The organism is Micromonospora sp. HNM0581, assembly GCF_012726175.1.
In the GTDB taxonomy this organism is placed as follows: domain Bacteria; phylum Actinomycetota; class Actinomycetes; order Mycobacteriales; family Micromonosporaceae; genus Micromonospora.
Genome location: NZ_JAASAD010000015.1, coordinates 57,168 through 114,838, shown reverse-complemented (window position 1 = coordinate 114,838; position 57,671 = coordinate 57,168). Strand labels below are relative to the sequence as shown.

The following is a 57,671-nucleotide window of genomic DNA, read 5'->3' as shown; positions in this document are numbered from 1 at the left end:
GGGCCGGTAGGACTTTTCCTCGGTGAGGTCGACGTCACCAGCCAGGTGGTCTCCTACCAGCGGCGACGGATCGCCACCGGTGAGGTGATCGACACCCGTCCGTTGGACCTGCCGGCCCGTGAGCTGCGTACCGTCGCGGTCTGGTTCACGCTTTCTCCCGAGTCGCTCGTCGGTGCGGGGGTGGAGCCGGCCGACGTGCCGGGGGCGCTGCACGCGGCCGAACATGCCGCGATCGGGCTTCTGCCGCTGGTTGCCACCTGCGACCGGTGGGACATCGGCGGGCTCTCCACAGCGGTGCACCCGGACACCGAGGCTCCGACGGTTTTCGTCTACGACGGCCACCCGGGGGGTGCCGGCTTTGCGGAGCGGGCGTACGGCATGGCCGCGTCCTGGCTGCGGGCCACCCGCGACGCGATCGCCGAGTGCGGTTGCGAGGCCGGCTGCCCGTCCTGCGTCCAGTCACCCAAATGCGGCAACGGCAACAGTCCGCTGTCCAAGCCGGACGCGATCCGGGTGCTCGACGCGGTGCTCACCAACCTGCCGAAGTGACCCGCCCGGGTATGAAAACCCGGGCGGGCGGGCAACTCGGTGGTCGACGGCGTGCGCTGACCGCTCGAACCTGCGCACCTGTCGTTCGGCTGTGCGACACTCCGGCGCACCACAGTTGAGGAGTTCTCATGCGGCTTGACGGCTTGCAGGCACAGCAGCAGTTCCACATCCGTCAGCGGTTGCGGTTCATGGTCAACCAGTACGAGGTGCACGGTGTCGCGCCGAACGGCTCCGAGGGCGGGTTGTTGGCGTTCGCCCAGCAGAAGCGGCTCGCTTTCAAAGAACAGGTGACGATCTACACGGATGATTCCAAGCAGCAGCCACTGCTCGGTTTCAAGGCACGCCAGCGCCTCGACCTCGGTGCAACGTACGACGTCACCGATCATGCCGGCAACCCGATCGGACTGTTCCGGAAGGACTTCGCGCAGTCCCTGCTCCGCTCGACCTGGCACGTCGAACAGGCCGGTCTGCCTCCTGTCACCGGCCAGGAACGCAGCATGCCGGTGGCGCTGATACGCCGTTTCGTCGACTCGCTGTCCTGGGTGCCGTACCACTTCGATTTCGTCGCGGACGGCACACCCGTCTTCTCCGTGGTCAAGAAGTGGGGTCTGCGCGACCGGTACGTCGTGGAGATCCGGAACCCGCAGGTCGACCGACGTCTGGTGATCGCGGTGGCTGTCGCTCTCGACGCTCTCCAGGGCCGCTGAACGCCGCGACCGTCTCTCTGCCGCCTGGCCCCGGGTCGGCCCGCTCGACGACCACGCTGAGCGGGCCGACTTTCGGGGCTGCGACGGTCAGCCGCGCAGCGGCCCTGCTCGGCTGGTGGCGTAGGCGGTACGGGTCATTCCTGGCAACGGGCTCACCGTGACCTCCGTGGTGACCAGCACATCCAACCCTTCGAGGCGGCACCGCGTCAGCCGGGCGGCGTTCGCGGTGACCAGCTCCGCTGCTCTGGCGCATGCCACGCGTTCGTCCTGAAGTGCTCGAGCCGCGCCCGCGAGAGCCCCGAAGTCGGCTGCGACCAGGGCCTGCTGTCGCGCCACCCGGGCCGCTCCCACGCCTGCGCCGATCAAACCGGCGACGACGAACACCAACCCCACCCCGAGCAGGCAGATCGTGGCCCCACCCCGCTCACCGCCACCGGTCGTATGCCGACTCACCCGCGAACGCGACGGCTGGTGAGGCGGCGGGGCAGCCGCTCGTCGGCGAGCGGGTCGCGGTGGAGGCGCCGGTGATGCGCTGACCGCCCACGCCGAACGCCGCCGCCTCGATCCGCGAGATCCGCACGCCCCGGCGACGATCATGTTTGCGGCTCCGGTGCACCGGGTTCGACCGCCGCGACGGCTGTCGCCGCTACGTCGATCGCGGGCAGTTCGGTACCGAGGGCACGGACGGAGGCCCGGACCGTGGCCCGAACATGCTCACCGTCGGAGATGACGACCACCTGCGCACCGGCCGGGGCATGCCGGCTACCGGCGGCGGTGCCCGGCGCGCCCCGCGAGGCGGCGAGCGCCGCCTCGCGGGCCGCGTCCAGGCACGCCGCCTTGGTGCTCACCGCGTTGATCGTGGTCAGCCCGGTGAGCAGAAGCAGCACCAGCGCCGGCAGGCCGGCCGCCATCTCGGCCGTGAACGATCCCCGGTCGCGGCCGGCCGGCCGGCGCCCGATCACTTCAGTGCCCGGTCGATGACGGCCGTCAACGCGGACTGCACACCATCGGAGGTCAGCACCTTGAGCAGGACACCACCGAAGGCCACCGCGGCGAGCGTTCCGACCGCGTACTCCGCCGTGTTCATTCCGGCGTCCCCGCGAAGGCGGGCGAGGATTCTGTGCACGTGTTCGTCCTTTCTCGTTGATTTCACAACACGTCGCCGAGGACAGCGACGATCACCGGCACCAGACCGGCGAGAATGAAGGCAGGCAGGAAACACAGACCAAGCGGCAGCACGATCAGCACACCGCTGCGGCGAGCAGCCGCCTCAAGCACGACGGCGCGGTCTGCTCTCAGGTCGTCGGCGAGCCGGATGAGCGCTCCGGCCAGGGCGGCGCCGCTGCTCGCCGAGCGGATCGCGACGGTGGCCACACGATCCGCTCCCGGTACCGCCGCGAGATGTACCCACGCCTCCTGAGGCCCGCCACCGAGTTGCAGCGTTCGACCGACCCGGGCAAGGTGACGCCCCAGCGGCCCGCCGAGCGCGTCGGCCACTGCGAGCACCGAACGTTCCACCGGTGCCCCTGCCCGCAGCGCCGCCGCCAACAGATCGGCGGCGAGTGGCAGATCGGCGGTTGCGCGCAGCCGATCACGACGGGTGGCCGGCGGCTCGATCCGCCGCAGCAACCGGTCCAGCAGCACCGCAGTGGGCAACGCCGCCGCCGGGCCGGCCCAGCCTTCCAGGAGCACCGCCACCGCCGCACCGCACAGCCCGGCGGTCACGCGGACCAGGTCGATCCCCCATCGGCGCGGAACCTGCGTCGGGCCCCCTCCAGGCACGCCGGCCAGTGTCACTTCACGTGGTCGCGCCCCTCGGGGCATCGAACGCCAGCGCCACCGAGCGGCCCGACTGGCACCGACATGTCCGACAAGACGGCGCAACCGGCGTCGGGGCTGGTACCAGCCGACCGCGAGCACAGCGACCAGGGCGACGCCGACCAGACCCAGAACTACGGAGGACGTCCCGGACATCAGCTGTCCCCGACCGGGGTGACCGAAAGACGCTCCGCCCAGAGCAGGCCGATCACCTGAAGACCCACTGCCGCGATCGCGCAGGCCCCGCCGACCGTGGTATGCAACAACACCTGGAGGGGGTCCACCCCGATCCCGTAACCGAGGCCGATCCCGCCCAGCGGCAAGGCGGCCAGCAGCCACGCGGTGGCCCGCGCACCGGACGCCTGGGCTGAAGCCGTCGCCAATGCCCGATCCGTCGACCGGGCGTCGGCCTCGATCCGCTCCACCAGGTCAGCCAGCGGCGCCCCCGTATGCTCGGCCATCCGCACCGCGGCTCCGGCCAGCCGCCCGAGTCGGTCCGCCACGGCACTGGACGACGCCCCGCCCGGCAGAGACTGCTCGGACCCGACGGACCGGCCGGCGTCGGTGACGGTCTCGTCCGGCCGCCGCCGCGTGGCCGCAGCCGACGTGCCGCCGGGCGACGCGTTCGTCAGCACCTGCGCAGCAACCGGCACCGGCAGACCGACCCGCAAGTCCCCGGCCAGGGCGCAAAGCTGATCCAACCGCTCCCGACGGTCCCGCCCGGCCCGGGCCACGGTCACCCGACGGCGCATCGCCCGCACGCCCAGTGCGCCGTAACCGGTCAGGGCCACTGCCGCGACCGGACCAGCGAGCAACCCGCCGACCCCAGCGCCGACCAGGCAGGTCAGCGCAAGGAGCAGTCGGGGCGCCACCGTCCGTGCTGCCGGTCGACCCGCCTTCGGAACACCGCAACCGAACTGCTCGCGATCGTCGACCGGCAACCGAAGTTCGAGCTGCACCGCGCGGTCGCCCGGCACTCGTTGGCCGGTTGGCTCGCGACGGTCGGTCCCGTCTACGGCGACCTGATCCCCGTCCGAAACCGGCATGTCATCCACCTGCGACGTCAACTGGACGACGGCGGATGCGGTGCCCTGTCGAACCGGACCTGGCACGCCACCGGGCCGTTCCGGCCGTCGGCTTCCACGCGGCCCCGGTGGGCGTGACACGGTCGGCGCGGGCGGTGGCCCGGAGACTGTCCGCGTGATCGGGGAAGTCACTGGCTTGAAAGCGTGCACCGTCACCGGGCACGACCCCGCCGTCTCCGGCCACCCGACACCCGTCGGTGCCGGACAGTTCGGACGCTGGCGCTGCGGTCCCGCTCCGTACCACGGACCGCCCACCTGCCGGAGAGCCACAACCCACGCGACGAGCGGATCGTCGGTTGTCTCCCTGCCGTCCCCCGGACACCTCGAAACACCTCGCCGACGTAGCCGGTGGGCCAGTACGGCCAGGACCGGTAGCACCGACGCCACCCACCACCATGCGACGCTCACGACGACACCGCCGACGCGGGCCAAGGCTCACAAAGGATCGGCGGCACCGACACGTCACGGTTACGGAGCAGTGTGCCGAGTGCCCGGGCCGCAACCCCGAGCCCTCGGCCACGAATCCACGCGGGAACAGCGGTGACCAGCCGGTCGGGCCCCTCCGGCAGCAGCAGGCAGATGGACTCCAGCAGGCGACCGTGCGGGGTACGGCGGATCTGGAACACCACCTGCAGCGCCGCCGCCACCTGAGCGTGCAGCGCTGGGCGCGGCAGGCCCCCGAGCAAACCGAGCGCCTCCAGTCGGGCCGGCACATCCGAGGGCGTGTTGGCGTGTAGCGTCCCCGCCCCGCCCTCGTGCCCGGTGTTGAGGGCGGCCAACAGGTCAACTACCTCCGCACCCCGACATTCGCCGACCACAAGTCGGTCCGGTCGCATCCGCAGCGCCTGCCGGACCAGCTCGCTGAGGCCGACGGCTCCTAATCCCTCCACGTTGGCCGTACGCGTCTGCAGACCCACCACGTGCGGATGTACCGGCCGCAACTCCGCAGCGTCCTCGACCAGCACGATCCGCTCGGTGCTCGGCACCAGACCGAGCAACGTATTCAACACGGTTGTCTTGCCCGAACCGGTGCCACCGATCACCAGATAGGCGAGCCGGGCCGCCACCACGGCGGCGAGCACCGGCGCAACCGGGCGGGCCACGGCACCCTGAGTCACCAGTTCGTCAAGGGTGAACGGCCGCTGCCGGAAGGTGCGCAGCGACAGGTAGGGCCCGTCGGTCGCCACTGGTGGTAGCACCGCGTGTAGACGCGTCCCGTCGGCCAGCCGGGCGTCGGCGCACGGCGACCCGTCGTCCAATCGGCGACCGGCACCGGCAGCCAGCCGCTGCGCCAGTCGGCGTACGTCGTCGGGCGTACCGACCGGCACCGGCACCTGGTGCAGCCCCTGCCCCCGGTCGACCCACACCCGTGCCCCGTTGACCAGTACGTCCGTCACTTCGGGATCGGCCAACAGCACGGCGAGTGGGCCCGCACCCACCAGGTCGTCGCGTACCCGGTCGGCGATCCGCAGCAGAGCGTTGTCGCCAAGTACGGCGGCGTCGGGTTCGGCGCGTACCGCGGAGACGATCGCGGCCGGGGTGACCGGCGTGGTGGTCGCAGCGATCCGCTGCCGTACCCGGGCCGCGAGATTCTCCCCGCTCACGCCGCACCCGCCGCTGGCTGGCCGGTGAGTTCGGTGACGATCCGCTGGCAGAGTTCGGCCAGCGGGCCTCGCCCACCGGCCGCCGGGGCCTCACCCCGCTCCAACCCTCGGCACAACCCCGGTTCGGGCCGCAGCGAACCGGCCAACGGCAGACCGAGTGCCTTGGCGACCTCGGTGGCACGCAGTCGACCGGGGGCGGGGCCACGGACGATGACGGACAGATCAGAACAGTGGGGGGCGACGGCCGCGACCACCCGGGCCGCTGCGGCGGTCGCCCTCAACTCGGCTGGCACCACCACGAATGTGCGGTCAGCGGCCTGTACAGCGGTCACCGCAGCGTCGTCGAGTTGACGGGGCAGGTCGACCACCACGAAGTCCCGGCTCCGCCGGGCGGCGTCCAGGGTGGCGGCGACAGCTTCGGCCGGCACGGCGATCAGGTCGCCACGGTCCCAGGAAAGCACCACGAGATCGCCCCGGCTGGGTAATGCGCGTACCAGGGCCGGTGCGTCTACCCGACCGTCGGCTGCGGTGAGCGCCGGCCAGCGCAGACCCTCCAGTTGCTCCCAGCCGAGCACCAGGTCCAGGCCGCCGCCGAGCGGATCGGCGTCGAGCAGGAGAGTACGCAGTCGGGCTCGGGCGGCAGTGACGGCGAGGCCTCCGGCGAGAACACTGGCGCCGGCTCCACCCCTGCCGCCCACAAGCGCGACCATCCGGGCCGGCGCACCACCCTCGATGCCGCAGTCGGCGAACCGGTCCACAAGCCACGGCTCGGCCGCCGGCAACACGGCGACGTGTTCGGCGCCGAGTAGCTCCGCCACCTGCCAACCGGACTCGACGTCACCGAATCGTCCCACCAGAACCAGTCGGCTTCGACGGGGTAGCCGCGCCCGAAGGCAGGGCTGAGCCTGGTCGCTTCCGACAAGGACCAGCGGTGACGGTCGCCAGCGGGTGCGGGCGGCTGCCGGATCGGCTGCCACCTCCACCTCGATCCCGCCAGCGGCCGCGAGCCGGAGCAGGTCCTCGAGCAGCTCACCGTCCGACGTGACGACCAGCGGCAGCCGCCGGTCCGGCGGAGCGGAGGTACGGGATGGCATCGCGGCCTCCAAGCGATCGGTGCGGGTTCACTTGCCTGCTCGAACCCTGCCGCCGCTGCCGGCCCATACGCTGCCCCGACCGGCTGCCCTGTGGACAACGGACCGCTGTGTGGAAAACGCCCACCACGGTCATCGATCTGCTATGGAAGGGCGGCCCATCTCATTCGCATGAGTCCTCCCCAACCATGGCGGACCGTGACGCGCAACACGCATAATCGACGTTCCGTGCCGTCGGCAGAACGGCATTCCTCGCCGGATCGAGGTCATGAAGCAGTCGCCAGATCACGAACACATCCGTATCGAGACGCGGCTACGTGTCGGACCCTGGTTGTTCGACCCACGTTCCCGTGCCCGGCAACTAGCCTCGCGACCGGTTCCGCGGGCCCTCCCGCCAGCGCCGGCGCCCCTCGGCGAGCCGGTCGTGGCTCCCCTGGCTCTACGCGAGGCCGCCGTCCCGGTCGTACACACCCGTCGCGCCGCCGGCCGGACATCGCACCGGCTGGTGCTCGCCGGCCTCGCCGTCGCGGCCCTTGGACTCATGCTCACCGTGCTGTGGCCGACAACCGAGCCACCCACTGACGCGGCCGCCATTGTGCCGTCGGACTGGACACCTCCGGCACCAGAGGATCCCGCGTCCGGTCTCGACGGCATCACTTCCACCACGACGTCCACACCGTCAGCGGTATCGTCCGTCGGCGGGATCTCGTCCTCCCGACCGCAACTCAGTCGCAGAGCGACGCCGACACCCTCACCCACCCGCACCGCCGCGTCTACCGTTCCCGCCACGCCGAGTGCCCGCCCGAGCACCTCGCCTAGCCGATCGACGCGACCGCCAGCGACCACCCCTCCACCCCAGCCAGCGAGCCTGACCCCTCAGCCTGGGTGGCGGGAACACGATATGCGCTCGGTCAGCGGTGGCAGGGAAACCAGCATCGAGTTCGTAAACCTTCGGTCGCGGTCGGTGATCGTGTACTGGTTGGACCATCGCGGGTACCGGCGGCAGTACGCCGTGCTGAACCCGAACGAGTCACACCGGCAGCACACGTACGTTGGGCATCCCTGGGTGGTGACCAACAGCCGGGGCCGTGCCCTGGCCTGCTTCGAACCAGAGCCCACACCCGCGCGCGCCGTAATCGACTGACGAAGGGTTCTCCGGCCGGACTCGATGCCACGCGCCGCGCCGTCACCGAGGCCGGGCGAGCTGTCAGGCCGCGGACCCTACCGATCGGCGAACGGTCGTGGGCGGCGACCGAGAATCCCGCCGGCGTCAACCGTCGGTAGCAGCCACATGGCGTTGAGGGGTCGCTTGGAAGCTGACCCCGCCGAGCGGACACCCGAGCCGCACTGACAATGCGACACCACCTGTGGTGGCAGCGCTCCCACAATGGGGACGACCCCCGTCGGGGGGAGACGGGGGTCGTCTAAGGTTCGGCTCCGGGGGGGTCGAGCCGAACCCGCTCAGCGGTCACGGGGGGTGCAACCGCCGAGAGTCTGCCGGTTGGACGGGATATAAATGCCTGTGCTGCAACCAAGTCTGCCTGAGCGGACCTGTGTACGTCGAGTGGTGTAGCCTCCACTCCCTGCGAAATCCTTTCCACAGGGTGTGACCGCGGTCACTGTCCGCAGGCGAGCGCGAGCCAGCTCGCAGCTCCGACCGCTTCCCAGCCCCCCGGGCATCCGCCGACGATAAACCATCGGGCTAGACTTTCGCGCCGTGGGCCGAAGTGCCGCTTTCTTCGATCTGGACAAGACCGTGATCGCCAAGTCGAGCGCCTTGGCGTTCGGCAGGCCGTTCTACCGCGATGGTCTGATAACCCGGCGTGACGTGGTCAAGTCGGCGTACGCACAGCTGATGTTCCGGCTGGGCGGCACCGACGAGCAGACCATGGCGCGCACCCGTGACTATCTCGCCACACTCTGCAAGGGGTGGCCGGTGGAACAGGTCCGCCAGATCGTGGCGGAGACACTGCACGAGCTGATCAACCCTTACGTGTACGCGGAGGCCGCCGCGCTCATCGAGGAGCATCAGGCTGCGGGGCGGGACGTGGTGCTGGTGTCCGCCTCGGGTGAGGAGATGGTGCGTCCGATCGGCGTGTTGCTCGGGGTGAGCGATGTGATCGCGACGCGGATGGGTGTGGTCGACGGTCGGTACAGCGGCGAGGTCGAGTTCTACGCCGCTGGTCCGAGCAAGGTCGAGGCGGTGAGCGAGCTCGCTACCGCCCGCGGCTACGATCTGGCGGACTCGTACGCCTACTCCGACTCGTACAGCGATCGGCCGTTGCTGGAGTGCGTGGGACATCCCTCGGTGGTCAACCCGGACCGGCAGCTACGCCGGCTGGCGGTCGAGAACGCCTGGCCGGTCCTTGAGTTCCGGCACCCGGTGCCGCTGGGCCGGCGACTACGTGAACGGCCCGCGGTTCCGGTCGCCGCGGCGGCGCTCGGAGTCGGAGTCGGCGTGGCGATCGGAATCGCCTGGTACGGCCGGCACCGCCGCACCCGCGCCAGTACCTCGCCGGCCTGACCTCGCCAGGGTCACCGTTACGAAAGTCGCCGCAACAGCCGGAGCCGAACCTGCCCCCGCGGTCAGGGCCGCTCCGGACGAACAGACCGGCGCCCGCTCAGGCGGCGAGGATCTCGTCCCCGATCGCGGTGAGCTGGGCGGCGCCCACCTCGACAGCGGACATGTAGTGGCGGAGCCAGGATCGCAGCCCGTCGGGGGTGCCGGTGGCGAAGGCACCGGCACCCCCGACGTACTCCGGCTCACGTTCCCGGTGCCCGACGTCGACGGCGAGCAGGCCACGTGGGTCGAATCCGGTGGAGAGCAGCACGAGACGGGCAGCGGCCCGGGCCACCACCCCGGACGGGCCGGCGAACGGCCGCAGGTTGAGCAGTTCGCCGTGTACGACAGCGGCGAGCACCAGCGGGGTGACCCGGGTACCGCCGGCCACAAGTGTGGCCAGCGCGTCGAGTCGGGCAGCGACCACCGGGTCGTCGATCGGGCGGCCCAGCTCGGTCTCGGTGACCACCTCGCGAGCGGCGAGCACATGCAGTTTCGCCAGTGCCTGCCGGGGGGCTTTCGGCCAGAGTTCGCTGAGCCCGGGTAGGGCTCCGGCCACCCGTAACGCGCCCTGGAGCACCGGTTCGGTGACGGTGCCGGCGCGTACGGTCTCCCGCTCGTGGTGGTGGCCCTCCAGCCCGGCGCTGGCCACCGCGGAGCGCAGGCTCACTTCGGCCGCAACCTGACCGCCGTGGCGTCGCAGCGCCCGGTGGGTCAACGCCCGGTCGAACCTGTCGCGGGCCCGCTCCACGGCGGGGGTGATGTCGGCGAGGTCGAGCAGCGGCGCGAGCGGATCGGCGGTCACACCGACACGTTAGCGACGGTGCCGGTAAGTCTGGACGTTGGTCACCGGTAACGCGATCCGTGCCACCCGCACGGCCCGCCGGTCGGGAGACGCGGACAGGGCTGCGATCACGGTCTACGACGAAGATCTGCTTCACGCCGCGCAAGGTTCCGACATGCTGCGACTCGTCACGAAGCCGGTCGCCGATCGGGCAATCGCACCGGGCCGGCGGGAGAACGGACCGGACCTGCACCTCGGCGCGTGCGAGGGGCCGTTGAGCGACGGGCGCGTCGCGGATCGGTCGCCTCGTTCGGCCGCCGCGACTAACCTGCCCGGAAGAGACCCAGGTCACCCGAGCGACGAGGAGTCAACGCATGAGTGAGCGGCAGCGAGCGAATCATCGATGCAGCGCGTTGGTGCCTCATGCCGACACGAGGCGAAGCGGAGTGCCGGCATGAGCGAGGCATTGGCCAATCTGCTGAACGAGAAACGCCAGTTCCTGCCGCCGGCCGAACTCGCCGCCGACGCCAACGTCACTTCGTCCGCGTACGCGGAGGCTGCGGACGACCGGCTCGCCTTCTGGGCACGTCAGGCAGCCCAGCTGACCTGGAGCAAGCCGTGGGACCAGGTGCTGGACTGGTCTCGGCCACCGTTCGCGAAGTGGTTTGTCGGCGGGCAGCTGAACGTGGCCTACAACTGTCTCGACCGGCACGTTGCGGCCGGCCGGGGTGACAAGGTGGCAATTCACTGGGAGGGCGAGCCCGGCGACAGCCGCACCATCACCTACGCCGAACTGCACCAAATGACCTGCCGGGCGGCGAACGCCCTCACCGGCCTCGGGGTGACCGCCGGTGACCGGGTGGCGGTCTACCTGCCGATGATCCCGGAGGCAGCGGTCGCCATGCTGGCCTGTGCCCGGATCGGCGCCACGCACAGTGTGGTCTTCGGCGGCTTTTCCGCTGACGCGCTCACCAACCGGATTCAGGACGCTTCGGCGAAGGTCGTCATCACGGCGGACGGCGGATACCGGCGCGGCAAGCCCTCCGCGCTGAAGCCGACCGTCGACGAGGCGGTAGCGAACTGCCCGTCCGTCGAGCATGTTCTTGTGGTCCGGCGTACCGGCGAGGACGTCAGCTGGTCGGATCGGGACCACTGGTGGCACGAGGCGGTGGAGCAGGCGTCGGCCGAGCACACTGCGCAGCCGTTCGACGCCGAACACCCGCTGTTCATCCTCTACACGAGCGGCACCACCGCCCGACCGAAGGGCATCCTGCACACCTCCGGCGGGTACCTGACCCAGGTGGCGTACACCTCCCACGCGGTCTTCGACCTGAAACCGGAGTCTGACGTCTACTGGTGCACGGCGGACATCGGCTGGGTGACCGGTCACTCCTACATCGTCTACGGCCCGCTTGCCAACGGTGTGACCCAGGTGATGTACGAGGGGACCCCCGACACCCCGCACAAGGGTCGCTTCTGGGAGATCGTCGACCGGTACCGGGTGACCATTCTCTACACCGCGCCGACACTGATCCGCACCATGATGAAGTGGGGTGAGGAGATTCCGGCCGGCCACGACCTCTCCTCACTGCGGCTGCTCGGTAGTGTCGGCGAGCCGATCAACCCCGAGGCCTGGATGTGGTACAGGCAGCATGTCGGCCGGGGTGAACTGCCCATCGTGGACACCTGGTGGCAGACCGAGACCGGCAGCATGATGATTTCGCCGCTACCGGGGGTGACCGCCGCGAAGCCGGGTTCGGCGATGACCGCCCTACCGGGCGTCGTCGCGGACGTCGTGGACGACCAGGGCCGGTCGGTGCCCGACGGAGGTGGCGGTTATCTCGTGCTGCGCGAACCGTGGCCGTCGATGCTGCGCACCATCTGGGGTGACGACAACCGGTTCATCGAGACGTACTGGTCGCGGTTCGGCGCGGGTGCCGGTGGCGACGCCGAAGCCCCGTGGATCTACTTCGCCGGTGACGGGGCGAAGAAGGACGACGACGGGCACATCTGGCTACTCGGCCGGGTCGACGACGTGATGCTGGTGTCGGGGCACAACATCTCCACCACGGAGGTGGAGTCGGCGCTGGTGTCGCACCCGTCGGTGGCGGAGGCGGCGGTGGTCGGAGCCACCGACCCGACCACCGGGCAGGCGATCGTCGCGTTCGCTATCCCCCGGGGCAGCACCGACACCTCCGGCGAGGCCGGCGAGCAGCTCATCGCCGAGTTGCGCAGCCACGTGGCGAAGACGCTCGGCCCGATCGCCAAGCCCCGGCAGATCATGCTGGTGCCGGAGTTGCCCAAGACCCGCTCCGGAAAGATCATGCGACGGTTGCTGCGGGATGTGGCGGAGAACCGTTCTCTCGGCGACGTGACCACGTTGCAGGACTCCTCGGTGATGGAGCTGATCGCCTCCGGCATCAGCGGAAGCAAGTCCGACGAGGACTGACACCTTCGATCAGAAGGGTGGCGGCCCGGCAGCAGCCGCCGCCCTTCGCCACGTCCCGTGACACCACCAAGGTCCGAAACAACTTTCCTTGACCGGTACAACAAATCGGCTGCCGACCAACGACGCCGACCGGGCGACCGGCATCGGGGCCCTAGGCTGTGGGGCATGACCGAGCAGCGTGACGATGCCGTCGACGAGTCCTGCGTACTCACCGAAGGGCCGTGGACGCACCGGTTCGTGGGTGCCAACGGCAGCCGCTTCCACGTCGTGGAGGCGGGAACCGGGCCGATGATGCTCTTCCTGCACGGTTTCCCAGAGCACTGGTGGGCCTGGCACCGGATGCTGCCGGCGGTCGCCGACGCCGGTTTCCGGGCGGTGGCGATGGACCTGCGAGGCTACGGCGCCAGCGACAAACCGCCCCGGGGATACGACGGCTACACCCTCGCAGCCGACGTCGCCGGGCTGATCCGGGCGTTGGGCGAGCGTTCAGCCACCCTGGTCGGCACCGGCGCCGGCGGCATGATCGCCTGGACCACCGCGTCGTTCCATCCGAACCTGGTGCGTCGTCTGGTGGTGCTCGGCGCTCCGCATCCGCTGCGGCTGCGGGCCTCGATCTTCGCCGACCCACGTGGTCAGTTCACCGCGTCGACCCCCGCGCTGCGGTTCCAGCTGCCCCGGTACGAACACCTCCTGACCCGCGACAACGGTCGGGCGGTGGAGGAGATCCTGCGCCGCTGGGGCGGCGACCGCTGGGTCACCGGCCCCGAGTTCGCCGATTACGCGCGGCATTGCCGGGAGGCCATCCGGATCCCGCAGGCCGCCTTCTGCGCACTTGAGGGTTACCGCTGGGCGTTCCGGTCTGTGCTGCGACTGCACGGCTACCGGTTCGTGAAGCTGATGCAACGACCTCTCTGCACACCCACCCTGCAGCTGCACGGGGCGCGGGATGTGGCGACGTTGCCGCGCACCGCCCAGGGGTCCGGGCGTTACGTCAGCGCACCGTACGAGTGGCGGCTACTCGACGAGGTCGGACACTTCCCTCACCTGGAGACACCGGAACTGGTGCTCGGCGAGATCCTCCGGTGGGCGAAGTCCTGATCTGGCCGGGGCGTCTCAGACCCGCTGCTCGCGCACATCGGTGACCTCGTTGACGGGCGCCCACCCCTGGTAGACACCGAAGTCGAACGCCTCCAGCCGCATGGCCTGCGCGACCGGCCAGCGTCCGCCGGTGTACTCCACCCGCAGCCATCCGTCGTGCTCGGCAAGCACGATGAACGGCTGCCCCTTCCAGGTGCAGGTCGTTCGGACGTACGTCAGCTCCTCGATCTCGTTGGCCGGGACGACCCGGACGTGCCGGCCGGGGCGTACCTCGGTGAAACCCTCGGTCGCCTCCTGCTGGTACAGCCGGACCTCGTTGCCGTCCGGGCTGGCCGGGAACTCCTGCCCCCGCCAGCGCGCCACGTAGCCGTCGCGCATCACCGATCACCGACCTCCTGCCAGGAGAGCGTGTCGGCGTCGAGTACGGCGATCAGCCGCTCGTTGCCGGATGATTCGATGCACACCAGCCGGGCGCCGTGCGGCAGTCGGATGCTGTCCACCTTGAACTCGGCCAGTACGTCGTTGCCCTCGCCGGGGGCGAACCCGTTGCCCCGGAACGGGGGTCGTTCGATGACCCATCCCTCCATCGCCCGCATGGCCGCCTCGGTCTGCCCGCCGTACGGGATGCGATAGAGGCTCGGCCGGTACGCCGGCCACCGGAGCACGTAGATCTGTTCGGCGTCCGGGGCGAAGGGTGACTCGGGATGGTTGAGGCCGAGTGCCTGGTAGAGGGCGGCTGGGGTGGTGAGATGCGCCAGCTCGCTGGCCCGGTGGACGAATCCGGACACCCGGTCGTAGCCCCGTTCCAGGTAGTAGCCGAGTTGGCTCGACGCGATCGCCTTCTGCATCACGATGGGCCGGTTCAGGTCACCTGCCGGCGCCACCTGCCGGGGACTGCTCGCCGGCACGGTGGTCTCGACGGGCGGCTCGGGCTCGCCCGCGGCGTCGTCGCCGAGGCCGAGTTCGGCCGCCCAGTTGGCGAGCCCGACAATCTGCTCACCTGGCAGTTTCGCGCCTACCGGGGTGCCGGGATTGATGGCGAACGACCAGGAAAGGTCTGGCCATCTGCGGATGAGCTGAACGAAACGAACCTCGATCGTCTCGGTCACCGCATCGGTGTGGTCGGCGAGGCGCTGCGGTGAGGTGTAGGCCACCACGAAGGTCTGTCCGTCCAGCTGCACGGACGGCCAGACGAATCCCGGGTCTCCGGGGCGGCTGCCGGTGGCGGATTCAGCCGCGATCGGCAGGAGGACCCGGGCCAACAACAGTGTGGACAGGAACGTGTCGGTACTGCCGGCCTCGGCGGCACCGTGCAGGTCGTTCTCCACCTCGTTGGCGGGTTCGAAGGGTGGACCGGCGGGTGCGGTGGTCGTACCGGGCAGCGGACCGTGGACCGGTGCCCCGGACGCCACGGGCGCCTCAGCAGCCGGCGCGGAGGGCGACGACCTGGCAGACGACGGCGTGAACAGCGACAGTGTCTCCGGGGCCGCAACTGCCGCTGGGCGTGCGCCGGCCGGCGACGCAACTGCCGCGGCGGACTCTTCCCGGTCCGGGCCGGAGGGCGCCGGGGCAGCTGTCGTAGCAGCGGTCATCGTCTCGGACGTCACCGTCCGCACCGGAACGGTCGACTCGGGGGTCGCTGTCGGCACCGCCACGGTCGGCTCGGTTCCTGAGTCCGTCGGCTCTGGCCGGGAAGTCGGGAAGCTTGCCGTTGGCTCGGAATCGAGGGCCGGCTCCGGCTCTGGATCGGCAGCCGCCGGTGCATCCTCCGGCCCGGCCGGGGCGGTCTTGTCGTCTTGCGTTGCCGGGCCGGTCGACGCCGCAACCCCCTCGGTCACGGGTCGGCTGATGTCGTCCGACGCCTCGCCGGGCTGACCCGGGCAGGTGACGTCCCGGGCCTCGATGATGGTGCCCTCTATGACGATCGGGGTGAAGCCGCGGCGTGGTGCCGGCGGACCGGAGATCGGCTCCGCCGACGAAGCTGGTTGTTCTTCCGCCGGCTCACGACGGGGCAGCGCCTGTGTCGTTTCACCACCACCGGCGGTCGGATCGCCGCCCCCCGGCGCCGACCAGCCGGCGGGGGTGCTCACCCGCAGCGGCCGGACCGGCCCGTCGCCGGACGGCAGCGGCTGGGTCCCCTCCTCACCTGGGGCGGGGATCGTCCGGTTGCCGGCCTGGTCGTTCTCGTCGAAGACGAAGGCGCGGGTCGGACCGTCCGACGGCGGTTCATTGGCCGGCCCTCGGCGGGGGAACGGCTGCCCGCCCCGGAACCGGGACGGTGGTGCGGCCCGATCGACGAGTCGTTCGCCGCGATGCGTCGCACGACCGTTCGCAGGTTCGAAGAAGGATCGCTGAGCTGCCGGTTCGGTGCCGGGGGGACGTCCGTTGGTGGCGGCTCCCGGCCGTTTTGGTGCTGTGGGCCATCCCGACCCGGCGGACGTCGGCTCCTCCGGCCGGCCAGGTGACAACGGTTGCGATGCGTCGCCGGATGCCATCCCGCCGGCACCAGGCTGTGCCGGATGAGGAGCGCCACCGGGTGGCCGGTCGGCGGGCTCCGTCCGGCGCGGAGCGTTGCCGGTGCTCGACGTCGGCACCTCGGGTAGGCGGAAGCCCTCCGGCACCACCGGTTGTGCCGGGAAGGACCGTGCCGGCCGATGGGGTGATCTCGGTGGCGACGGCGGGCTCGACATGGCTGGGGCTGATGACGCCGAGGCCGCGTCGCGGGCCCGGTTCAGCGCCTCCACTCGTTCGAGCCGGGCGCGGGCACCCACTGTCCGGCCGGGCAACCGAACATCACCTCGGGACAGCTGGGAGACGTACCAGGCCGGAAGGTAACCCTCGATGGGTAGGCCCGGATTCACCGCCAGCCACCACTCGTGGTTCGGCCAACTGGCCGCGAGTTCCGCGTAGCCGGTACGACGGCTGGGGCCAGCGTGCTCGCCGAGGCAGGCCCGCATCGCCTCGGCTGAGGTGAAGGCCAGTACGTGCGTCCGGCCGCCGGTTGTCCACGTGCCCCAGCCCACCGGTGTCCGCCCTACGGCTGCCTGCGCGGAGACCGGCAGCAACAGCTCGACACCGGACAGTATCCGGAAGTAAAGCTGCTGGTCGTTGCCGTGCAACGCGTCGCGCAACGCTGCCTCGGCACCGGTGGCCGGCTCCCATTCGGTCACGGCCACCCCTCCTCCCGGGCACAGGCCATAGGTATCGGATACAACCTACAAGGTGATCACAAGATCACAATCTCAGGCCGTCGACGGTCCACCCGTTTCACCAGGAACCGTTAGCATTCCGTCTCGGCGCCGACACGATACGGAGGCGATCGATGTACCGGGAACCCGGTGGGCGGCGACAACGGCGAGGGGGTCGGCGCCGTCCGGGCGCCCTCCGGGCAGGTCTGTGCGTAGTCTTGCTGGCTTGTTCGGTGCCGGCGGTCGCGGTGCCCGCCCACGCCGCACCGAGGTGCGCCGCACTGCCGGCTCCGGCCGAGCCGACCGCACCGTCCCCCTGGGCACAGCAGCGGTACGCGACAGAGCGCCTTGCTCGGCTGGCCACGGGGGCCGGCGTGACAGTGGCGGTTGTCGACTCGGGCGTCGATCGACGGCATCCCCAACTGGCCGGGCGGGTGCTGACCGGCACCGACCTGTTGGATGCCGGCGGTGACGGCGGCCTCGACTGTGTCGGTCACGGAACGGGCGTGGCGAGCATCATCGCCGCCGCGCCGGGCGACGGGACGGCTCTGCAGGGGCTGGCACCGCAGGCGCGCGTCCTGCCGGTCCGGGTCAGCGAGCAGCAGGTCGTCGACGGGCACGGGCAGGGACGCACGGCTACGCCCGACGAGCTGGGCCGGGCGGTCCGCTGGGCCGTCGACGAGGGGGCCACCGTGCTGAACCTCTCCGTGGTGCTCTACACCGACCATCATGCGGTCCGCGCGGCGATCGCGTACGCGCTGCGCCGGGACGTGGTCGTGGTGGCCGCCGCCGGCAACATGTCCGGTAACGAGGAGCGCCGCCCGTATCCGGCCGCGTACGACGGGGTACTCGGGGTCGGTGCGGTGGGCCCGGACGGGGTACGGGCCGACTTCTCGCGGATCGGCGCCCACGTGGATCTCGTCGCTCCCGGTGTCGACGTGTTGATCGCTGCCCCCGGGCACGGTCACCGCGGCGCCGACGGCACCAGCTACGCGGCGCCCTTCGTCGCCGCCACTGCGGCCCTGATACGGCAGTACCGTCCCGACCTCGACGCGGTCGAGGTGGCTCGGCGCATAGTGACCACTGCCGATCCGGCAACCGGCGTCGGGTACGGCGCGGGGGTGCTCAATCCGTACCGGGCGGTGACCGAGAGCGTAGCGCTGTCGGAGCGCCCCCGGCCGACGACCGGGCTGGCTGACGACCGGCCAGATCCGGCGCTGCTGGCACAGCAGGACCGTCGCGCCGACGCGCGGGCCCGTGCCCTGCTGGTCACCGGCGTTGGTGTGCCGATGGTGGCCGCCGTCGTGCTGGCCGCGGTGATGGTGCCCCGAGGGGTACGCCGACGCTGGCATCCGGCCGACCACGACGCGGGGTGACGCCGATCAGCGTCACCCCGTCGTCGGTACGAGGCGGCTCACTGGAAGAGGCCGGTGTTCCGCTTCTCGGTGTCGAGATAGTCGGCAGCGGACTCGTCCACCGCGAGCTTGATGTCCCGCAGCATCGCCTGGAGGTCCTGCGAGGCGTTACGCCACCGTGCCTGCCGCTGCTCGTAGGCCTGCTGGGCCGTGCCGGACCAGCTGGCCACCAGTGGCGCGGCGTCGCGCTCCAGCTGGCCGAGTTGCGCGTCGAGCGTGTTGAGTGCTCGTTGGATGTCCGCGCTGGCCTGTTGCAGCGCGGCGAAGTTGACGACCAGCACACCATGCTCCATTGGGTTCTTCTTCCTGAGTCTGGGGCTACAACGGCAGTTGGATGCCACCACGGCTGGTGGCCGTCACCCGGGCGGCTGCCTCGGCGTCCGACGCGTCGTAGCGCGAACCGGCGGTGCGGATCGCGCCTGCGGTCTCCCGCAGCGCCCGCTGCAGCCCGGCCTGATCCTCTGCCCACTTTCGTTTGACCTGCTCGAACGAGCGGCCTCCAGCACCGCGCCAGGCCTGCTGGAGGACCTCCAGCTGGACCAGCAGCCCGCTGAGCATCGACTGCAACGACTGGTCGGTCTGCTCGAACTTCGCCGCGGTCTGCTGCATCACCGCGGCCTCTGCCTGGGTTTGGGACATCTTGGACGCCACCTCGTCTCCTCGATCGTGGCTGGCCCTGCGGCGGAACGCACCACCCACGACGCCGGAGGGCGAGCACGACGCGGGATGGGCCAACGAGAACTCGTCGCTGAGAGTAGCGACACGGTCGCGGTTCTGCTACCCCGCCTCGTTCCCCTGTGGACAATGCACCCGATCGCCGGCAACTACGATGAGCCGCGTCGATGTCGATGGCGGTACGGGAGGGTGCGGTGGCGGCGACCTTAACCACGGTCCGCCCGGCAGCGGCCGAACACTCATGCTCCGGGGATCCGCCGCCCAACTCGGGACGCCTGATCCGCCGCAGCGAGACAGGGGGACGCACCGACCGTCGGTGGCGCTCGATCCACCTCCGGCCCGGACAGATCGTCACGACCCAGCTGGTGACGGCGGCGCTCCTCGCGGTTGCGGGCCGCAGTCCCCTGGAGACGGTCACCGTCGTGCTGGCGACAGTCGTGCTGCTCACCGCGACCTGGGCTCGGGTCCGTGGACGGTGGTTGCACGAGTGGTTGGTGATCGGCGTCGGCTATCTGGCCCGACGACGGGCGACCCGGCCCCACGACGCTCCGACCGGGCTGCTCGGCCAGGTGAACCCGCACGCCGTGATCCGTTGCGTCGAGCTGGGCGATGGTCCGGTTCCGGTGCTGGACGACCCGGGCGGACTTGTGGCCCTGCTGGAGATCGGCGACCCGACCGACCTGCTCGGTGACGGCGGGCGGTCCGTTCCGGCACCGGCGTCGCTGTTGCCGGTCGAGACCGGCCAGTCGCCACCCGTACACGTACAGCTTCTCCTGACCGGCACGCCGGCACCGGCGCTGGCTGCCGGCGAGGGAGCGGCGGCAACCTCCTACCGTCAGCTCACCGGCGGACAGCCGGCCGGGCGGGACCGAGCCGTGCTGGCGGTACGCGTGGCCCGGGCGCGAGGCTGGCCGGAGGAGTCGTTACGGCACGCCCTGGCGGGCACGGTACGACGGATCGTCCGGCGACTGCGACCGCTGACCGTGCGGCCGGTGGGCGCGCAGCCGATGCGGCGGGTGCTCGCCGAGTTCGCCCACTACGACGGGCAGCCGGTACGCGAGTCGTGGCAGGCGGTCCGCTGCGGCCGTCTGCTCCAGACCACCTTCCGGTTGAGCCGGTGGCCCGGCGGGGATGTCACCTGGCTGGCGCACCGCCTCTGGCGACTTCCAGCGACGGCGATCACCGTGGCGCTGCACGCCGGGACGGAGCAGCCGAGGGCCCCCTGGCTGCTCGTACGGCTGGCCGCGCCGACGGCGGCCGAGCTGTCGTACGCGGCCCGGCAGTTGCGGCAGGCGGCGGTCGCCAACGGCTCAACGGTGCAGCGGCTCGACGGACGGCAGTTGGACGGGCTCGCCGCCACGCTGCCGGTGGCCCTGCCCGGCGCACCGTCGTTGACCGCGGCCCGGCAGCCGGGGTGGAAGGTGCGGTTCGGTGCCGGGGAGCCGGAGCGGGAGGTGCCGTTGGGTGCCGCCGGGCTGGTGCTCGGCGTCAACCGGCACGGCGACGCCGTCACCGTCCGGCTGTTCCGCCCGGAGACCACCCGGCTGATGCTCGTCGGTGGGGTGTCCGCCGCCCAGCTGGTCGCCGTACGCGCGATGGCACTCGGAGCCCGGGTGATCGTCCAGACCGCCCGGCCACACGCCTGGGTACGGTTCGTCCGGGGGGTCGGCGGTCCCATTGTGCTGGCATCACCGGACCGCCCGGTGGCGGGGGAACCCGGCACACCGTTGGTCCCGGTGCTCGTCGTGCTGGACGCACCGGCGCCGGCCGGCCCACGGCCGGGCACCGCCTGGCACACCACGCTGCTGGTCCACGACGTGCTGACCCCGGCCGACGCGGGCACGTTGGGTCGGGTCGACCTGGCGGTGTTCCGGCCGCTGAGCCCGGCGGAAGCTATGGTCGCGGGCCACGCGTTGGGGCTCGGCGATGCGGCGGAGTCGCTTACCCGGATCCGGCAGGACATGGTCGCCGTGGTCAACCGGCGGGCCCTGCGTTGGGCGTTGCTCGCCTGCACCCCCGTCGAGGCGGGGCTGATCGGCTCCCCAGCTCTGGTCGGGGCGGAATGATCTCACGGGTACCGTCCACGCGCCAGCCGTGACACCATGCCCGCCATGGGTTTTCTGAAAGGTCTACTGATCCGGGTCGGCGCCACGGCGGTGGCCTTCTGGCTGGCCACACTGCTCATTCCCGGAATCTCGCTCGACACTGACTCCGTCTCCGAGACGATCCTGACCCTGATCCTCGTCGCGGTCATCTTCGGGGTCGTCAACGGGGTACTCCAGCCGATCATCAAGACCGTCGGCTGTGGCTTCTACCTGCTCACTCTCGGCCTGATCGCACTTGTGGTCAACGGCCTGCTGTTCCTGCTCACCGGCTGGATCGCGGATCAGGCAGGCCTCCCCTTCGACGTCGACGGCTTCTGGCCGGCCGCGGTGCTGGGGGCGCTCTTCGTCGGCATCGTCACCTGGATCCTCGGAGCCATCCTCGACCGCGACTGACCGGCCTTCGGCACGCTGCTGCCCGGCCGGCGACCACCACCGACGGTGATCGCCGGCCGGGGGCCAGGGCCCGCATGATCGGGTGACCTGGCCGCCCCCGTACGGACCGGCTGGTGGCTGGGTGACACGTCCGTGAAACCGCTCACCAGAAAGGATCGACAGCCGCACTCGCCCCTTACGGTGGTGCTGTGACGTCGCTCCGCTTCGGCTACCTCCACGGCCTTGGTGCCTATCTGCTGTGGGGGTTCTTTCCGCTTTACTTCAAGCTGCTGCGTCCGGTCGGCCCGCTGGAGATCCTCGCCCACCGGGTGGTGTGGTCCGCCGCCTTCGTCGCGCTACTGCTCGTCGCGCTGCGCAACGTCGGCTTCCTACGGTCCCTGTCACGCCGACCACGGACCCTCGCGGGAATCGGTGCCGCCGCCACACTGATCGCCGTCAACTGGTTCACCTACATCTACGGCGTCAACTCCGACCGGGTGGTGGAGACCGCCCTCGGCTACTTCATCAACCCGCTGGTGGTGGTCCTGCTGGGGGTGCTAGTGCTTCGTGAACGGCTGCGCCCCGCGCAGTGGCTGGCGCTCGGGGTCGGCGCCCTGGCGGTGGCCGTACTCACCGTCGACTACGGCCGCCTGCCGTACCTCGCGCTCATCCTGGCGTTCACGTTCGGTTCGTACAGCCTGGTGAAGAAGCGCCTCGCCCTGCCCGCAGCCGAGGGACTGTTCGTCGAGTCGGCGGTGCTGTCGCTTCCCGCACTCGGCTACCTCGGCTGGCTCGCCGCCACCGGTGACGCCGCGTTCGGCCGCGTGTCCACCGGACACACAGCCCTGCTGGTACTGGCCGGGGCGTTGACCGCCATCCCGCTGCTGCTCTTCGCCGGTGCCGCCAACCGGCTGCCGCTCACCGCCCTCGGCATTCTCCAGTACGTCGCGCCGATCCTCCAGCTCTGCTGCGGCGTACTGGTCTTCCACGAGCCGATGCCACCGGCCCGGCTGACCGGCTTCGCCCTGGTCTGGCTCGCCCTGATCATCTTCACCGCCGACGCCGTACGGCAGGCCAGGCGCACCCGACGGCTGCGCCTGGCCGCCGCGGTGCCGCCCTCGGCGGCCGTCGCCACCAGCTGAGGGAACGGCTCAGCGGACCTCGTAGGCGAGCACCGCAGTGCCGTCGGCACGAATCAGTTCCAGCCGGACCAGTTCGGCGTTGGTGAACCGGGTCGCCCCCGTGATACGCAGGTCGTCGCCGGGGGCGGCCAACCAGGACCCGATCTGCTCCTGCGAACCGTCACCGGCGTGCGCCACCAGCCGGAAGGTGTTCGCCTTGCCGTACCCTGCCCGTTCGTCGTAGCCGCAGTGCATCGTCACCTCGGTGCCCCAGTCGGTGCCGGTCAGACCGATCTCGGCGTGCACCGGCACCGTTCCGGCGACCGGCTGCATCTGCACCATCCGCACCGGGCCCCCCGGCCCACTCGGCACCTGCCCGGGCAGGATCGTGGCCACCCCGAGGCCGACCACCAGGGCAAGTGCGGCGGCGGCCAGTCCGATGACCGCGTACCGCAGCCGGCCAGCCTGCCGCTCGCGGCGTCGGCGTTCCCGCGCCGCGTCGAGCAGCTCGGGCACCCGGGGGTTCTCCGGTGGTGGCAGGAACTGCTCCAGGCTCGCCGGGTCCAGCCGGCCGAGCAGTCCGGGCAGCACGGCGATCTCGGAAACCGACTGCTGGCACGCCGGGCAGTCGACGAGGTGCCGCTCGTAGGTCGCCCGGTCCGCCGGGGAAAGCGCACCAAGTACGTAGGCCCCGTCGTCGTACGCGTAGTCGCACCGGTTCATCCGGTCACCCCCATCTCGGCCAGGACCAGCCGCAGGGAACGCAGCGCGTAGTGGGTGCGGGACTTCACGGTGCCCGGCGGCACCCCGAGCCGGGACGCCGCCTCGGAGACCGATCGCCCCTGGTAGAAACACTCCACCAGGACATCGCGGTGCGAGGGACTGAGCCGGTTGAGCGCCTCCGCGACCGTCCACGCCTCGACGGCTCGCTCGGTTTCGTCGACGACTTCCGGCGGCTCGGGAAGTTCGTCGGTGTAGACCTCGCCCACCCGGGCGGACCGCCGCCGCCAGGCGTCGATCGCGAGGTTGCGCGCGGTGGTGAAGAGCCAGGCGCGTACCGAACCGCGCCGCGGGTCGAGCGACTCCGGATGCCGCCAGGCCCGCAGCAGCGTCTCCTGCACCAGGTCCTCCGCGCGCTGCCGGTCCCCGTTGACCAGCCGCAGCGCGTGCGCGTAGAGCGCCTCGGCATGCTCGTCGTGCAGGGCGCGCAGTAGGTCGGCGTCGTGGTCGCTGATGGTCTTCTCCTCGCTCTCGGCGCGAGCGGGCGCGGTGTTACGACCGGAGATACGTGCTGTCATGCCGATCGGTTCATTGCCAGCTCAACCTGGTGTAACCGGGGTGGAGTTCATCGCTGGTTCACATCGACGCTGGCCGGTGCTCACCACACCGCCCTAGCGTCCGGCGGGTACGTCGGTGACCTGCACCGACGCGCACCGACTCTCAGGAGGATCCTCCACATGAGCGACCGACCCCGGCTGCTCCCGCTGCTGGGCACCCCCCGCCACGGCAGCCGCGACGCCATGACCTGCCTCTACCGCTGCGGCAACGCCTGTGACCACCCGGTACCCAACACCTCCGACAACGCGTACTTCGGTGAGGTGGTGGACGCCGAGGTCAGCCGCCGCGGCGTGGTCCGCGCCGGGGCGGTCGGCGCCCTGGTGCTGGGCTTCAGCGGCGCTGCGGCCGGCGCCCTCGCCGGCACCGCTTCCGCCGCCGCTGCCCCAGCTGTCCCGGCGCCCCCGGCAGGTCAGTCGTCGGTGGCTGGCCGCCGACCGGGCAACGGTGCACTGACCTTCAAGCCGATTCCGCCGAACACTCTCGACACGTTCGTCGTTCCGAACGGCTACGACCACGCAGTGATCATCCGCTGGGGCGACCCGGTGGTGCCCGGTGCGCCGGAGTTCAACCTGCGCCGGCAGACCGCCGCCGCGCAGGCCAAGCAGTTCGGCTACAACAACGACTTCGTCGGTGTGCTCCCGCTCGACAAGCGGGGTAAGCGGGCACTGCTCGTGGTCAACCACGAGTACACGAACGAGGATCTGATGTTCCCCGGCTTCACCAGCCAGGACGCGCTCAGTGTCGAGCAGGTGAAGGTGGCGATGGCCGCGCACGGCATGTCCGTGGTGGAGATCGAGCGGGTCGACGGTACCGGCCAGTGGCAGGTCGTCGACTCCGGCCGGCGGCCGTACAACCGCCGGGTGGACGCGCTGAGCAGCAAGTTCGAGCTGACCGGTCCGGTCGCCGGCTCGTCGTTCGTGCGGACGGCCGCCGACCCGAAGGGCCGTACGGTCATCGGCACGCTGAACAACTGTGCCGGCGGCGTCACCCCGTGGGGCACGGTGCTCTCCGGCGAGGAGAACTTCAACCAGTACTTCGTCGGCGGTGACGCGGCACCGGAGTCGGAGAAGGCCCGGCTGGCGCGCTACGGGATCAGCACCACCGCCCGTTACCCCAGCGGCAGCCGCAAGTGGGACCGGGCCGCCGAGCGGTTCGACCTCGCCAAGCACCCCAACGAGGCCAACCGGCACGGCTGGATCGTGGAGATCGACCCCTTTGACCCGGACAGCCGCCCGCGTAAGCACACGGCGATGGGTCGGTTCAAGCACGAGGGCGCGAACGTCATCGTCGCCCGCAGCGGGCACGTGGTCGCGTACATGGGCGACGACGAGCGCTTCGACTACCTGTACAAGTTCGTCTCGGACAAAAAGTTCATGAAGGGTGACTCCTGGGTCGCCCGGAAGCACAACCTGACGCTGCTGGAGTCGGGCACCCTCTACGTCGCCAAGCTCGACCAGAGCAGCGCCGATGAGATCGACGGCTCCGGCAAACTGCCGAGTGACGGTGCCTTCAACGGCAAGGGACGCTGGATCAAGCTGGTCAGTGGGAACCGTTCCTACGTGGACGGTATGACTGCCGCCGAGGTGCTGACCTTCACCCGGCTCGCCGGGGACAAGGCCGGTGCGACCAAGATGGACCGGCCAGAGGACGTCGAACCGAGCCTGCTCACCGGCAAGGTGTACGTCGCTCTCACCAACAACTCGAACCGTGGGGTGGGCAGCAACCCGGCGCCGGACGAGGCCAACCCGCGTACCGCCAACCGGCACGGGCAGATCCTGGAACTGGTCGAGGACCGGGGGGACAACACCTCCGACACGTTCACGTGGTCGCTGCCGATCGTCTGCGGTGACCCGGCTGATCCGTCGACCTACTTCGCCGGGTACGACAAGACCAAGGTCTCGCCGATCTCCTGCCCGGACAATGTGGCGTTCGATGCCACCGGCAACCTCTGGATCTCCACCGACGGCAACGCACTTGGCAGCAACGACGGCCTCTTCGCCACCGCGACCGAAGGTCCCGAGCGCGGCCACCTGAAGCAGTTCCTCACCGTACCGATCGGTGCGGAAACCTGCGGTCCGTTCATGACCGAGGACAACCGTTCCATCTTCGTGGCCGTACAGCACCCGGGTGAAATCTCCGGTGCCACGATCGACAACCCGGCCTCCACCTGGCCGGACGGCGACTACGCCAAGCCGGGCGTGGTCGTGACCTGGCGGCTGGACGGCGGGCCGGTCGGTAGCTGACCCCGCCCCGGCCTCGCGCCGGCCGCCACCCGACGGCCCTCTCCCCACCAGGGAGAGGGCCGTCTCGGCAGGCGCCGAAGGTCAGTTGTCGGCGGCCAGGGCGTCGGCGATGGCACGTGCGGCGGTGAGCAGCTTCGTCCGCACCACCCGGGCGGTGGTCATCATCTCGCTGGCCGGTAGCGCGCAGGCCAGCACCGTGCGCCGTTCCATGTCCTTGTCCGGGCTCACGAGCACGGCTGCGCACGCGACGCCCTGTCTGAACTGGCCCAACTCCAGCTGCATCCCGCGGCGGTCCCCGGCCGTCAGGTCGGCCTCGAACGTCTCAGGGGTGGTGAGGGTGGCGTTGGTGAACGGACGCATGCCGTACTCGCGCAGGTAACGGTGGCGCTGCTCGGCGGTCAGCGTGGCGAGGAGCGCCTTTCCGAGTGCGGTCGCGTGGGCGCCCTCGTCGAACCCGGGGACGAGATCCTCCAGGTACGGCGAACGGTTCCCCTCCGCCACAGCGGTGATCGCCACCTGACCATTGACGAAGCGGCCGAGGAAGTGACTCCAGCCGGTCTCCAGCGCCGCCCGGCGCAGGCTCTCCCCGACGGCTGGCGAGCCGCGGAACGCGGAGACCAGTTCGCGGTAGCGGTCGGCCACCTCCAGACCCACGATGTACGTGCCGTCCTCCCGACGGATCACGTAACCCTCGTAGGCGAGGGTGCGTACCAGGTGGTAGGTGGTGGCAACGGTCAGCTCGCAGCGGCGGGCGATCTGTTTGACTGTCAGGCCCCGCGGGGCACGACCGACCGACTCGAGAACTCGAAGCGCGCGGGAGACACTTCGGATCAGGTCCGAAGGTTCCGCTAGGGGGTCACGCACAACCACCTCCGCCACCGGGGACTTACACCATATGAAATGGCGGGCCGCCGCGAAACGCCTGATCGGGTGGATGATCCAAGGCAATCGAATACCTGATGTGAGGTTCACCTCACTTTCTGTCGTCGAGATGTGGCTGACGTAAGTTGACCGCACCATGAGCAACATCGCCCGTCCCCGCACCCCCACCAACGTCGCACGTCCCGTCCGGACCAGTGCGGTCGCGGTCGTCGTCACGATCGTCTGCGTCCTGCCGGTCTTCCTGGTCGGCGGCCTGGCCGTGCAGATGCGGGAGGAGTTGGGATTCTCCCCCGCCGGACTGGGGCTCGTCGTGGCGGTCTACTTCGGTGTGGGTGCCCTCGCCTCGGTGCCTTCCGGTGCGCTCGTCGAGCGGTGGGGTGCCACCGTGGTCGCCCGGGCCGGCATCGCGGTTTCCGCCGTCGCCCTGCTGGCCGTGGCGGTGGCGGCCCGATCGTATCCGACCCTGGTCGGTCTGCTCGCCGTCGCGGGCATCGCCAACGCGCTCGGGCAACTGTCCAGCAACACCCTGCTCGCCCGGCACGTCCCGCCTCGTCGGCAGGGCCTGTCGTTCGGCGTCAAACAGGCAGCCATCCCCGTGTCCACCCTGCTCGCCGGTGTGGCGGTGCCCACCCTCGCGCTGACCGTCGGTTGGCGGTGGGCCTTCGTGGCCGCAGCCGTTGCCGCCGTTGCCGCGCTACCTGCCGTACCGGCCCAGGGTGCCGGGCCCCCGCACCGCCGCACCGCACGCACCGGCGGCGCGACCCCGGGACTGGTCCTGGTCGGGGTGGCAGCGACGCTGGCCGCCGGGGCGGCGAACGCACTGGGCACCTTCGTAGTCGACGCCTCCGTCGACCGGGGTCTCGATCCGGGTAACGCCGGGCTCACCTTGACTCTCGGCAGCGCGGTCTGTGTCGCAGCCCGGATCGGGATCGGCTGGCTGGCCGACCGCCGCACCGGCGGACACGTAACGGTGATCGCCGGTCTGCTGGTGACCGGCGCGGTGGGGCTGAGCCTGCTCGCAGCGGCCGGACCCGGCCCGCTGATCATCGGCGTGGTGCTCGGCTTCGGTCTCGGCTGGTCGTGGCCCGGGCTGATGAACTTCGCGGTGGTCCAACTGCATCCGCAGGCACCGGCCGCAGCCACCTCGATCACCCAGACCGGGGTGTACGCCGGCGGCTGCGTCGGACCGCTCGCCCTGGGCCCCCTGGCCGCTGCGGCCGGCTATCCCGCGATGTGGCTCGCCGCCAGCGCCGCCATGCTCGTCGCCGCCGCGCTGATGCTCACCGCCACCCGCCTACTCCCCACCGTCCGCTGACCCGCCCACCTGGATGCCGACCGACAGTTGAGCGCTGTCTCCTGTCGGACGGTGCCGGGTGGTCAGCTGGAGCGGTCGGCGATGTGGTCGCAGAGCGACTCGAGCGCGTGGCGGGCCGGACCAGCCGGCAAGGGCGCCAGCCGGGCGCGGGCGTCCTCGGCGTAGCTGCGGACGGTTTCGCGGGCACGTTTGAGGGCCGGGCTCTCCCGGAGCAGGCCGAGCGCCTCGGTGTGCAGAGCGTCGTCGGTGATCGGGCCCCCAGCAAGGATCTCCCGCAGCCGGACGGACGAGGCGTCCGCGTCGTCCGAGGCGCAGGCGTAGAGCACCGGCAGGGTGGGCACTCCCTCGCGTAGGTCGGTGCCGGGCGTCTTGCCCGACTCCGCCGACTCGCTGGCGATGTCGAGCAGGTCGTCGGAAAGCTGGAAGGCGACCCCGATGGTCTCGCCGTACCCGGCCAGCGCCGACACGTGCTCCGGTGCGGCCCCACCGAACTGGGCACCGAAGTGCGCGCTGGTGGCGATCAGTGAACCGGTCTTCTCGGCGATCACCCGCAGGTAGTGCGCCACCGGATCGTCCCCGCCCCTGGGACCGACGGTCTCGGCGATCTGGCCATGGACCAGCCGGGCGAACGTACGCGCCTGAAGACGTACCGCCTCGGGGCCCAGCTCGGCCGCGACGTCCGCGGCCCGGGCGAAAAGGTAGTCGCCCACCAGGATGGCGACCGAGTTGGTCCACCGGGAGTTGGCACTGGGTGCACCCCGGCGCACCGCTGCCTCGTCCATCACGTCGTCGTGGTAGAGCGTGGCCAGGTGGGTCAGCTCCACCACCACGGCCGCCGAGACCACCTCGACCCGGGTCGGGTCGCCGAACTGGGCTCCCAGGGCCACCAGCAGCGGTCGGAACCGCTTACCACCGGCCTCCACCAGGTGCCGGGCCGCCTCGGTGACGAACGGGTCTGCGCTGGCGACACTGGCCCGCAGTTGCGTCTCCACCGCCGCCAGCACGTCGAGCACGGACTGCTCACTGCGCGGGTCGGCGAGGTGGAGGCCGAGCGCGCCGAAATGAGCCGCGCCGAAGCGGCCCCGGCGGGCACCGGAGCCGGTGACACCTGAACCCTCGCCACCCCTAATCACCACGCCCCCAACCATGCCACACACGTTCGACCTGCACCGGACCGGGGATACGCGGCGAGGGCCGGCCCACAGCACGTGGATCGGCCCCCGGTCGGCAGTCCGGCCGCTACCTGACGAAATCGGCGGCTGAGGACGCCAGCGAGAGCAGTGGTTCCGGCGCGACGCCGAGTACGAGCGTGGCGAGCACCCCGATCACCAGCGCGGCAGAGGTGAGCCCGCCGGGAACGGCCACCGTCGGCGTGCTGTCGCCCGGTTCGGAGAGCCACATCAGCACCACGACCCGCAGATACGGGAAGGCCAGCACCATGCTGGTCAGCACGCCAGCGATGACGAGCCACACCTGCCCACCCTCCAGCGCCGGGCCGAAAACCGCGAACTTGCTGGTGAAACCGCTGGTCATCGGGATACCCGCGAAGGCCAACAGGACGAAGGTGAACACGGCGGCGTATACCGGCGACCGCCTACCCAGCCCAGCCCAGCGGGACAGGTGCGTCGCTTCCCCGTCGGCATCGCGTACCAACGTCACCACCGCGAACGCGGCCAGCACCGTGAAGCCGTACGCCACCAGGTAGAACATCGTGCCGGAAAGACCACCGCTCCCCGGCGAGAGCACACCGACGAGCAGATAGCCGGCGTTGGCGATGGAGGAGTACGCCAGCAGCCGCTTGATGTCGGTCTGGGTCACCGCGAACAGCGCACCGACGAGCATGGTGAGCACCGCGACAGCGCCCAGCACCGGAGTGAAGTCCCACCGTGCGCCTTCGAAAGCCACATGGAACACCCGCAGCAGCGCACCGAAAGCGGCGACCTTGGTGCAGGCTGCCATGAAACCGGTCAACGGTGTCGGGGCACCCTGGTACACGTCCGGCGTCCAGACGTGGAACGGCGCGGCAGCGGCCTTGAACAGCAGACCGATGGCGACGAGCGCCACACCGGCGAAGAGCAGCACCGGGCTGGCCGTCGAGTTCGCCACTGCCGCGTTCACGGTGGCGAAGTCCACCCCGGCCGCCCGGTCACCCAGACCGGCGGTGAAGCCGTAGATCAGCGCCAGCCCGAACAGGAAGAACGCCGAGGCGTACGCGCCGAGCAGGAAGTACTTCATCGCCGCCTCCTGGCTCAGCAGCCGCCGACGACGAGCCAGCGCGCAGAGCAGGTAGAGCGGCAACGAGAACACCTCGAGCGCGATGAACATCGTCAGCAGGTCGTTCGCCGACACGAAGATCAGCATCCCGCCGATCGCGAAGGTGCTGAGCGGGTACACCTCACCCGCGCCACCGGCGTTCTCCGCCTGCCGGCGGTCCTCCGGCGAGTCGGCGGTCACCGCGGCCTGAGCGACGAACGCGCCGCCCCGCTCGACCGCCCGCTCACCGAGCAGCAACAGCGCCACCGCCGACAGGGCGAGGATCGCGCCCTGGAGGAACAACGTCGGCCCGTCGACGGCGACCACCCCGATAGTGATCACCCGCTTGTCGGCGTTGACCACCACCATGGTCAACGCCGCGAGAACCGCCAGCAGCGCCAGCGGCAACTGCACGGGATGCCGTAGCCGCCGGGGCACGAACGCCTCGACCAGCACCCCGAGCACCGCCGCGCCCAACATGATCAGGATCGGCGCGATAGCCGCGTAGTCGATCGGCGGCAGTTCAAGCTCGGTCACTGGCTCAGCCTTTCGTTCGCGACTGCGGGGCTCGCAAGCTCACTCCTCGCGCTCACCACATCAGCCTTTCGTTCGCGACTGCGGGGCTCGCAAGCTCACTCCTCGCGCTCACCGGCTCGCCTCCTGGACGGTGTCCACCGACGGGGCCGGGTCGGTCCGGTCGACGTCCTGCATGGTCGCCTGAATAGCAGGATTGATGACGTCGGTCACCGGCTTCGGATAGAAGCCGAGGAGCACGATCAGCGCGATCAGGGGAGCTACGACGACCTTCTCACGCAGGGTCAGGTCACGCTTCATCCCGTCGATCTCGGTCAACGCCGGGTTGAGGGTGCCCTGCGTGGTGCGCTGCACCATCCACAGCACGTACGCCGCCGCCAGGACGATGCCCAACGTGGCGATCACGGCAACCGGCTTGTTCACCGTGAACGTGCCGATCAGCACCAGGAACTCGGAGACGAACGGGGCCGTGCCGGGCAGCGCCAACGAGGCTAGACCGGCGAAGAAGAGCACCCCGGCGAGCAGCGGTACCAGCTTGCCAGCGCCACCGAAGTCACTCACCAGAGCCGAGCCCCGGCGCGCGATGAGCATGCCCACCACCAGGAACAGCAGCCCGGTGGCGAGGCCGTGGTTGACCATGTAGAGCACGGCCCCGGTGCCCGCCTGCGTGGTGAAGGCGAAGATGCCCACGCCGATGAAGCCGAAGTGGGCGATCGACGTGTACGACACGAGTCGCTTGAGGTCGTTCTGCCCGACAGCCAGCAGTGCCGCGTAGATGATCCCGATTACCGCCAGAGCCAGCGCCCACGGCGCGAACCACTTGGCGGCGTCCGGGAAGAGCGGCAGACAGTACCGCAGGATGCCGAAGGTGCCGACCTTGTCCAGCACACCGACAAGCAGCGCGGCGGCACCGGCCGGTGCCGCGCCACCGGCGTCCGGCAGCCAGGTGTGGAACGGGAAGAACGGTGCCTTGATCGCAAACGCGACGAAGAACCCGAGGAAGAGCCAACGCTCGGCACCGGTGGAGATGTCCACCTCCGACAGCGCCACCCAGTCGAAGTTCTTACCGCCGACCACCCACAGACCGATCACGGCGGCCAGCATGAACAGGCCACCGACAAGCGAGTAGAGGAAGAACTTCACAGCCGCGTACTGCCGCTGGTTGCCGCCGTAGCTGCCGATGAGGAAGTACATCGGCACCAGCATGACCTCGAAGAAGACGTAGAACAGGAAGACGTCGGCGGCGGCGAAAACGCCGATCATCGTGCATTCGAGGACGAGTAGCAGTGCGAAGTAGACGGGCACCGAGCGCTTCGAGGACTCCGCGTCGTGCCAGGAAGCCAGGATCACCAGCGGCACCAACACCGCGATCAGCATCAGCATGACCAACGCGATGCCGTCGGCGGCGAAGGTGAAGTTGACACCCCAGTTGGGGATCCACGGGTACGACTCGCGGAACTGGAAGCGGTCGCCATCCACCTGGAAGGTCACCCACATGACCACCGACAGCGCCAGCACCAGCAGCGACCAGCCGAACGCCACCTGCTTGGCAAGCGTCGGCCGACTGCGTGGCAGGAAAGCGACGACCACGGCGCCGACAAGCGGCGCCACGGTGAGCACCGAGAGGAACGGGAAGTCGGACATTATGCGGCCTTACCTCCGTCGTCACTGTGCGGTCCGCCGGCGACGGCCGCCTCAGAAGCTGTCGCCCGGATGCGGTCGATCACGCGAACCACCCCGCCTGTACGGCCAGGAAGGCGGCCACCACCAGCAACGCGCCGGTCAGGATCGAGGTGGCGTACGACCGGACGAAGCCGGTCTGCAACCGCCGGAGCCGGCCCGATCCGCCACCGATCCCCGCGGCCAGACCGTTGACGATCCCGTCAATGCCTCGGTTGTCGAGATAGACGAGCGCCCGGGTGAGAAAGATGCCCGGCTTCTCGAAGACCGCCTCGTTGACCGCGTCGGTGTAGAGATTCTTACGGGCAGCGGTGACCACCACGCCGGCCGGCTGCGGCACGGTAGCGGTGCCGTTGCGGAACAGCAACCAACCCAGCACGGCCCCGAGTACGGTGACTCCCTGCGCCAGGAAGAAGATCGCCAGGTGTGGTAGGGCACCGTGGTGTTCCTCGGTGTCGGCGAGGCCGGCCGTGCTGGTCAGCCAGTCCGGGACGGAGGTGGCCAGCAGCGCACCGCCGCCGAGCGAGCCGACGGCAAGCAGGATCAGCGGAATCCTCATCAGCAGCGGGGACTCGTGCGGCTGATCGATGTCCTCGGTCCAGCGCTTCGGCCCGTGGAAGGTGAGCACGAACAGCCGGGTCATGTAGAAGGCGGTCAACCCCGCGCCGAGCAGGGCGGCACCACCGAAGAGCCACGCCGTCCAGCCCTCGCGGGCGAACGCCGCCTCCACGATCGGCTCCTTCGAGAAGTAGCCGGAGAACGGGATGATGCCGATGATCGCCACCCAGCCGGCCGCGAAGGTCAACCAGGTGGTCCTCATGTGCTTCGCGATACCGCCGAAACGACGGATGTCGACCTGATCCTTCATGCCGTGCATGACCGAACCGGCACCGAGGAACATGTTGGCCTTGAAGAAGCCGTGCGCCAGCAGGTGCACGATGGCGAGTGCGTACGCTGCGCCACCCAGACCGACGCCGAGGAACATGTAGCCGATCTGGCTGACCGTGGACCAGGCCAGGATCCGCTTGATGTCGTCCTTGGCGCAACCGATGATCGCGCCGATGAGCAGGGTCAACGCACCGACGCTCACCACCACCAGCTGCAACGTGGCATTGGCCGAGAAGATGATGTTGGAGCGGGCGATCAGGTAGACACCTGCGGTGACCATCGTCGCCGCGTGGATCAGCGCCGACACCGGGGTCGGGCCCTCCATCGCGTCCGGCAACCATGCCTGGAGTGGGAACTGGCCGGACTTGCCGGCCGCGCCGAGCAGCAGCAGCAGACCGAGCACCAGCACGGTGCCGCCGGCCAACGCGCCGACCCCGTTGAACACCTCGTCGTACTGGGTGGTGCCGAGGGTGGCGAACATGATGAAGATCGCGATGGCGAGGCCGGCGTCGCCGACCCGGTTCATCAGGAACGCCTTCTTCCCGGCGGTCGCGGCGGCCGGCTTGGTGTACCAGAAGGAGATCAGCAGGTACGACGCCAGACCGACGCCCTCCCAACCGAAGTACAGCATCACGTAGTTGTTGCCGAGCACCAGCAGCAGCATCGCCGCGATGAACAGGTTGAAGTACGCGAAGAAGCGCCGCCGTCCCGCATCGTGCGCCATGTACTCGACCGCGTACAGGTGGATCAGGAAACCCACGCCGGTGATCAGCAGGACGAACACGCCCGCGAGCGGATCGAACAGCAGCCCGAAGTCCACGTACAGACCACCGACCGCGATGAAGTCCCAGAGGCTGAGCTGGACCGACCGGTTCTCCAGCCCGCGCAGCCCGAGGAAGTAGCTCAACCCGAGCAGGAAGGCCGCGCCGACGGCGGCCACTCCGAGCCAGTGCCCCCACCGGTCGGCCCGCCGGCCGAGCAGCAACAAGATCGCCGCGCTGACCAGCGGAATCGCCACCAGCAGCCAGACGCTGCTCAGCAGCCCGTCCGCCGTCGCGTACGAGACGGTCTCGGCCGGAGCAGCCTGGGCGTACGTCATGATTTCGTCCACCGGTGGGCCCCTCTAGTACTTCAGCAGGTTGGCGTCGTCGACGCTGGCGGAACGTCGGGTGCGGAAAATCGCCATGATGATGGCCAACCCGACCACGACCTCGGCCGCCGCCACCACCATCACGAAGAACGCCATGATCTGGCCGTTGAGGTCACCGTTCATCCGGCTGAAGGTGACGAGCGCCAGGTTGGCCGCGTTGAGCATCAGTTCGACGCACATGAACAGCACGATCGCGTTGCGCCGGACCAGCACCCCGGCGGCGCCGATGGTGAACAGCACCGCGGCGAGGACCAGGTAGTAGTTCGGCTCGACCGAGAAGAAGTCACTCATTTCTCAGTGCCCTTCAGCGTGGTCTCCTCGGCGGTCAGCTCCCGCACGGGCAGGATGTCCGGCGTGCTGCGGTCGCTCAGTCGCCCGTCCGGCAGACGGGCCGGAGTGGCGACGGACGAGGAGGTGGCGAAGACACCCGGGCCGGGCTTCGGACCGGGGTAGTTGCCGGGCGCGAAGCGGGCCTTCATGGTGGCCACCTGATCGCGCTTGTCCTCCTTGCGCCGTTCGACGTGCGCCAGGATCATGCCGCCGATAGTGGCGGTGATCAGCAGTGCCGCGGTGAGTTCGAAAGCGAAGACGTAGTCGGTGAAGAGCAGGCGGGCGATGCCCTCCACGTTGCCGCCCGAGTTGGCCTGTTCCAGACCGACCGGGATGCTGCCCTGGGTGGCCCGGTATACCCCGCTACCGAGCAGGCCGGCGAAGCCGAGACCCAACCCGATCGCCGCGATCCGCTGGCCACGCAGCACCTCGATGAGGGAGTCGGACGCCTCCCGACCGACGAGCATCAGCACGAACAGGAAGAGCATCATGATGGCACCGGTGTAGACGATGATCTGCACCATGCCGATGAACGGGCCGGCCTGGAGCACGTAGAACACCCCGAGGCTGAGCATGGTCAGCACCAGCCACAGCGCCGAGTGCACCGCGTTGCGGGCGGCCACCATGCCGATCGCACCGGCCAGCGCGACCGGAGCGAGGATCCAGAACGTGACCGCCTCTCCGCCGGAGACCGCACCGGAGGCGGCGAGCAGCGTCGAGGTGTTCATGCCGACTCCCCTTTCTCCGCCTCGGCGCGTTGAGCGGCCTGCTCGGCACCGGGGAAGGTGACACCCGGATGCTCGTCGACCCGGTAACTGCCCGGCCCCATCGGGGAACGCTCCGCCCCGGCGGAGGTGCCCGGGTTGGTGAGGCTGCCGACGTAGTAGTCCTTCTCGCTGTCACCAAGCCGCATCGGGTGCGGCGGCTGCTCCATCCCGGACAGCAGCGGCGCCAACAGCTGCTCCTTGGTGAAGATCAGATCCTTGCGGTTGTCGCGGGCCAGCTCGTACTCGTTGCTCATGGTCAACGAGCGGGTCGGGCAAGCCTCGATACACAGCCCGCAAAAAATACAGCGGGCGTAGTTGATCTGGTAGACGCTGGCGTACCGCTCGCCCGGCGAGAAGCGCTGCTCGTCGGTGTTGTCGCCACCCTCCACGTAGATCGCATCCGCCGGGCAGGCCCAGGCGCACAGCTCACAGCCGATGCACTTCTCCAGCCCGTCCGGGTGCCGGTTGAGGATGTGCCGCCCGTGGTAACGCGGTGCCGGCTTCGGCGGGGTGAACGGGTAGTCGGTGGTGACGACCTTCCTGAACATGTGCGAAAAGGTGACCCCGAAGCCCTTGAACGTTCCGGTGATCGCGCCCACGTCACACCTCCTCAGAGTCCTGGCCGGCGGGAGCGTTGGCCGGCTCCCGCTCGGCGACCATGCGCCGGGTGCGCGGGCTCGGTGGTACCTGCAGATCCAGCGGGGGCAGCGGGAAGCTACCCTGCGGCCGGTTGTCGACCTGCTCGGCGAGGCTCGGCTTCGGTGCCGACTTGCGACTCGGCCAGAACAGCGCAGCGAGCAGCACCAGGCCAGCCGGAACGCCGATGGCGTACAGCCGGCTCTGGGTGTCCCAGTCGTCGATGGTGCGCAGCCCGGCGAGGATCACGATCCAGACCAGGCTGATCGGGATGAGCACCTTCCAACCGAGACGCATGAACTGGTCGTACCGCAGCCGGGGCAGGGTGCCGCGCAACCAGACGAAGACGAACACCAGCAGGATGACCTTGCCGAAGAACCAGAGCAGCGGCCACCAGCCGGAGTTGGCGCCCGACCACACGGTGATCGGCCACGGCGCGTGCCAACCACCCAGGAAGAGCGTCACGGTGAAGGCCGACATGGTCACCATCGCGACGTACTCACTGAGCATGATCAGCGCGAACTTGAGCGAGCTGTACTCGGTCATGAAGCCGGCGACCAGCTCCGACTCCGCCTCCGGCAGGTCGAACGGCGGCCGGTTGGTCTCGCCGACGATGGAGATGAAGAACACGATGAAGCTCGGGAAGAGCAGCAGCGCGTACCAGCCCGGTGCCGGTATGTCGAACCCGAACAGGCTGAGCTGGGTCCCGTCGCCCTGGGCGGCCACGATCTCACTCGTGGACATCGTGCCGGCGAGCATGAACACCGCCACGATCGACAGCCCCAGCGCCACCTCGTAGGAGATCAGCTGGGCGGCGGAACGCAGCCCACCGAGCAGCGGATAGGTCGAGCCGGACGCCCAACCGGCGAGCACGATGCCGTAGACCGCCATCGACGAGCAGGCCAGCACCACGAGCACCGCCACCGGCACGTCGGTGACCTGCAACGGCGTCTGGTGACCGAAGACGCTCACCATCGGGCCGAACGGGATCACCGACAGCGCGGTGACCGCACAGATCACGGAGATGGCCGGAGCGAAGAAGTAGACGACCTTGTCCGCCGAACGCGGGAGGATGTCCTCCTTGAAGGCCATCTTCAAACCGTCGGCAAGCGTCTGTAGCAGGCCGAACGGGCCGAGCTGGTTCGGCCCCGGCCGTACCTGCATGAAGCCGACGACCCGCCGCTCGAACCAGACGCCGAGCAGCGTACCGAGCAGCGCGACCACGAACGCGAAGACGATTTTGCCGAGGATCAGCCACCACGGGTCGTGGCCGAAGTCGCTGAGCGACGGCGGCTGCGCCAGCGAAATCATGCGACACCCCCGGAGGAGTTGAGGATCGGACCCGGCCGGTCCGCCGCGTCGGCGGCGACCGGCTCGGTGGTGCCGGGTGCGGAGATCCGGACCACCGCGCCGGAGGTGGCACCCAAACTGCGCCGCACGGTCGAACCGGGCGAGTTCGTGGGTAGCCAGACCACCCCGTCCGGCATCTCGGTGATCGCCACCGGCAGGGTCAACGCACCCCGATCGGTGCCCACCGTGACCGGTTCGCCGTCGGCGATGCCGAGCGCTTCCGCGCTGGCCTTGCCCAGCCGGATCACCGGCGGGCGGGCAGTGCCCCCCAGGTGCTCGTCACCGTCGGTGAGACTGCCCAGGTCGACCAGCTGGTGCCAGGTCGCCAGCACCGCCTCACCGGCACCCGGCTGCGGCACCGTGCCGGGCGTCACGGTCGGAGCGGCCGGCCGGCTCGCCCGGGTCGCCGGCAGGCTACCCAGCTCACGGCGTACGGACGGCACGTCCCCGGTGCCCAGCCGCACATCCAACTGGGCGGCGAGCGCGTCGAGCACCCGACCGTCGGTCATCGCGGCGGTGTCCAGCACCGCCTCGAAGGGACGCAGCCGACCCTCCCAGTCCAGGAAGCTGCCGGCCTTCTCCACCGCCGGCGCAACCGGCAGGACCACGTTCGCCCGGCGGGTCACCGCAGTGGCCCGCAACTCCAGGCTGACCAGGAAGGGCACCGCGTCCAGGGCCTGCTCGGCCAGACGCGGATCGGCCAGGTCGGCCGGGTCCACCCCGGCCACCACCAGCGCGCCCAGCTGCCCTGCGGCGGCGGCGCCGAGGATCCCTTCGGTGTCCCGGCCCGCCTGACTCGGGATGATCCCGGCCGGGATGTCCCACGCCTCGCCCAACTCGGCACGCGCACCCGGCTCGGTGACCAGCCGACCACCGGGCAGCAGGTTCGGCAGGCAGCCGGTGTCGACCGCCCCACGGTCACCGGCACGTCGCGGCACCCAGGCCAGTTTCGCCCCGGTACGCGCGGCCACCTCAGCAGCGGCGGAGAGGCCCCCTGGCACAGTGGCCAGCCGCTCACCGACGAACAGGATCGCCCCTTCGGCGCTGAGCGCCTCGGCGACCGTGGCGTGCTCGGCGAGCACCCCGGCCTCCTCGCCCGGCACCACCCGGGCCAGCTTGGCACCGAGCTTCTCCAGGCCACGGGTGGCGAACGGGGCGATCGCGTACACCTTGAGCTTGTTCTTCAGGTACGCCTTGCGCAGCCGCAGGAAGAGGATCGGGCACTCCTCCTCCGGCTCCAGGCCGACAAGCACCACCGCCGGTGCCCTCTCGACGTCGGTGTAGGTGACGTCGGTGCTGCCGGCGACCGTGCTGGCCAGGAAGTCGGCCTCCTCGCGGGAGACCGGGCGGGCCCGGAAGTCGATGTCGTTGGTGTGCAGGGCGACCCGGGCGAACTTGGCGTACGCGTACGCGTCCTCGATCGTCAGTCGACCGCCGGTGAGCACCGCGGCACCCTGGCCGGTGTCCCGGGCCGACCGCAGCCCTTCGGCAGCGACGCTGAGCGCCTCGCTCCAGGACGCTTCGCGCAGTTCGCCGGTGTGCTCGTCGCGTACCAACGGAGTGGTGAGCCGGTCAGCGGCGCGGGCGTACTGGAAGCCCCACCGCCCCTTGTCGCAGTTCCACTCCTCGTTGACCTGGGGATCGTCGCCGGCCAGCCGGCGTAGCACCTTGCCCCGCCGCCAGTCGGTGCGCTGGGCGCAGCCAGCCGAGCAGTGCTCACACACGCTCGGGCTGGAGACCAGGTCGAACGGGCGGGCACGGAAGCGGTACTGGCTGCCGGTCAACGCGCCCACCGGACAGATCTGCACGGTGTTTCCGGAGAAGTACGAGTTGAAAGGGACGTCGCCCTCGTCACCCTCGACGCCGTACTCCTCGTCCCGGTAGATGTTGATCTCCTCGGCGGAGGAGCGGTTCATCAGGTCGATGAACTTGTCGCCCGCGATCTCCTCGGAAAATCGGGTGCAGCGCTGGCAGAGCACGCAGCGTTCCCGGTCGAGCAGCACCTGGGTACTGATCGGCAGCGGTTTCGGATACTCCCGCTTGTGCTCGTGGAAGCGGGAGTCGCTGCGACCGGTCGACATGGCCTGGTTCTGTAGCGGGCACTCACCGCCCTTGTCACACATCGGGCAGTCGAGGGGGTGGTTCACCAGGAGCAGCTCCATGATCCCCTCCTGCGCCTTCTTGGCGACCGGAGAGGTGAGCTGGGTACGGACCACCATCCCGTCGGCGACCGTCTGGGTGCAGGAGGCGACGGGCTTGCGCTGCCCCTCCACCTCCACCAGGCACTGCCGGCAGGCGCCGGCCGGAGCCAGCAGCGGATGGTCGCAGAACCGGGGGATCTCGGTGCCCATCTGCTCGGCGACCCGGATCAGCAGCGCCCCCTTCGGGGCGGTGACCTCGACGCCGTCGATGGTGAGGGTGACCGTCTCGGTCGGCTTGGCAACGTCCGTCATTAGTGGGCTCCCACCAACTGCTTGTCGGACAACTTCGGCGCGGTCCGTCCCTCGATGTAGTCGAGGTAGTCCTGCTTGAAGTACTTCAGCGACGAGGTCACCGAGCTGGTGGCACCGTCACCCAGGCCGCAGAAGGAGCGGCCGAGGATGTTGTCGCAGGTGTCGAGCAGCGTGTCCAGGTCGTCCCGGGTGCCCTGGCCGGCGAGGATGCGCCGGTAGACCCGGACCATCCAGTAGTTGCCTTCCCGGCACGGCGTGCACTTGCCGCACGACTCGTGGTGGTAGAACTCCAGCCACCGGTAGGTCGCGTAGACCGGGCAGTCCTGGTCGGAAAAGATCTGCGTGGCGGTGGTGCCGAGGATCGAGCCGGCGGCAGCCACCCCCTCGAAGTCCAGTGGCACGTCGAGGTGCTCGGCGGTGAGCAGCGGCGTCGACGATCCGCCCGGCGTCCAGAACTTCAGGTTGTGCCCCGGCAGCATCCCGCCGGCCAACTCGATCAGCTCGCGCAGCGTGATGCCGAGGCCGCACTCGTACTGGCCGGGATTGGTGATCCGCCCGGAGAGGGAGTAGATCATCGGTCCGGCGGACTTCTCGGTACCCATCGACTTCCACCAGTCGGCACCGGCCAGCACGATGTACGGCACGCTGGCGATGGTGCCGACGTTGTTGACCACGGTGGGGCTGGCGTACAGGCCGTGGGTGGCCGGGAACGGCGGACGTAGCCGAGGCTGGCCCCGGAAGCCCTCCAGGGAGTCGAGCAGGGCCGTCTCCTCGCCGCAGATGTACGCGCCGGCTCCCGAGTGCACCACCAGGTCCAGGTCGAAACCCGAGCCGAGGATGTCTCGTCCGAGGTAGCCCTTGGCGTACGCCTCGTTGACGGCGTTGCGTAGCCGCCGGGCGGCGTGCACCGCCTCACCGCGGATGTAGATGTAGGCGCGACTGGCCCGGATCGCGTACGAGGCGATGATGACCCCCTCGACCAGCGAGTGCGGGTCGTGGGTCATCAACGGCAGGTCCTTGCAGGTGCCGGGCTCGCCCTCGTCGGCGTTGACCACGAGGTAGTGCGGCTTACCGTCGCCCTGCGGGATGAAGCCCCACTTCAGGCCGGTGGGGAAGCCGGCCCCGCCACGACCCCGCAGCCCGGAATCCTTGATCAGCTGGATGAGGTCGTCCGGGTGCGCCTTGACCGCTTTGCGCAGCGCCGCGTAACCGTCGAGCTTCTCGTAGGTGCCGATCTGCCAGGCATCCGGGGACAGCCAACGCTTGGTGAGCACGGGCGTCAGCTTGGCCAGGGTCTGCGGCGCGGGCGTGGTCACTGCTGAGCCCCCTTGTCGTGTGCGGAGTCCTGACCGCCGTTGGCCGACTCCGCTTCCCTGAGGTTGCGCTCCTGTGCCCCCGTGTCGTCGCCCGCCGGCTTGGCGTCGCTGGCCGGTTTGTTGGCTGCCGCACCGGCGGCCTCGGCGGCCCGGGCGTCGTCTGGGGCGGGCGGCTGCCCGTCCACGGGAACCTTGGTGCCGGGTGCGTCCGGGGCCGGCGTCCCGGCGTCCGGCTGCCGGGTCTCGGCCGTACGCAACTGCGGTGACTTGCGGTCCGGGGCGGGCACGTCGGGCGCGGTGCTGCCGCTCGGGGCGGCCTTCGCCGGGGTGGCGGGGGCGGGCTTGTCCTCCGGCTTGCCACCGCGGATGGGGGTGTTCGGGTCGAAGCCCGGTGCCGAGATGCCGTGCTGCTGGGCCAGTCGCAGGCCACGCAGGGTCGGCTCGCCCGGCACACCGTCGGCGACGGCGCCGTCCCGCTCGTCGGCGAAGCCGGCGAGCTGCACGGCCATCTCCTTTAGGGTGCAGAGCCGGGCACCACGGCTCGGCGTGGGCCGACCACCGGCGCGCAGTTCGTCGACCACCCCGACCGCGGCCTGCGGGTCGACGCCGTCGAAGAAGTCGTAGTTGACGGTCATCACCGGGCCGTAGTCGCAGGCGGCCAGGCACTCGGCGTGCTCAAGGGTGATGGTGCCGTCGGCGGTGGTCTCGTCGTGTCCGACCCCCAGGTGCTCGGCGAGGGTGTCGTAGACCTCCTGGCCACCGAGCACGTTGCACATCGTGTTGGTGCAGACGCTTACCAGCCAGTCACCGGTGGGCCGCCGCTTGTACATGGTGTAGAAGCTGGCCACCGCACCGACCTGGGCCTTGTTCAGACCGAGCACTTCGGCGCAGAACGCCACACCGGCCGGGGAGACGTAACCTTCCTCGGCCTGTACGAGATGCAGCAGCGGCAGCAGAGCCGAGCGGGAGCGGTCCACCGGGTAACGGGCGATGATCTCCCGGGCCCGGGTCCGCGTCTGTTCGGTGAAGACAGTCATCAGCGTCGCCTTCCGTTCCCGACTGCGGGGCTCGCAAGCTCACTCCTCGCGCTCACCGGTCACAACCTCCCATGACGGGGTCCAGCGAGGCGCCGCCGGCGATGACGTCGGCGATCAGGCCACCCTCGGCCATCGCCGGCAGGGCCTGGAGGTTGACGAAACTCGGCTCCCGGTAGTGCACCCGGTACGGCCGCGTCCCGCCGTCGGAGACCGCGTGTACACCCAACTCGCCGCGTGGCGACTCGACCGCGACGTACACCTGACCCGGTGGCACCCGGAAGCCCTCCGTCACCAGCTTGAAGTGGTGGATCAGGGACTCCATCGACTGGCCCATGATCTTCGCGACGTGCTCCAGCGAGTTACCCATGCCGTCGACGCCGATGGCCAACTGCGCCGGCCACGCGATCTTCTTGTCGGCCACCATCACCGGGCCGGGCCGGAGCCGGTCGAGCGCCTGCTCGACGAGCTTCATCGACTCGCGGATCTCGGCCAGTCGGACCAGGTAGCGGCCCCAGACGTCGCCGTCGGGGTGAGTCGGCACGTCGAACTCGTACGTCTCGTAGCCGCAGTACGGCATGGTCTTGCGCAGATCCCAGGCCAGGCCGGCTGAGCGCAGCACCGGGCCGGTGACACCGAGCGCCAGGCAGCCGGTCACGTCGAGCACGGCCACGTTCTGCGTCCGCTCCAACCAGATCGGCTGGCCGGAGAGCAGGTCCTCGTACTCCTTGAGGCGCTTCGGCATGACCTTGAGGAACTCGCGGATCTTGACGATCGCCTCGTCCGGTACGTCCTGGGCGACGCCGCCCGGCCGGACGTACGCGTGGTTCATCCGCAGGCCGGTGATCAGTTCGAAGATCTCCAGGATGTACTCGCGCTCCCGGAAGCCGTAGAGCATGATCGAGATCGCGCCCAGCTCCATGCCCGTGGTGGCCAGCCACACCAGGTGCGAGGAGATCCGGTTCAGCTCCATCATCAACACGCGGATGGTGTTGGCCCGCTCGGTGACGTCGTCGGTGATGCCGAGCAGCTTCTCCACGGCCAGCGAGTACGCCGTCTCGTTGAAGATCGGCGAGAGGTAGTCCATTCGGGTCACGAACGTCGAACCCTGCACCCAGTTGCGGTACTCCAGGTTCTTCTCGATACCGGTGTGCAGGTAGCCGACGACCGAGCGGGCCTCCCGGACCGTCTCGCCCTCCAGCTCCAGGATCAGCCGGAGCACGCCGTGCGTGGACGGGTGCTGCGGACCCATGTTGACGACGATCCGGCCCTCGTTGATCGGGTCGACGCCGGATACAACGTCGTCCCAGTCCCCGCCGGTGACGGTGAAGACCCGACCCTCGGTCGTTTCGCGTTCGGTGGCGTAGTTCGACGCGGTCATTGGTAAGACCTCCGCTTGTCGGGCGGCGGAATCTCGGCGCCCTTGTACTCCACGGGCACGCCGCCGAGGGGGTAGTCCTTGCGCTGCGGGTGACCCTCCCAGTCGTCCGGCATGAGAATGCGGGTCAGCGCCGGGTGACCGTCGAAGACGATCCCGAACATGTCGTACGCCTCCCGCTCCTGCCAGTCGGCGGTCGGGTAGACGCTCGTGACGCTGGGCAGGTGCGGTTCCTCGGCGCTGACGGCGGCCTCCAGCCGGACCTGCCGCCGGTACGTCATCGAGGTGAGGTGGTAGACGACGTGCAGTCGGCGGGCGTCGGCACCGAGGTAGTCGACACCGGACACCGACGAGCACAGCTCGAACCGAAGCGCCGAGTCGTCCCGCATCACCTGGCAGACCTCGGCGATCCGCTCCGGCCGGACGTGCAGGGTCAGCTCACCCCGGTCGACCACGACCTTTTCGATCGCCTCGCCGAAGGCCGGGTACGCCTCCTCCAGAGCGTCCCGGACCTCGTCGAAGTAGCCACCGTACGGTCGGGGGGAGTCCTCGACCGCGTGGTGCTGCCGGACCAGTCCACCGAACCCGGAGACGTCACCACTGCCCTGGTTACCGAACATGCCCCGGCCCGCCGGTGCGGCCGGCGGGAACTCGGCGGGTGCGCCGCTCGTCGCACCGGCGGGCGGCACCGGGACCGGTACGCCACCGGTGGTCGGTTTGTCGTCAGTCACTTGATCCCCCCGTACGGGTGGAGGTGGTTCTGGGCCTTCATCCAGTTCTCGATCCGCAGCTGCTCCTCGCGGCCCTCGCGGACGGCCTGCGTCCACTCGGCCCGGCGGGCCTTGTCGCTGCGGTACGACGACGGCATCGAGCCGTACGGCACCACCGGCACGTCACCGCGCGCCTCGCGGGCGGCGAGCATCTTGCGGCCGTTCGGGCCGAGCGGCTCGTGGCCGATCTTCTCGCGCAGCTTGAGGATGGCGTCGATGAGCATCTCCGGCCGGGGCGGGCAGCCCGGGAGGTACATGTCGACCGGTACGACATGGTCGACGCCCTGCACGATGGCGTAGTTGTTGAACATGCCGCCGCTGCTGGCACAGACACCCATCGACAGCACCCAGCGGGGCTCGGCCATCTGGTCGTAGATCTGGCGCAGTACCGGGGCCATCTTCTGACTCACCCGGCCGGCGACGATCATCAGGTCGGCCTGCCGGGGCGAGGCCCGGAAGACCTCCATGCCCCACCGGCCCATGTCGTAGTGCGGACCCCCTGCGGCCATCATTTCGATCGCGCAGCAGGCCAGGCCGAACGTGGCACCCCAGACCGACGACTTGCGCGACCAGTTGACCAGCTTCTCCACCGAGGTGAGCAGGACACCGGCGGGAAGTTTCTCCTCGATACCCATAGCTGTTCCTTCCTCAGTCCCAGTCCAGGCCGCCGCGCCGCCACTCGTAGGCGTACGCGACGAAGACGGCACCGATGAACAACAACATGGCGACGAACCCGAAGACCGGCAGGATGTCGAAGGAGACCGCCCACGGGTAAAGGAAGATCATCTCCACGTCGAAGACGATGAAGAGCATCGCCGTCAGGTAGAACTTGACCGGAAACCGGCTGCCGCCGATCGGCTGCGGGCTAGGCTCGATCCCACATTCGTAGGCTTCGAGCTTGGCCTTGTTGTAGCGGTGGGGGCCGGCGAACCGGGCGGCGGCTATCGAGAACAGCGCGAAACCCGCGGCGAGGGCGAACAGCCCGATGATGGGTACGTAAGGCGAGAGCGACATGTCTTCTCCTGCTCGTCCTTCCCTGCCCTCGGTTGGTTGGCGAATTTCACACTATTCACATCCCACCCCGCGCCGCGCGGTGGGGGTGGACCTTACCTGCTCCGCGCCCCTACGCCGCGGGCGCGGCCCGGGTCATCGCATTGATCACCCGGTCCATCGCGTCACCGCCACGCGGATCGGTGAGGTTGGCGAGCAGCTTGAGCACGAAGCGCATGAGCGTGGGATGGGGCATGCCGTGCTTGGTCGCCACCCGCATGATCTCCGGGCGGCCGATCAGCTTCACGAAGATGCCGCCGAGTCGGTAGTAGCCACCGAATCGGGTCTTCAACTCCTGCGGGTACGCCAGCAGTGCCCGTTCCCGCTCGGCCCCGACCGGTCGGGCGAGCGCCTGGACCGCCACCTCGGCGGCCAGTTCGCCGGACTCCATCGCGTAGGCGATGCCCTCGCCGTTGAACGGGTTGACCATGCCGCCGGAGTCACCGACGAGCATGACCCCCCGGGTGTAGTGCGGCACCCGGTTGAACCCCATCGGCAGGGCGGCGCCGAGGATCGGCCCCTCGGCGTTGGCCTCGTCGGTCATTCCCCACTCGGGCGGCGTGTTGGCCAGCCAGTCGGTCAGCAGCCTGCGGTAGTTCGTCTTGCCGAACGCCGACGATGAGTTGAGGATGCCGAGCCCGGCGTTGACCCGACCGTCACCGAGACCGAAGATCCAGCCGTACCCGGGCAGGAGTTCGTTGCTGCCCTTGGCCCGTAACTCCAGCCAGGATTCCAGGTAGTCGTCGTCGTGGCGGGCCTCGGAGCGGTAGTAGCGTCGCACGGCGACACCGATCGGACGGTCCTCCCGTTTGGCCAGGCCGAGGGCCAGCGGGAACCGGCCTGAGACGCCGTCCGCGGCCACCACCAGCGGCGCGTGGAAGGTGACGGGCGCCCTCTCCGGCCCGTCCTCGCCCTGCACCCCGATCACCCGGCCGTCACCGTCGAGCACCGGGCCGGTGACGTTCACGCTGGTACGCAGCTTCGCTCCGGCCGCCACCGCGCGTTGGGCGAGCAGGTCGTCGAAGTCGAGTCGGGTGCGCACGAGTCCGTAGTTGGGGAAGCTGGCGAGTTGCGGCCAGTCCAGCTCCAGCCGGACACCACCACCGATCACCCGCAGGCCACGGTTGTGCAGCCAGCCGGCCTCCGGTGAGGTGTCCACCCCCATCCGGATCAGCTGCCGTACCGCGCGGGGGGTCAGCCCGTCGCCGCAGACCTTCTCCCGAGGGAACTCGGTCTTCTCCAGCAGCAGCACGCGTACGCCATGCCGAGCCAGGTGGTATGCGGTCGCCGACCCTCCGGGACCGGCGCCCACGACGATCACGTCGGCGTCGTTCTCCACCGCGGTCATTAGCGCCTCCCCTCCCCGCCTGCTCGTGAAATGCTTCACAAGCCAGCGGGGTCGAGTCTATGACCGGCGCCATAAGCTCGCTTTGTTAGGGCTCCCTTACCTACGCAGCACAAGAGTGGGCACCCCGTCGACGCCTCAGGTGGCGCAGGGGCCCCTCACCGACACCTACCGATCGAGCGCTCGCCGCGGGCGCTCAGTGACGTGACGGCGCGGCGTTGTCCAGGCCAGCCCGGATGGTGTCCGGAAGTTGCTCACGTAGGGCGCCACCGGCAGCCCGATCCAGGGCCGCGATCACCTCGGTCACCACCTGACGAACGTCTGCGGGATCCGCTCCGGCCAGACCCCGGAGCTGTTCGACCAGCTCGGCGGCATCTCCCACGGCCACGTTCTTCGGATCCGTCATGTTGCACAGCTTAAACCGGCAATGAGAGCTAAATCGCCTTATTCCCCCAAATGACCGTTTCACGCCAGAAGGGGTGTGCAGGTCCGGCCGATCACGTCCGCACCGCACGATGCAGGGCCACCACCCCACCGGTGAGGTTGCGCCACGCCACCCGCCCCCAACCCGACGCCGCCACCCGCGCCGCCAGCGCCGGCTGGTCCGGCCAGGCCCGAATCGACTCGGCAAGATAGGCGTACGCGTCGGGGTTGCTGGAGACGGCCCGGGCGACCGAGGGCAAGGAACGCATCAGGTACGACAGGTACACGGTACGGAAAGCGGAGTTGACCGGGGTGCTGAACTCGCAGACCACCAATCGGCCGCCGGGACGGGTCACCCGGGCCAGTTCAACGAGCGCGGCGTCGGTGTCGTTGACGTTGCGCAACGCGAACGAGATGGTCACCGCGTCGAAGCTGGCATCGGCGAAGGGTAACCGGAGGGCATCACCGGCCAGTAGCGGCACATGCGGCCGGGTGTGCTTACCGGCGTGCAGCATGCCGAGGGACAGGTCCGCCCCGACCGCGTACGCCCCGGAGTGGGCGAGTTCCTCGGTGGAGACACCGGTACCCGCGCCCACGTCCAACACCCGGTCGCCCGGTCGCAGGTCGAGCGCCGCCCGGGTGGCCCGCCGCCAGAACCGATCCCGTCCGAACGACAGGACGGTGTTGGTCAGGTCGTAACGGGCCGCGACACCGTCGAACATCGCGGCGACCTCATGCGGCTGCTTGTCCAGACTGGCGCGCTGGCCCTGCGGGGTACGGCTCACCCCTCCACTCTGCCAGCCCGACGGGCGACGGCCCCGACAGGGGCGACGGACACAGTGAGGGCGGGATGGTCACCCATCCCGCCCTCACTGCCGTGCGTTATGTGAACGGCCCGCGCGGGCCGATAGAGGACGAACCTCAGGCGTCCGACTTCTCGTCGCCCGGCGACACCAGGACCACACGGCGACGGCGGGCCACCAGGAACATGGCCACACCAGTGGCCAGCACACCCGCGCCAACGGCACCGATCAGACCGACCTGCACACCGGTGACCGGCAGGCCAGGGCCGGCGCCGTCGTCGCCACCGCCGGAGCCTCCCTTGGCGGCCACGACCACCGCGAAGTCGTCGGTGTTGTCACTCGGGTCGACGTCGACGGCAGAGACCCCCGTGACGTTCTGCGGTAGTGCCGACGTGGCGGCGACCCGGGCGGTACCGACGGCCTCCTGCACCGACAGCGAGTGGACGGTGACCGTGCCACCGGTCAGGCTGCTCGGCTGCACACCGTCGGCGACCGTGACGAGGTTGTAGAAGCGAGCACCGGAGTAGAGGTCGTCACCCTGGTCGTCCTGCGCGGCCGGGATGAGGACGGCCTTGTCGTACTCGCAGGTCAACGAGGTCATCGCGGCGTTGTAGGTGCAGTCCGGCTCCTTCTCCGCGAAGGTCGCGCCCGTGGGCAGCTGCACCTCGATCCGCAGCCCCCTGGCGGCCTGGTCGCCCTGGTTGAAGGCGCCGTAGACGAGCTGGCCGGTGTTGCCCGGGTACAGGTCGCCGACCTCGGTGATCGTCCCGCCGTCGACCTTGACGGCCCTACGGACGTCGTCGGCGACGACGGTCAGGTCCGGGCCGGTACCCTCGACCTTGACATCGACGGTCACCTCGTTGTCGGACTCGTCCGGGTCCGGGCCACCGTGCACGATGACCGCGGTGATGGAACCGGCCGGACCGACCCCCGTGCCCTTGCGGATCAGCGGGAAGAACCAGTCGACATCCTCACCGGCACGGATGGTGTCACCCTCGATGCCGCAGAGGATCCAACCGTCCTCACGCGGGTTGCAGCCGGTCTCGTCGATGTCGACGAGAGACGTCTTCAGCTTGCTCACGTCGAGCGCGACGAGCACGTCGCGGGCGTCGACGTCACTCTTGTTGAGCAACGAGACACTCGCGTCCTTGCCCGGCGCACCGACGGCGATCGTGGTGCCGCTGGCCTTGATGGCGAGGTCCGCGCTGTCGTCCGCCAGTGCCGGGGCGGCGAAGGCACCGGTAGCGAGTACGCCGACGGTGCCGGCCCCGAGGTATGCGGCAGCCCGGTTACGGAAAATCATGAAGCTGGTCTCCCCGTGCAATCAGATGACATACGGGCGGGGACGTTAGCGTTCGACGATCACCCGCGCCACCCCGGATCGCACCCGTCACGAGCTGCTCAGCTAATGGCAACTTAAAGATTGTCCGGATTGATGGGTCTTGCTACCTGGCCACGCGCCGACATCGCACCAAGGCGGCCGGACGCTTCGAACCGGATGGATGGCTCACCCCGCCCGTTCGGCTGAGAACCGGTCGAGCCATCGCCGTCACACAGCGCCCATAGCCCACTTACCAGCAGTGACATCTCCCTCGACGGCCGGCTCACCAATGGCGGCCGCCCCCCAGAAAGGCCGCAACTCGGGTTCGTGGCGGCGGATGTGGCGGTCGCGGTGGCCGACGAGGGTCGGTCAGCGGGCTTCGACGAGGGGCAACGACCGGCCGGCTCCACCGCCGGGCAGGGCGATCGACGAGAAGTGCGAGACCACCCGGTCGTCGCTCGGATCGTCGTCGGGCGTGTGGTGCACGGCCAGCCTGTTGTAGAGCGTGTCGCGCTGCGCGGGGATCCGGTCGGCCGAGCGGATCATCCCGATCAGCTCGTGCAGATTGGACCGGTGTCGGGCACCCGCCGAGGAGATCACGTTCTCCTCAAGCATGATCGACCCGAGGTCGTCGACGCCCATGTGCAGCGCCAACTGGCCGACGTCCTTGCCGGTGGTCAGCCAGGACGCCTGGAGGTGCGGCACGGTCTCGAAGAACAGCCGGGACACCGCCACCAGCCGCAGGTACTCCAGGGTCGTCGCCTGCGTACGGCCCTTGAGGTGGTTGTTCTCCGGCTGGTACGTCCACGGGATGAAGGCTCGGAAGCCCCCCGTGCGATCCTGCACGTCGCGGATCATCCGCAGGTGCTCGATCCGCTCGGCAGCCGTCTCGCCGGTCCCCATCATCATCGTCGCGGTCGACTCGACACCCTGCCGGTGCGCCAGCTCCATGACCTCCAGCCAGCGCTCGCCCGACTCCTTGAGCGGCGCGATCGCCCTACGGGGTCGCTGCGGCAGCATCTCGGCGCCCGCACCGGCGATCGAGTCGAGCCCGGCGGCCTTGATCCGGGCGATCGCCTCGTCGAGGCTCACCCCGGAGACCTTCGCCATGTGCAGGATCTCGCTCGGCCCGATCGAGTGGATCGCGAGCTGCGGGTACGCCTTCTTCACCGAGGAGAAGAGTTCCTCGTAGTACTCCACGCCGTAGTCCGGGTGGTGACCGCCCTGGAGCATCACCTGGGTGGCGCCCAGCTCGACCGCCTCGCCGCAGCGACGCAGGATCTCCTCGGTCGGGTGGGTCCACCCCTGCGTGTGCTTCGGTGCCCGGTAGAAGGCACAGAACTTGCACGCCGTCACGCAGACGTTCGTGTAGTTGATGTTGCGATCGATCAGGTATGTGACGACGTTGTCCGGATACCGCCGTCGGCGGACCGCGTCCGCGGCCTCGCCGAGGGCGTGGAAGGGGGCGTCGGTGTACAGCAGCAGTGCCTCCTCGGGCGTGATTCGCCCGCCGTCGGCACCGCGCTGCAGGATGTCGTCGATCTCCCGGTTCACCGTCACAACCTGAGCGTACGCCGGCCGGCCGCCCGGCTCCCACGACCGTTCCGCGCCGTGACGCACCCCGCACCCCCGTGAGCCGGGCGAGGTCCGCGCACCCGAATCCTGGGCAGTTCCGGACGGAAGGTTGCCAGGACCGGCGACACGAACCCGCGAGACTGGACCTTGTCGAGCCGCGTCTCACGCGTCGTAGTCGATGGAGACAGTGTCGGTGAGCGGACTGGACTGGCAGGTCAGCACGTAACCGGCGTCCACCTCGTCGGGCTCCAGGGCGTAGTTGCGGGCCATCTCGACCTCGCCCGCGACGACCTTCGCCCGGCACGTCGAGCAGACCCCGCCCTTGCAGGCGTACGGCAGCTCACCGCGGACCTTGAGCGCCGCGTCGAGCACCCGCTCGTCGCGGCGCATGGTGAAACTCGACGAGCGTCCGTCGAGCATGATCGTCACGTCCGTGCCACCGGACACGTCATCGTCGCGGCGCACCGGTGGGGGCGGCGCGTCGACGTGGAACAGCTCGGTGTGCAGCGCCGACTCCGCGACACCTCGCCCGGTGAGCACCGTACGGGCATCCACCACCATCGGGTACGGGCCGCAGAGGAACCACTCCTCGACAGCATCGCCGAGCACGATGGTGTCGAGGAGTCGACCCAGCCGCTCGGCGTCGATCCGGCCGGACAGCAGTGGCGAATCGCCCTGCTCGCGGGAGAGCACGTGCACCAGGTGCATCCGGGTCGGATGGCGGTCCTTCAGGTCGGCCAGTTCCTCGGCGAACATCACGCTGCCGGCGGTGCGGTTGCCGTACACGAGTGTGAAGGTGCTGGCCGGTTCGACGGCGAGCGCGGTGGCGACCAGCGACAGCACCGCGGTGATGCCCGAACCGGCCACCACCGCGCCGTAGCGACGGGCCCGGTTCGGCGCGAAGTCGGTGGTGAAGTGCCCGAGCGGCGGCAGCACCTCGATGGTGTCGCCGTGGCGCAGCACCCCGCAGGCGTAGCCGGAGAAGGATCCGCCCGGAATCTCCCGCACACCGATCCGCAACCGACCGTGCCGCGCCAGCTCCGCCGGGGTGGAGCAGATCGAGTACGAACGGCGCACGTCGGGCACCGCACCGCCGGCACCGTCCGCGACGACGGCCGCGGACGGCAGGCGTACGGTCAGGTGCTGGCCGGCGCGGAAAGCGAACGTCTCGCGCAGTTCCTCCGGCACGGCGAAGGTGATCGCGACGGCATCGGCGGTGAGCCGGTCCACGGCGACGACGGGTAGCGGATGGAAGAGCGGGCGGCGCCGGACGGGGCGGGTGATGGTGACAGTCACAGGGCCTTCACATGGTCGAAGGGTTCGGCACAGGAGCGGCAACGCCACAGCGCCTTGCAGGCGGTGGAGCCGAAGCGGCTGATCTGCTCGGTCTCCGGCGACCCGCAGCGTGGGCAGCGCACCGCCAGGGTGAGCGGGACGACGCCGTCACGCCGGGCCGGCGCGGGTGGGGCGATGCCGGCGGCGGCCAGCTTGGCTCGCCCGGCGTCGCTGATCCAGTCGGTGCTCCAGGCCGGTTTGTGCACCGTTCGCACCTCAGCGTCCGGGTGACCGGTGGCGACCAGCGCACGCCGGATGTCGGCGCGGATGACGTCCATCGCGGGGCAGCCGGTATAGGTGGGGGTGATCGTCACCACCACCCGACCGGTGGCCGGGTCCTCCTGCACCGACCGCAGGATGCCGAGATCGTCGATGGTGACCACCCGGATCTCCGGATCCACCACCGCCGCCACGGCCTCCCGCGCTCTGCTCACCGGATCACCAACGGGCCCCGGGGTGGGCGCGGTGCAGCACCTGCATCTCCGCGAGCAGGTACGACAGGTGTTCGGTGTGCACGCCGTCGCGCCCGCCGGCCGGCGTCCAGCTGACCTGCGGAACGGTGAGAGTCGCCGTGGTGAGCACCTCGGTCACCGTGTCGTCGAACCCGGGCCGCAGGACCGCCGGGTCGACAGGTGCGTCCGGCCACGTCGTGAACAACTCGTCGACGTACGGCCAGATCTGGTCGACGCCGGCCTGCATCCGCCGGTGCGACTCCTCGGTCCCGTCACCCAGCCGCTTCACCCACAGCATGGCGTGGTCCAGGTGGTACGCGGACTCCTTGCGGGCCTTGGCGCCGATGGCGGCCAGTCGCTCGTCCGGGCAAACGGCCAGGGCGGTGTAGAGCGGCACCTGGTAAGCCGCCAGGACGAGCAGCTTCGCCATGGTCACCGCGAAGTCACCGTTCGGCAGCTCGACCAGCAGGCAGTTTCGGAACTCCCGGTCGTCGCGCAGGTACGCCAACGCGTCCTCGTCCCGGCCGGCGCCTTCCAGCTCACCCGCGTACGTCAGCAGGAGCCGGGCGGCACCGAGCTGGTCCAGGGCGATGTTGGCGAGCGCGACGTCCTCCTCCATCTCCGGTGCCCGGGTGGTCCACTCGGCCAGCCGCTGCGCCGCGATCAGCGAGTCGTCGCCGAGTGCGAGGGCGAAGGTGAACGGGCCGTTCACAGGTGCGCCACCCCGTCCGGCACCTCGTAGAAGGTGGGATGACGGTAGACCTTGTCCGCGGCCGGGTCGAAGAAGGCGTCTTTCTCGTCGGGGCTGGAGGCGGTGATGGCGCTCGCCGGCACCACCCAGATCGACACCCCCTCCTGACGTCGGGTGTACAGGTCACGGGCGTTGCGCAGGGCCAGCTCCGCATCGGGCGCGTGCAGGCTGCCGACGTGGGTGTGCGCCAGCCCCCGCCGGGCCCGGACGAAGACCTCCCAGAGCGGGGTGTGCTGCTGGTTCACGCTGTCACCATCTCCTTCTCCGCGCGTTTGGCGGCGTACGCGGTGGCCGCCTCACGCACCCAGGCGCCCTCGTTGTGCGCCCGGCGCCGGTGTTCCATCCGCTGCCGGTTGCACGGCCCGTTGCCCTTGATCACCTGCGTCAGCTCGTCGTAGTCGGGCTGGGTGAAGTCGTGTGCCTGCCGTTCGTCGTTCCAGCGCAGCTCCGGGTCGGGGATGCGAAGCCCGAGAGCCTCGGCCTGACCCACGCACATGTCCACGAAGCGCTGACGCAGTTCGTCGTTGGAGAAGCGCTTGATCTTCCATGCCATCGACTGGGCGGAGTGGGTGGAATCGCCGTCGGGTGGGCCGAACATGGCCAGGGACGGGTACCACCAGCGGTTCACGGAGTCCTGGGCCATCGCCTTCTGGGCGGCGGTGCCGTGCGCCAGGGTGTACAGGATCTCGTAGCCCTGCCGCTGGTGGAAGGACTCCTCCTTGCACACCCGGATCATGGCGCGGGCGTAGGGGCCGTAGGAGCAGCGGCACAGCGGCACCTGGTTGACGATCGCCGCGCCGTCCACCAGCCAGCCGATCGTCCCGACGTCGGCCCAGGTCAGGGTGGGGTAGTTGAAGATCGAACTGTACTTCTGCCGACCGTCGAGCAGCAGGTCCACCAGTTCGTCCCGGCTGATGCCGAGGGTCTCGGCGGCGGCATACAGGTAGAGGCCGTGTCCGGCTTCGTCCTGCACCTTGGCGAGCAGGATGGCCTTGCGCTTGAGCGAGGGGGCGCGGCTTATCCAGTTCCCCTCCGGCTGCATGCCGATGATCTCGGAGTGGGCGTGCTGGGCGATCTGCCGGATCAACGTGCGACGGTACGCCTCGGGCATCCAGTCGCGAGGTTCGATCTTCTGGTCGGCGTCGACGACCTCGGTGAAGTAGGCGGCCAGGTCGTCACCGGGCTGCGCGTCGCCTCGGCCCCGTTCCGCTGCCGCGCGCAACGCCGCTTCGGCTGCCTCGACCTCACCGAGCAGGCCGCCGGGCGGGTCCTCGCCCGGGAAGTCATTGCCATACATGCCCTTAGTGTTACAGCTGATGACCAAGGACACCAGGGGGCTGTCACACCAAATCAGGACCGCCCACCGTTACCCCTCGGTCGCCACGAGTAGGTCCGGTAACTATGAGTTGGACCACAAATCAGTGACAAATCCTCGCAACAACCGCGAAGCCGTTCGTTATCCCGCCTTCACGGCGAGTCGCCAGGTGCCGAGTCCTGGCATAACGCCGATCCGCACGTAGACTTCCCCCGTCACACCGATCGGCTGAAGACGATCGCCTACTCAGGGCCACCTCCCCCGGCCCGGGCCATCCGACACCGGTCAGTCCTGGCAACCAGCCGGCCCCCCGGCCCCGACATCTGGAGTACACCGCTCATGCGATCTCGCGTGACCATGGTGTTCGCCGCGACGGCGGTACTGCTCGGCGGCATCATGCTTGTGCCGGCCGCATACGCCCGGCTCTCCGCAGGTGAGACGGAGTCCGTCTCGGAGAGCGTCGCCGCGCCCACACCGTCCCCGCCGGCGCCGCCAACCCTGGCAGCCGGCACGGTCTCGGTGAACTTCGAAGGCGAGTTCTTCTCCTGGGCGCTACTCGACCGGGAAACCGACGAACTCTCCGGCTCAAAGAACATGGCCGCGACCAGCTCGACCGAATCGATGCTGAAGGCCTGGATCGTCGCCGACTACCTCCGGCAACACCACGAGGAGTCGCCGGACCAGGAGCCGCAGGACGAGGTCCTGGCGGCGGCCAGCGCGGCGATCCGGGACAGCGATGACGACGGCGCCAACCTGGTGTACAGACTGGCCGGCGGATCGTACTCCGCGCAGGCCGACGGCTCACCGGACCCGGTGATCGCACGGGCGATCGAGCTGTGCGGCCTGACCGACACCAAGCGCGGCAACGTCAAGGGCTACGAAGGATGGTGGAGCTTCACCCGGATGTCGCCCCGCGACGCCGTACGGCTCGGCGACTGCATCGCCGACGGCACCGCCGCCGGGCCGAAGTGGACCGAATGGCTGCTCACCGAGATGAGCAAGGTTCGCGGCAGCGCCGCCAAGGAGGAACAGCAGGAACGCTCCGGCGGCGGCCGGTGGGGCATCGTCGACGGGCTACCGGAGTCGATCACCAGTCAGGGCCCGGTCAGCATCAAGAACGGCTGGACCCCCCTCTACTACGACGGAAACTGGCACGTCAACTGCCTGGCAGTGACCGAGAAGTGGAGCCTCGCGGTGATGCTGCGATACCCCATCGAGAACGGGCTCGACTACGGAGCGGATGTCTGCGCCAGCGTCGCGAGTCAGTTGGTGACGCCCCAGCCCGGTGGTGCCCTCAAGGTGCCACAGCAGCCCATCGGGAAGCTCTGATGGCCGGCCGCCGCAGCCGCAACGGCGGGACATCGCCGCTCCGGCTGATCGCGATCGCGGCAGTGCTCATCGGGCTGGTCCTGGTCTCGCTGCGTCTGCTGCCCGGTTCGCCGTTCGAGTCCACCGCCGCTGCCCAGTGGGGCCAGGGTGAGACACCGGCGGCCCGGGACGGCTCCCGCGCCGACCGCAGCGTACGGCCGTCGCCCAGCCCCTCGCCGGAGCCCGAGCCGCTGCCGTTCGAGGCCAAGGAAATCGACCTGGACTTCGACGGCTGGTACTCGTGGAGCGTGCTGGACCGACGGTCCGGCGAGATCGTCGGCTCGGACACGATGGCCGAGACCAGCACCACCGCCTCCCTGATCAAAGCGTGGATCGTCGCCGACTACCTGCGCCGCACCGCCGATGCCGGGCAGACCCCGAGTGACGCGAAGCTGGACGACCTGACCCGCATCATCCGGGACAGCGACAACACCCGCACCGAGCAGCTCTACACCCAGATCGGCCGGTCAGCCTCCATCAAACGGCTGTTGTCCACCTGCGAGCTGACCGACAGCAAGGTGTCGAGCGACCTCGGCTGGAGCCGCACCGAACTCTCCGCTCGGGACACCGCCCGCCTCGGCAACTGCATCGCCGACGGTACCGCCGCCGGGCCGGAGTGGACCACATGGCTGCTCGCCGAGATGCGTCAGGTACGCGGGGCCGGCGACTTCGGCATCCGTAAGGCGTTCCCGGCCGCCGAGGCGAAGCAGATCGCCATCAAGAACGGCTGGGTCGATCGCACCAAAGAGCAGGAAATGCACGTCAACTGCCTGGCCATCGGAGACACCTGGACGATGGGCGTGATGCTCCAGTACCCGATCAACAAGGGCTACGAGTACGGCATGAACAACTGCGAGAAGATCACCGAGGCTCTGCTCACCACCGCACCGTGAGTCGCCGACCGGTCAGCGGACGAAGAAGACGGGGCCGGTGGAAGGCAGAGGCGGGGTTTCACCCAGGGCGGCGGCGCGGCGGGCGAACTCGCGGATGCCGGT

At 69.7% G+C, this 57,671-nt stretch carries 54 protein-coding genes and 1 pseudogene (2 of these 55 cut by a window edge); 13 read left to right on the top strand and 42 right to left on the bottom strand.

Annotated elements, in window-relative coordinates; translation table 11 throughout:
• Nucleotides 1-549 carry the end of a DEAD/DEAH box helicase gene (locus HCA58_RS18035; protein ID WP_240956454.1) on the top strand. It extends 1,758 nt beyond the left edge of the window, so only the last 549 of its 2,307 coding nucleotides appear in the window; its start codon lies beyond the left edge, outside the window; it ends in the stop codon at nt 547-549.
• Nucleotides 550-677: 128 nt separating this feature from the next.
• Nucleotides 678-1,256, top strand: a complete 579-nt coding sequence (locus tag HCA58_RS18030) for a hypothetical protein (RefSeq protein ID WP_169599013.1) — start codon at nt 678-680, stop codon at nt 1,254-1,256.
• Nucleotides 1,257-1,343: 87 nt separating this feature from the next.
• Here HCA58_RS18030 and HCA58_RS23640 read toward each other — a convergent pair whose 3' ends face one another.
• The 8 genes and pseudogenes from HCA58_RS23640 to ssd all read right to left on the bottom strand — a co-directional run bounded on the left by HCA58_RS23640 (nt 1,344) and on the right by ssd (nt 6,857).
• Nucleotides 1,344-1,709, bottom strand: a complete 366-nt coding sequence (locus HCA58_RS23640) for an Rv3654c family TadE-like protein (RefSeq protein ID WP_346776033.1) — start codon at nt 1,707-1,709, stop codon at nt 1,344-1,346.
• Nucleotides 1,681-1,836, bottom strand: a complete 156-nt coding sequence (locus HCA58_RS23635; protein WP_240956423.1) for a hypothetical protein — start codon at nt 1,834-1,836, stop codon at nt 1,681-1,683. Before HCA58_RS23635 ends, HCA58_RS23640 begins: the two co-directional genes overlap by 29 nt.
• A gap of 13 nt (nt 1,837-1,849) precedes the next feature.
• Entirely contained in the window at nt 1,850-2,218 is a 369-nt protein-coding gene (locus HCA58_RS18020) for a TadE family type IV pilus minor pilin (protein WP_169599011.1), read from the bottom strand.
• Entirely contained in the window at nt 2,215-2,343 is a 129-nt protein-coding gene (locus tag HCA58_RS18015) for a DUF4244 domain-containing protein (RefSeq protein WP_205808979.1), read from the bottom strand. Before HCA58_RS18015 ends, HCA58_RS18020 begins: the two co-directional genes overlap by 4 nt.
• Before the next feature lie 62 nt (nt 2,344-2,405).
• Nucleotides 2,406-3,038 (bottom strand): type II secretion system F family protein, encoded by a 633-nt coding sequence (locus tag HCA58_RS18010; RefSeq protein ID WP_346776032.1) that lies wholly within the window; start codon nt 3,036-3,038, stop codon nt 2,406-2,408.
• Between the two features lie 191 nt (nt 3,039-3,229).
• Nucleotides 3,230-3,547 (bottom strand): annotated as a pseudogene (locus HCA58_RS23630) (hypothetical protein); the annotation flags it as partial.
• Between the two features lie 1,016 nt (nt 3,548-4,563).
• Entirely contained in the window at nt 4,564-5,763 is a 1,200-nt protein-coding gene (locus tag HCA58_RS18000) for a TadA family conjugal transfer-associated ATPase (RefSeq protein WP_169599008.1), read from the bottom strand.
• Nucleotides 5,760-6,857: a septum site-determining protein Ssd gene (gene ssd, locus HCA58_RS17995; RefSeq protein WP_169599007.1), complete on the bottom strand. Its 1,098-nt coding sequence runs from the start codon at nt 6,855-6,857 to the stop codon at nt 5,760-5,762. Before ssd ends, HCA58_RS18000 begins: the two co-directional genes overlap by 4 nt.
• Before the next feature lie 1,714 nt (nt 6,858-8,571).
• Between ssd and HCA58_RS17985 the strand changes: the two genes are divergently transcribed.
• The gene (locus HCA58_RS17985; protein ID WP_169599005.1) at nt 8,572-9,378 is read left to right on the top strand and encodes an HAD-IB family hydrolase; all 807 of its coding nucleotides are present in this window, start codon (nt 8,572-8,574) and stop codon (nt 9,376-9,378) included.
• A gap of 97 nt (nt 9,379-9,475) precedes the next feature.
• Here the strand turns inward: HCA58_RS17985 and HCA58_RS17980 are convergent, their stop codons facing one another.
• Nucleotides 9,476-10,219, bottom strand: coding sequence for an oxidoreductase (locus tag HCA58_RS17980; RefSeq protein ID WP_169599004.1), 744 nt, complete (start codon nt 10,217-10,219; stop codon nt 9,476-9,478).
• 433 nt (nt 10,220-10,652) lie between these two features.
• Here HCA58_RS17980 and acs point away from each other — a divergent pair, with 433 nt between their 5' ends.
• Nucleotides 10,653-12,647, top strand: a complete 1,995-nt coding sequence (acs, locus tag HCA58_RS17975; RefSeq protein WP_169599003.1) for an acetate--CoA ligase — start codon at nt 10,653-10,655, stop codon at nt 12,645-12,647.
• Between the two features lie 165 nt (nt 12,648-12,812).
• The gene (locus HCA58_RS17970) at nt 12,813-13,745 is read left to right on the top strand and encodes an alpha/beta hydrolase (RefSeq protein ID WP_169599002.1); all 933 of its coding nucleotides are present in this window, start codon (nt 12,813-12,815) and stop codon (nt 13,743-13,745) included.
• Nucleotides 13,746-13,760: 15 nt separating this feature from the next.
• On the opposite strand, the gene HCA58_RS17965 is transcribed toward HCA58_RS17970, so the two are convergent.
• Both HCA58_RS17965 and HCA58_RS17960 read right to left on the bottom strand, forming a co-directional pair.
• Nucleotides 13,761-14,126: a hypothetical protein gene (locus HCA58_RS17965; protein WP_169599001.1), complete on the bottom strand. Its 366-nt coding sequence runs from the start codon at nt 14,124-14,126 to the stop codon at nt 13,761-13,763.
• On the bottom strand, nt 14,123-16,915 hold the full coding sequence (locus tag HCA58_RS17960; RefSeq protein ID WP_169599000.1) for an SseB family protein: 2,793 nt from the start codon (nt 16,913-16,915) through the stop codon (nt 14,123-14,125). The genes HCA58_RS17965 and HCA58_RS17960 overlap by 4 nt, the downstream gene beginning before the upstream one ends.
• Nucleotides 16,916-17,067: 152 nt before the next feature.
• On the opposite strand from HCA58_RS17960, the gene mycP reads away from it, so the two are divergent.
• Nucleotides 17,068-18,309, top strand: a complete 1,242-nt coding sequence (mycP, locus tag HCA58_RS17955; RefSeq protein ID WP_169598999.1) for a type VII secretion-associated serine protease mycosin — start codon at nt 17,068-17,070, stop codon at nt 18,307-18,309.
• 38 nt (nt 18,310-18,347) lie between these two features.
• Here mycP and HCA58_RS17950 read toward each other — a convergent pair whose 3' ends face one another.
• Nucleotides 18,348-18,641, bottom strand: a complete 294-nt coding sequence (locus HCA58_RS17950) for a WXG100 family type VII secretion target (protein WP_169598998.1) — start codon at nt 18,639-18,641, stop codon at nt 18,348-18,350.
• A gap of 25 nt (nt 18,642-18,666) precedes the next feature.
• The gene (locus HCA58_RS17945; protein ID WP_169599033.1) at nt 18,667-18,987 is read right to left on the bottom strand and encodes a WXG100 family type VII secretion target; all 321 of its coding nucleotides are present in this window, start codon (nt 18,985-18,987) and stop codon (nt 18,667-18,669) included.
• A 311-nt stretch (nt 18,988-19,298) separates the two neighbouring features.
• On the opposite strand from HCA58_RS17945, the gene eccE reads away from it, so the two are divergent.
• The 3 genes from eccE to rarD all read left to right on the top strand — a co-directional run bounded on the left by eccE (nt 19,299) and on the right by rarD (nt 22,642).
• The gene (gene eccE, locus HCA58_RS17940) at nt 19,299-21,089 is read left to right on the top strand and encodes a type VII secretion protein EccE (protein WP_277351274.1); all 1,791 of its coding nucleotides are present in this window, start codon (nt 19,299-19,301) and stop codon (nt 21,087-21,089) included.
• A 45-nt stretch (nt 21,090-21,134) separates the two neighbouring features.
• Nucleotides 21,135-21,521, top strand: coding sequence for a phage holin family protein (locus HCA58_RS17935; RefSeq protein WP_169598997.1), 387 nt, complete (start codon nt 21,135-21,137; stop codon nt 21,519-21,521).
• A 188-nt stretch (nt 21,522-21,709) separates the two neighbouring features.
• On the top strand, nt 21,710-22,642 hold the full coding sequence (gene rarD / locus HCA58_RS17930) for an EamA family transporter RarD (RefSeq protein ID WP_169598996.1): 933 nt from the start codon (nt 21,710-21,712) through the stop codon (nt 22,640-22,642).
• A 9-nt stretch (nt 22,643-22,651) separates the two neighbouring features.
• On the opposite strand, the gene HCA58_RS17925 is transcribed toward rarD, so the two are convergent.
• Both HCA58_RS17925 and HCA58_RS17920 read right to left on the bottom strand, forming a co-directional pair.
• Nucleotides 22,652-23,344 carry a zf-HC2 domain-containing protein gene (locus HCA58_RS17925; RefSeq protein WP_169598995.1) on the bottom strand — a complete coding sequence of 231 codons (693 nt, stop codon included), beginning with the start codon at nt 23,342-23,344 and terminating at the stop codon, nt 22,652-22,654.
• The gene (locus tag HCA58_RS17920) at nt 23,341-23,919 is read right to left on the bottom strand and encodes a sigma-70 family RNA polymerase sigma factor (protein WP_205808934.1); all 579 of its coding nucleotides are present in this window, start codon (nt 23,917-23,919) and stop codon (nt 23,341-23,343) included. Before HCA58_RS17920 ends, HCA58_RS17925 begins: the two co-directional genes overlap by 4 nt.
• Nucleotides 23,920-24,078: 159 nt before the next feature.
• Between HCA58_RS17920 and HCA58_RS17915 the strand changes: the two genes are divergently transcribed.
• On the top strand, nt 24,079-26,202 hold the full coding sequence (locus HCA58_RS17915) for a PhoX family phosphatase (RefSeq protein ID WP_169598994.1): 2,124 nt from the start codon (nt 24,079-24,081) through the stop codon (nt 26,200-26,202).
• 81 nt (nt 26,203-26,283) lie between these two features.
• Here the strand turns inward: HCA58_RS17915 and HCA58_RS17910 are convergent, their stop codons facing one another.
• Nucleotides 26,284-27,066 carry an IclR family transcriptional regulator C-terminal domain-containing protein gene (locus tag HCA58_RS17910; protein WP_169598993.1) on the bottom strand — a complete coding sequence of 261 codons (783 nt, stop codon included), beginning with the start codon at nt 27,064-27,066 and terminating at the stop codon, nt 26,284-26,286.
• Nucleotides 27,067-27,220: 154 nt separating this feature from the next.
• Between HCA58_RS17910 and HCA58_RS17905 the strand changes: the two genes are divergently transcribed.
• Nucleotides 27,221-28,399: an MFS transporter gene (locus HCA58_RS17905; RefSeq protein WP_169598992.1), complete on the top strand. Its 1,179-nt coding sequence runs from the start codon at nt 27,221-27,223 to the stop codon at nt 28,397-28,399.
• A 62-nt stretch (nt 28,400-28,461) separates the two neighbouring features.
• Here HCA58_RS17905 and HCA58_RS17900 read toward each other — a convergent pair whose 3' ends face one another.
• From HCA58_RS17900 to paaA, 25 genes are all read right to left on the bottom strand, one after another.
• On the bottom strand, nt 28,462-29,547 hold the full coding sequence (locus HCA58_RS17900) for a polyprenyl synthetase family protein (RefSeq protein ID WP_169598991.1): 1,086 nt from the start codon (nt 29,545-29,547) through the stop codon (nt 28,462-28,464).
• 91 nt (nt 29,548-29,638) lie between these two features.
• Entirely contained in the window at nt 29,639-31,189 is a 1,551-nt protein-coding gene (gene nuoN, locus HCA58_RS17895; RefSeq protein ID WP_169598990.1) for an NADH-quinone oxidoreductase subunit NuoN, read from the bottom strand.
• A 108-nt stretch (nt 31,190-31,297) separates the two neighbouring features.
• Nucleotides 31,298-32,830, bottom strand: a complete 1,533-nt coding sequence (locus tag HCA58_RS17890; protein WP_169598989.1) for an NADH-quinone oxidoreductase subunit M — start codon at nt 32,828-32,830, stop codon at nt 31,298-31,300.
• 79 nt (nt 32,831-32,909) lie between these two features.
• Entirely contained in the window at nt 32,910-34,853 is a 1,944-nt protein-coding gene (gene nuoL / locus HCA58_RS17885) for an NADH-quinone oxidoreductase subunit L (RefSeq protein ID WP_169599030.1), read from the bottom strand.
• A gap of 24 nt (nt 34,854-34,877) precedes the next feature.
• The gene (gene nuoK / locus HCA58_RS17880; protein WP_013731028.1) at nt 34,878-35,195 is read right to left on the bottom strand and encodes an NADH-quinone oxidoreductase subunit NuoK; all 318 of its coding nucleotides are present in this window, start codon (nt 35,193-35,195) and stop codon (nt 34,878-34,880) included.
• The gene (locus HCA58_RS17875; protein ID WP_169598988.1) at nt 35,192-35,962 is read right to left on the bottom strand and encodes an NADH-quinone oxidoreductase subunit J; all 771 of its coding nucleotides are present in this window, start codon (nt 35,960-35,962) and stop codon (nt 35,192-35,194) included. The genes nuoK and HCA58_RS17875 overlap by 4 nt, the downstream gene beginning before the upstream one ends.
• Nucleotides 35,959-36,600 (bottom strand): NADH-quinone oxidoreductase subunit NuoI, encoded by a 642-nt coding sequence (gene nuoI, locus HCA58_RS17870; RefSeq protein WP_169598987.1) that lies wholly within the window; start codon nt 36,598-36,600, stop codon nt 35,959-35,961. The genes HCA58_RS17875 and nuoI overlap by 4 nt, the downstream gene beginning before the upstream one ends.
• Nucleotide 36,601: 1 nt before the next feature.
• Entirely contained in the window at nt 36,602-37,948 is a 1,347-nt protein-coding gene (gene nuoH, locus HCA58_RS17865) for an NADH-quinone oxidoreductase subunit NuoH (RefSeq protein WP_169598986.1), read from the bottom strand.
• Entirely contained in the window at nt 37,945-40,440 is a 2,496-nt protein-coding gene (locus tag HCA58_RS17860; protein WP_169598985.1) for an NADH-quinone oxidoreductase subunit G, read from the bottom strand. Before HCA58_RS17860 ends, nuoH begins: the two co-directional genes overlap by 4 nt.
• A complete protein-coding gene (gene nuoF / locus HCA58_RS17855) occupies nt 40,440-41,756 on the bottom strand; it encodes an NADH-quinone oxidoreductase subunit NuoF (RefSeq protein WP_169598984.1) in 1,317 nt (438 codons plus the stop codon). The genes HCA58_RS17860 and nuoF overlap by 1 nt, the downstream gene beginning before the upstream one ends.
• Complete coding sequence (gene nuoE / locus HCA58_RS17850; RefSeq protein WP_169598983.1) at nt 41,753-42,793, bottom strand: NADH-quinone oxidoreductase subunit NuoE; 1,041 nt, start codon at nt 42,791-42,793, stop codon at nt 41,753-41,755. The genes nuoF and nuoE overlap by 4 nt, the downstream gene beginning before the upstream one ends.
• Nucleotides 42,794-42,845: 52 nt before the next feature.
• Nucleotides 42,846-44,171 carry an NADH-quinone oxidoreductase subunit D gene (locus HCA58_RS17845; RefSeq protein ID WP_169598982.1) on the bottom strand — a complete coding sequence of 442 codons (1,326 nt, stop codon included), beginning with the start codon at nt 44,169-44,171 and terminating at the stop codon, nt 42,846-42,848.
• Nucleotides 44,168-44,899, bottom strand: a complete 732-nt coding sequence (locus tag HCA58_RS17840; RefSeq protein WP_169598981.1) for an NADH-quinone oxidoreductase subunit C — start codon at nt 44,897-44,899, stop codon at nt 44,168-44,170. The genes HCA58_RS17845 and HCA58_RS17840 overlap by 4 nt, the downstream gene beginning before the upstream one ends.
• Nucleotides 44,896-45,573 (bottom strand): NADH-quinone oxidoreductase subunit B, encoded by a 678-nt coding sequence (locus tag HCA58_RS17835; protein ID WP_169598980.1) that lies wholly within the window; start codon nt 45,571-45,573, stop codon nt 44,896-44,898. Before HCA58_RS17835 ends, HCA58_RS17840 begins: the two co-directional genes overlap by 4 nt.
• A 13-nt stretch (nt 45,574-45,586) precedes the next feature.
• Nucleotides 45,587-45,952: an NADH-quinone oxidoreductase subunit A gene (locus HCA58_RS17830; RefSeq protein WP_169598979.1), complete on the bottom strand. Its 366-nt coding sequence runs from the start codon at nt 45,950-45,952 to the stop codon at nt 45,587-45,589.
• 109 nt (nt 45,953-46,061) lie between these two features.
• Entirely contained in the window at nt 46,062-47,336 is a 1,275-nt protein-coding gene (locus HCA58_RS17825) for a geranylgeranyl reductase family protein (protein WP_169598978.1), read from the bottom strand.
• A 193-nt stretch (nt 47,337-47,529) separates the two neighbouring features.
• On the bottom strand, nt 47,530-47,739 hold the full coding sequence (locus HCA58_RS17820) for a hypothetical protein (protein ID WP_169598977.1): 210 nt from the start codon (nt 47,737-47,739) through the stop codon (nt 47,530-47,532).
• 91 nt (nt 47,740-47,830) lie between these two features.
• Nucleotides 47,831-48,541 (bottom strand): demethylmenaquinone methyltransferase, encoded by a 711-nt coding sequence (locus HCA58_RS17815; protein WP_169598976.1) that lies wholly within the window; start codon nt 48,539-48,541, stop codon nt 47,831-47,833.
• A 136-nt stretch (nt 48,542-48,677) separates the two neighbouring features.
• Nucleotides 48,678-49,862: a cell wall anchor protein gene (locus HCA58_RS17810; protein WP_169598975.1), complete on the bottom strand. Its 1,185-nt coding sequence runs from the start codon at nt 49,860-49,862 to the stop codon at nt 48,678-48,680.
• A gap of 387 nt (nt 49,863-50,249) precedes the next feature.
• Complete coding sequence (gene mqnC, locus HCA58_RS17805) at nt 50,250-51,440, bottom strand: cyclic dehypoxanthinyl futalosine synthase (RefSeq protein WP_169598974.1); 1,191 nt, start codon at nt 51,438-51,440, stop codon at nt 50,250-50,252.
• Nucleotides 51,441-51,617: 177 nt separating this feature from the next.
• Entirely contained in the window at nt 51,618-52,751 is a 1,134-nt protein-coding gene (gene paaE, locus HCA58_RS17800) for a 1,2-phenylacetyl-CoA epoxidase subunit PaaE (protein WP_169598973.1), read from the bottom strand.
• The gene (gene paaD / locus HCA58_RS17795) at nt 52,748-53,224 is read right to left on the bottom strand and encodes a 1,2-phenylacetyl-CoA epoxidase subunit PaaD (RefSeq protein WP_169598972.1); all 477 of its coding nucleotides are present in this window, start codon (nt 53,222-53,224) and stop codon (nt 52,748-52,750) included. The genes paaE and paaD overlap by 4 nt, the downstream gene beginning before the upstream one ends.
• A gap of 4 nt (nt 53,225-53,228) precedes the next feature.
• Nucleotides 53,229-53,954 (bottom strand): 1,2-phenylacetyl-CoA epoxidase subunit PaaC, encoded by a 726-nt coding sequence (gene paaC / locus HCA58_RS17790; RefSeq protein WP_169598971.1) that lies wholly within the window; start codon nt 53,952-53,954, stop codon nt 53,229-53,231.
• The gene (gene paaB, locus HCA58_RS17785; RefSeq protein WP_169598970.1) at nt 53,951-54,238 is read right to left on the bottom strand and encodes a 1,2-phenylacetyl-CoA epoxidase subunit PaaB; all 288 of its coding nucleotides are present in this window, start codon (nt 54,236-54,238) and stop codon (nt 53,951-53,953) included. Before paaB ends, paaC begins: the two co-directional genes overlap by 4 nt.
• On the bottom strand, nt 54,235-55,290 hold the full coding sequence (gene paaA / locus HCA58_RS17780) for a 1,2-phenylacetyl-CoA epoxidase subunit PaaA (RefSeq protein ID WP_169598969.1): 1,056 nt from the start codon (nt 55,288-55,290) through the stop codon (nt 54,235-54,237). The genes paaB and paaA overlap by 4 nt, the downstream gene beginning before the upstream one ends.
• 357 nt (nt 55,291-55,647) lie before the next feature.
• Here paaA and HCA58_RS17775 point away from each other — a divergent pair, with 357 nt between their 5' ends.
• Both HCA58_RS17775 and HCA58_RS17770 read left to right on the top strand, forming a co-directional pair.
• Nucleotides 55,648-56,637, top strand: coding sequence for a hypothetical protein (locus HCA58_RS17775; RefSeq protein ID WP_169598968.1), 990 nt, complete (start codon nt 55,648-55,650; stop codon nt 56,635-56,637).
• The gene (locus tag HCA58_RS17770; protein WP_169598967.1) at nt 56,637-57,569 is read left to right on the top strand and encodes a serine hydrolase; all 933 of its coding nucleotides are present in this window, start codon (nt 56,637-56,639) and stop codon (nt 57,567-57,569) included. The genes HCA58_RS17775 and HCA58_RS17770 overlap by 1 nt, the downstream gene beginning before the upstream one ends.
• A gap of 12 nt (nt 57,570-57,581) precedes the next feature.
• On the opposite strand, the gene HCA58_RS17765 is transcribed toward HCA58_RS17770, so the two are convergent.
• Nucleotides 57,582-57,671: the final stretch of a menaquinone biosynthesis protein gene (locus tag HCA58_RS17765; RefSeq protein ID WP_169598966.1), read on the bottom strand. The gene runs 762 nt beyond the window's last position; only the last 90 of its 852 coding nucleotides appear in the window; the start codon falls outside the window, past its right edge; it ends in the stop codon at nt 57,582-57,584.

Coding starts and splice junctions, on each gene's coding strand:
- HCA58_RS18030 (WP_169599013.1), top strand. CDS start 678: ATGCGGCTTGACGGCTTGCAGGCACAGCAGCAGTTCCACATCCGTCAG.
- HCA58_RS18015 (WP_205808979.1), bottom strand. CDS start 2,343: ATGAACACGGCGGAGTACGCGGTCGGAACGCTCGCCGCGGTGGCCTTC.
- ssd (WP_169599007.1), bottom strand. CDS start 6,857: ATGCCATCCCGTACCTCCGCTCCGCCGGACCGGCGGCTGCCGCTGGTC.
- acs (WP_169599003.1), top strand. CDS start 10,653: ATGAGCGAGGCATTGGCCAATCTGCTGAACGAGAAACGCCAGTTCCTG.
- HCA58_RS17970 (WP_169599002.1), top strand. CDS start 12,813: ATGACCGAGCAGCGTGACGATGCCGTCGACGAGTCCTGCGTACTCACC.
- mycP (WP_169598999.1), top strand. CDS start 17,068: ATGTACCGGGAACCCGGTGGGCGGCGACAACGGCGAGGGGGTCGGCGC.
- HCA58_RS17950 (WP_169598998.1), bottom strand. CDS start 18,641: ATGGAGCATGGTGTGCTGGTCGTCAACTTCGCCGCGCTGCAACAGGCC.
- HCA58_RS17945 (WP_169599033.1), bottom strand. CDS start 18,987: ATGTCCCAAACCCAGGCAGAGGCCGCGGTGATGCAGCAGACCGCGGCG.
- HCA58_RS17935 (WP_169598997.1), top strand. CDS start 21,135: ATGGGTTTTCTGAAAGGTCTACTGATCCGGGTCGGCGCCACGGCGGTG.
- HCA58_RS17925 (WP_169598995.1), bottom strand. CDS start 23,344: ATGAACCGGTGCGACTACGCGTACGACGACGGGGCCTACGTACTTGGT.
- HCA58_RS17920 (WP_205808934.1), bottom strand. CDS start 23,919: ATGACAGCACGTATCTCCGGTCGTAACACCGCGCCCGCTCGCGCCGAG.
- HCA58_RS17915 (WP_169598994.1), top strand. CDS start 24,079: ATGAGCGACCGACCCCGGCTGCTCCCGCTGCTGGGCACCCCCCGCCAC.
- HCA58_RS17905 (WP_169598992.1), top strand. CDS start 27,221: ATGAGCAACATCGCCCGTCCCCGCACCCCCACCAACGTCGCACGTCCC.
- HCA58_RS17900 (WP_169598991.1), bottom strand. CDS start 29,547: ATGGTTGGGGGCGTGGTGATTAGGGGTGGCGAGGGTTCAGGTGTCACC.
- HCA58_RS17890 (WP_169598989.1), bottom strand. CDS start 32,830: ATGTCCGACTTCCCGTTCCTCTCGGTGCTCACCGTGGCGCCGCTTGTC.
- nuoL (WP_169599030.1), bottom strand. CDS start 34,853: ATGACGTACGCCCAGGCTGCTCCGGCCGAGACCGTCTCGTACGCGACG.
- nuoK (WP_013731028.1), bottom strand. CDS start 35,195: ATGAGTGACTTCTTCTCGGTCGAGCCGAACTACTACCTGGTCCTCGCC.
- HCA58_RS17875 (WP_169598988.1), bottom strand. CDS start 35,962: ATGAACACCTCGACGCTGCTCGCCGCCTCCGGTGCGGTCTCCGGCGGA.
- nuoH (WP_169598986.1), bottom strand. CDS start 37,948: ATGATTTCGCTGGCGCAGCCGCCGTCGCTCAGCGACTTCGGCCACGAC.
- HCA58_RS17860 (WP_169598985.1), bottom strand. CDS start 40,440: ATGACGGACGTTGCCAAGCCGACCGAGACGGTCACCCTCACCATCGAC.
- nuoE (WP_169598983.1), bottom strand. CDS start 42,793: ATGACTGTCTTCACCGAACAGACGCGGACCCGGGCCCGGGAGATCATC.
- HCA58_RS17845 (WP_169598982.1), bottom strand. CDS start 44,171: ATGACCGCGTCGAACTACGCCACCGAACGCGAAACGACCGAGGGTCGG.
- HCA58_RS17835 (WP_169598980.1), bottom strand. CDS start 45,573: ATGGGTATCGAGGAGAAACTTCCCGCCGGTGTCCTGCTCACCTCGGTG.
- HCA58_RS17830 (WP_169598979.1), bottom strand. CDS start 45,952: ATGTCGCTCTCGCCTTACGTACCCATCATCGGGCTGTTCGCCCTCGCC.
- HCA58_RS17825 (WP_169598978.1), bottom strand. CDS start 47,336: ATGACCGCGGTGGAGAACGACGCCGACGTGATCGTCGTGGGCGCCGGT.
- HCA58_RS17820 (WP_169598977.1), bottom strand. CDS start 47,739: ATGACGGATCCGAAGAACGTGGCCGTGGGAGATGCCGCCGAGCTGGTC.
- HCA58_RS17810 (WP_169598975.1), bottom strand. CDS start 49,862: ATGATTTTCCGTAACCGGGCTGCCGCATACCTCGGGGCCGGCACCGTC.
- paaA (WP_169598969.1), bottom strand. CDS start 55,290: ATGTATGGCAATGACTTCCCGGGCGAGGACCCGCCCGGCGGCCTGCTC.
- HCA58_RS17775 (WP_169598968.1), top strand. CDS start 55,648: ATGCGATCTCGCGTGACCATGGTGTTCGCCGCGACGGCGGTACTGCTC.
- HCA58_RS17770 (WP_169598967.1), top strand. CDS start 56,637: ATGGCCGGCCGCCGCAGCCGCAACGGCGGGACATCGCCGCTCCGGCTG.